Genomic DNA, 57,671 nt, shown 5'->3' on the forward strand with positions numbered 1-57,671 from the left:
TTGTTGAACATGCCTTTGAATTAGTGCTTCAGCTGAACGCAAAAGCTGCCTCACAGGAGCGTAAAATTTTAATGCTGACTGCCCTTCTCCATGAGATTGGAAAAGCATATGTCCGTAAAAACAGACCGCTGGCACAGGATAATTTTCACGGCTATGAACACGTAAGCTCCTATCTTTCATATCCTGTGCTCACAAGCCTCAACTTCCCAGCTGTTTTTATAGAGGATGTAATGCTGGTAATAGACGAGCATGTTCTTAGCGGAAGGTTAAAGAGAGGGAAATTAAAACGGCGGATCGGGGAGAAAAACTATGTGTATCTGCAGAATTTCTGGAAAATGAAAAATCAGCTACTGGAGGAGAAACAGTAAAACAGGGAGGTCGACTCCCTGTTTAAGAATGCTGCTGAAATTGAAGGGAATTGTTAGTTTGTGCAGCGGTTGGACCTTAAATACGCTGTTTCAATTTGTTTAATTCATCCATAAATGCTGGTTTATTCGGGTAGGCCTGCTCCAATTTTTGAATCAGCTTTTTAGTATGTGCTGCTCCATTTGCTTCCAGACTGCCTCTCAGCCGGTAACAGATTTTTTTATAGTTGCTGCGCGTATTTGCCCTGGCTGCTTCTTTTAATATATAGGTTTCAAATAATGCTTTAACTTCCTCCGCGTATTTAAATTTCAACAGGTCCGAAAAAACCTCTATCAGCTGCGGTTTTTCTTTGCAGCATTCAAGCAGCCTATCCGTTTCTTTCTCTTCTTTACAAATTTCCAGATAGGTGTGGGAACAAGGAGTAAGTTCAGATAAAAGCTGTTCCCGGGCTGCAGGCCATTCACGTTTGCTGTAGGTCTTTTTCAACTGCTCGAAATAGAAATTATCACTGTAAACCCAGTGCTGGTTCTGCAGAATCAGCTTCTTCAGGAGCGATCTTTCCTTTCCTGTCTCTCCATGCAAATTATAAATATGCAGCTGGAATTTTTGTAATTCTGCCAGATAACCTGCAGGAAGATCCGGTTTTTTTGATTGTTCTATCAGCTGCAGCGCTTCTTTCCCTTTTCCCTGCGTGATTTTCTCGTCCAGTATTTCGTATAAAAATTCTATATTTTCTTCTTTGTGTTTCCATAGAAAACGAGTATATGCCTCTTTCCCTTCATGAACTTTAATAAGAACACTTTCTATACGAAGCAGATCCATATGAGAATATTTTTCGGAACTGCCTTTTCCAGGACCTTTTTTCAGCTGCATAAGCACCTGGTATAAATTCTTTTTTCTTTCGGGAGAACCAATTGTGAGAGGCACCAGATAAAATAAAAGTGCATTCCGCCATTCCTTCATTCCGGAAAATCTTTTTTGAACAGCGGTGGCCATTACTTTTTGAAATAATACCTGCTGCACCTCTCCGGAAAGATTTTCATTAACAATATGTTCTATTATATTAAAACCCTGGTAGACAACCTCTACCGGGTCCCCATCCGAATCGTCCATATGCTGGAGAACATCTGTTAATTCTTCTATAACCACAAGCACTAACTCAGCGGCCTGCACATATTTTCGACGCTCCAGGTGGCTGATGGCGGTTTCCATCACTTCTCTTGCGCCGGATAACGCCTCTCGGGCACGTCCCCGCGGAATGAAATTAAATCTGTCTCCTGCTTTTTTGATTCTCATTTGAATCAGTTTTCTGCTGCTTTCTGTTTCATCCTCCGGAGGGTCGGCAAACAATCGAAGCAGTTCCCCAAGATGCCGGTCTTTTTTAACAGCTTCGATTAAAAACTCCTCCAGTTCTTTTTTACTCATCTGCTGGACAATCGTTCGTATGGGTTTCTTTTTTTCTTTCGCGCTCAATTATGCCACCCCCGGAAAATTGTTATTCTTCGTAAGCTGAATTGTTCTCTTCACACTATTCTTTGGCTATATTTTATAGTATTCTGCTTCTAAAGCATACTATTCGTTTTCAATATAGATTATATAAAAGATTATCCCAAGTGCCGCTAAGTTTATTGACAATACAAACTTAAAGCTATAAGCTTCTATACATGAAATCGAATTTGCCTCGATATCTGCTCACATTTTGCAGTACAATTCAGTACTGGAAATATCATTTACACTGCTGAAAGTTTAATAGAGTGTTTTAATTTTACATTTCCCCTAAACAAACTCTACATATGAATTCAGACAGATGATTTCAGCTGAATACTCCAGTAAAAACTTTGTTCTCCCGGATCTTCCGCCTGCCTGCATCTGCCGTAAAGATCATCTTTTTTATGGGTAACAAAAGAATCAATAAGGTATTATAATATTGGATGGAATGAGCACTAAAAATAAAATAGAGAAAGTGAGAAGCATTTTAAAGTTTCTGCTTTGTTATCGGACTTTTTTGTCTCGTAAAAAGTTTTTTTCTTTGAAATCCGGCTCCCTTCTGGAGATGAAAAAATGATAAAAAATAAAAACGTCTGGATCGCTGCTGTACTTCTTTTGGGTTCTTTTATTACTATTTTAAATCAGACTTTAATGATTACTGCCATCCCTCCTATTATGGTGGAAATGGATATTTCCGTGAATATTGCACAGTGGCTGACTACCACTTTTATGCTGGTAATGGGAATTATGATTCCGGTCAGTGCTTTTTTAGTGAAACGATTTACAACCCGCCAGCTGTTCTTTACCGCGATGGGGGTATTTACACTCGGAACCATCCTCTGTGGCCTGGCGCCGAACTATACCTTTCTGATTGCGGGAAGAATGATTCAGTCTGCGGGTGCAGGCATCATGCTGCCTTTAATGCAGAATGTATTTCTGATGATTTTTCCTATAAATAAACGTGGGACTGCGATGGGATATATCGGTCTCGTTATTTCTTTTGCTCCTGCCATTGGACCGGTGTTATCAGGATGGGTCACTGCAAACTACTCCTGGCGTCTCCTGTTTGTCGTAGCGCTTCCTCTTGCACTGCTTGTTATGTATGCTGGACACCGGATACTGGAAAACGTGACAGAACAGACTAATCCGAAAGTTGATGTGTATTCTATAATCTTGTCTTCCTTCGGATTCGGCGGACTTTTATTTGCTTTTACCAATGCCGGAAATGTCAGCTGGACGAGTACGGGGACACTTGTATCTTTTGCTGTCGGCGGGATTTGTCTGCTGTTATTTGTACGAAGGCAGCTGGGAATTACCGTGCCGATGCTTGAATTCCGCACATTCCGGTATCCAGTTTTTACGATTGCGACCATCATCAGTATGATTAGTTTTCTCGGATTGATCGCCTCTGAAACAATGGTGCCGATTTATATGCAGAACATGAGAGATTTCACCGCATTTGAATCTGGCCTGGTGCTGCTTCCCGGGGCGCTGGTCGTCGCAGTGATGTCGCCGATCAACGGCAGGATATTTGATAAAATCGGTGCAAAACTGCTTGTCGTTACCGGACTTGTTATTATGACAGCCGCTTCCTTTGCATTTTCTTTTCTGGATGATACGACGACGATTGGATATTTAACTTTCTTATATGCTGTGCGAATGTTCGGAATGTCCATGGTAATGATGCCTGTCGTTACTGCGGGACTCAATCAGCTTCCGAGACATCTGCTTCCTCATGGGACTGCTTTGACGAATACATTTCAGCAGATTGCTGCTTCCATCGGCACAGCCGTGTTAGTGACCGTGATGACGACGACAGCCGAAACTGCACGTGCACGCAATCTGCCGTTAGCGGATATCCAGGGAGTAAATAATGTATTTCTTATAATTTCCTGGCTTTCTCTTGCAGCGATTGCACTAGCATTCTTTCTCAAGCCTGCTCCTGCAGAGGAAACCGAAAAACTGGAAAAGGAAGCATAAAAAAAGCAGTGGATATTTCCTTCATAGGAAGTTCCGCTGCTTTTTAATGTTAATGCTCATTTAAAATGCGTTTTAGTTCCTGCGCCTCTTCTTTAGACAGCGTAACACCTTTGCCCATCTTTTCATGATCCGGCGCCCATTCACGCAGGTCGTACTTTGGCTCTCTTCCGTTCCAGCTGACGAGATTTAATTCTTTTTTCCAGCCCTTCGGTGATTCAGACAGCACGCCAAGATGCTCTGTAATTTCGTATTTAATATCCGCCATGTATTTTCCTCCGTTCTTTATTAAATGTATTATTGTTTTCCTGGTAATTACTATAACGCAGACTTTTCGGGTTTTCCAATTCCTCTGTTTTATTCCAGGCTGCGGGAACTTGTAAGCTTTTTACTCGTATTTCACACTACATCTGTTAATTATCCGTTTATTTGAAAAAATTTCCTTTAGGTTACGGGAATGCAGGGTCTGCAGTTTCTATTTCTTCGCTTGCCGGGGAGAAAGCTTTCGGCTTTCTTAAAAGAAATCATTGCCGTCTTTTTCAAAAAAAGATCGGCGCGCAGATGGTGACTTCGGAAGGATATAGGACGATTCGAAGATCCGGCTCCCGAAGGCAGACTAGCTGAGAAATTCCCTTCCGGAAAGCGTCCGGCAGAAGCAAAGCGCCTCACCGCATTCCAAAGAAGCTCTTTCATTCATTTTTAGATAGGAAACACGAGCTATCATTTGGATAATATTCGTTTTTCAACAGACATGATTTCAAACAGAGTATTTAAAGTAAGGGGTGTTAATATGGAAATTGTTTTTAGTGTTCTTTTTACCGCAGGTTTTGGATTCGTCCTTTACAAAATGGGAGGATTTGGGCGAAATTACATTGTGCTGGAACTGGAAGATCGTTTTTATGAGGTGAATGCTCACAGAGAAGCAGTGATCCAGGAACTTCAAAAGCAGAATAGAGAAGTGGAAGCCGTGTCTCTCCGCACATTAAGAATCGATGGAAAAGAATATATATTAACAGAAAAAACGATCAATGAATCGGGAGTGCCTGTCCAGCGTACCATTCTTAAGCCTGACATCGCTCGCGATTAAAAATAATGCTCAAGACACTGTCACATGTATCTGATTCCTGAATATGTTTATTTATTTTAAAATAGGTTAAAATAATATTGAGGCTTTTAATAACAGAAAGGATGGGATAGTCATGACCGACCCAAAAATGCAGGAACTAATTGACGGATTAAATGAGGATCTGGCAAATGAATACGCAGCAGTAATTATGTACACGTACAACGCTTCCGTTGTATCAGGACTTTTCCGTTCAGTACTAAAGCCGTTCTTCGAAAGTGAGATCGGCGATGAGACAACTCACGCGCTTTATTTATCAGAAAAGATTAAAACGCTTGGCGGCACCCCTACTACAACACCTGCTCCAATTAAGCAGGTAACGGAAGTACGTGATCTGCTGGAACAGGCAAGAGAAGCAGAAGCCGAGACGATTGAACGCTATGAAATGCGTAAAAAGCAGGCTGATGACCTGAATCTAACAGAACTTGTCGTGAAACTCGAAGACTTTATTGCCGATGAAACCGGCCATAAAGAAGAAATTGAACGACTGCTTGAAGATAATAGACTGTAAAACACACTGCCCCGCCTTTTAACAGGCGGGGTTTTTGCTAATTTTTCTTCATCTTCTTCGGCAGTGCAATCATATAAGCTTTGAGGTTTTTAATCATATCTTTTTTGGGATGAGCGAACGTATAGACATCACAATAAGCATATATTTGTATTTCCCCATCTTCCGAGGGCATCTCTATTTCTCCTTCAATCACCGCTTTATCACCACTTACAAGTATATGAGTTGTTTTATTGCTCATCTGATTTGGCTCCCTCATCGGCGCAAACATCTCAGCAATGTTTTCTTTTCCTGTTATTTCTTCGCTTCCCACAAGGTGCCAGGTTGTCTCATCAGAAATGTTCTCCATGACAAAATCAATATTTCCAGAAGCAAAAGCATCGTCGAATCTTTTCGCTCTTGCTTTTGAAAAAACATCCTCCTCAAAACCAAAATAAACGATAATCTCCTGTATTTGAGAATCCGCAAATTTAAAATGTTCCATATTATTGAAAGTATCCCCGGAATATAACCGGCATTCACATCGTACAAAAACCTCGTTTCCATCTGTCAGCAGGTTTTGAATACTGTAAGCCTGAATATCTTTACTGCCCGGCCAGCATCTTTCAAAATATTCCTCCAGGCCTATCCGTTTATCCGCTGGACTGGTAAAAGTGAAATCCTGGCTTAATATTTCTTTCAGTATGCCTATGTCCTTCGTTTCATACGCCTTAAAATAGCTTTCTACGAGTGCTGTACCACTGCTATTCTTCATTTTTTTACCTCCTTCTATACTTTATTTTTATTTATCGTAGCATGATTCAAATCAATACATTTCTTATTAATTGCTGTTTATGCGGCTAAGATAATTTTTTATTAAAAGAGGCAGAGAAATGAGGATCGGCGGATCTCCGAGTATAGGTCCCCGAAGATGCAGAGACTGAGGGAGGAGTTCTTTTCCTGCTGCTACCTGAATAGGATGATCCGCTTTTGCACGCAGCGTCTCATGAGGAACGAGGAGCTCGTCTATATTCATGTCCCACTGTACAGCTGCAGCCATTAAATAATAAGTGCCCGGCTGAACATTCATAAATTCAAAAAGACCCGGTGCAGTCAACAGTTTTCCGTATTTGGGCAGTCCTGCTGGAATAGGCGAGGTAAATAAGCCAACCAGAATAGCTCCCTGAACAGGGAGATCTGCTTCGATCGTACCTTCTAAACGATTAAACATAGAGCCACTGATTGCTTCCTGATAAGATGTTGGAGAACCTTTCAATGATTGTAAATATTTTTTTACGGTTCTGGAAGATTTCCTGAACTCTGCCGGGGTCATACCCACCCTTTCAGTAAAGCGTGTAGTAAAAGTGCCTAAGCTCTGCTGATGAATTTCCATACTTATATCGCGTACAGTTAAATTTGTATTCAATAAGAGACTTTTCGCTTTTTGTATTCTTAGAGAGGACACATACTGATGGGGAGACATTCCTGTTTTATTCTTGAAAATCCGCGAAAAATGAAAAGGACTGTATGCCGCCCGGTCCGCCAGCTGGGAAAGCGGCAGCTCATCTTCCAGATGGTTCTGGATATAAACGATAACATCATCAATTTCCGAATAAGTGTAATTCACTTTATTCTCCTCCAGACAGACGCTGTATTTTAATGCGCACATAAGCTGGCCTCGACTCTCTTCAAACAATAAAGCTTTAACTCCCTTCTAAAAATTGTCTACCTTAAGTATATCATTTACGAACATATGTTTCCATAAATATTTTTCTGACTTTTTTGTTTATTCATTTTTATAGCTTTGTTTAGAGAAATAATATTCTTTCTATTAACAAAAGCCAAAGCACAGGAGAACGTCAGCTTAAAGCCACTATATTCATTCCAGGACTTCTCCCAGCTACCAGCTGATTTATCTCACCTGCCTTATGTAAATCTGTAAATTTACAACTGGCTCCATGCTGTTCATTATTACTTTTTAAAAGCTTCTGCACTTTTTGTTACTTTTTCCTCTGCTTCATTCGCCATATCACTACTCCTCTCCTGCTCGGCCTTCCTATCATATAGAGAGCAAAACGAGATAATTCTTTTAAATTCCTCTCTTCACAATATTCATAATTTCTTTACAAAAAAGTTGAAGCTGAGTTAGGCATTTTCTTTGTTTTACTTTCCTTTTTAATTATTGAAGGAAGAATATCCATGGAAAAACAAAGTAAAAAATTATTTAATTTCCATATTTATATTATTTTTCACTACTAAAGTACTAATGTACCTGATTCAGCTTCTTGCTTTACAACCTCTTAAAGCCATCTATACATTTCCATAATATTGAATTGCTAAGATTTACTTAGAAAAACATACAAGACCCACCACCATTCATGAAGAGAAGGAGGAAAGAGGCTGCTTATTAAAATTGAATAATAAAACTAAAAAACGGAGGCTGAATAATATATGTTTAAAAAAGCGACAGCTGCAATATTAAGTGTGGCAGTAATTGGTGTTGGTTTAGGCTTTAGTAACGGAGACGTACATGCAGGTCCCCCGGGTCATGCCGGAAAACCTGATCAGCCAGGGCCACCTGCTCATGCTGGAAAACCTGACCATGCGGGTTCTCCAGGGCATAAAAAATCTAAAGAAAACATTGAAAACGTGATTTACTTCATCCCTGACGGCTATTCTGCAGGTTATAACGTAAACTATCGTCACTATAAAGAAGATGGTGCACCTGTATGGGATGATTTTCTTACTGGCATGATTACAACACATTCCAATAATAACCGGGTAACAGATTCAGCTGCTGCTGGAACTGCCATGGCCACTGGAACAAAAACCAACAACGGCATGATCGGTCAAACCCCTGACGGAGAAGAATTGGAAACGATTCTTGAAGCAGCCAGTAAAGCTGGAAAATCTACGGGATTGGTTGCTAATTCCACTATTACACATGCGACTCCCGCTGCTTTTGCATCACATGTGGATTCACGGAATAATCAGGAGGAAATTGCCCGCCAGTATATTGACCAAGGTGTAGTAGATGTGTTCTTAGGCGGTGGCTTGGAATACTTTTTACCCGAGAGTGAAGGCGGCAGACAGGAAGAGCGTCATTTACTTAATGAAGCAATAGACATGGGATATCAATTTGTGGAAAATCAGGAAGAGTTACTTAATATTGAAGAAGGAAACATTCTCGGATTATTTGCAGACGGGGCCATGGCACCTGAACTGCATCGGGAAGAAACAGATCAGCCGAGCATAGCTGAAATGACCAGCAGTGCAATTGACGTATTAGACCAAAATGAGGAAGGGTTTTTCCTCATGGTGGAAGGCAGCCAAATTGACTGGGCAGGCCATGCTAATGACGCTGCGTGGGCAATGAGTGATACTGCAGCGTTTGAAGAAGCTGTTATTGACGCTTTAGACTTTGCAGATCAAGATGGCGAAACGCTGATTGTAATAGCTGGTGATCATGATACAGGCGGAATGACACTGGGAGGTTATGAAAGCAAGGGCTCCAATGTTGAAATTCTTCATAATGTGACTGCTACAGGTGATTATATGGCTGCACAGTTAAATGATGATCGCAGTAATGTTGCCGAAGTAGTAGAAGAATATGCAGCAATTACCCTGACAGAGGAAGAAGCACAAACTATTCAGCAATCGAATAACGCTGGTCTTGCGATTAATCAAACTATCAGCAACTACGCAGGAGTAGGATGGTCTACTACAAGCCATACAGGAATTGAAGTTCCGATTTATGCGTACGGACTAGGCTCTGAGCAGTTTAGTGGATTACTCGATAATACAGACCTTCCAAAGGCGATGACTGATCTTCTTCAACTGCCGGCATTAAATGAATAATAATCAATAACAAATTTTAAAACTCGATCTAAAAGGCACTGAAAGAGTGGACTTCCACTTTTTCAGTGCCTTTAATAATGCAAAAAAATCTCCTGGAATGTTTCTTTACTTTTCTGCTTTTTCCAGTCTTGCAACGCACTCCACATGTACTGTCTGCGGGAAGAGATCCACAGGCTGCAGTGCTTTTAATTCATATCCGAAATCGGCAAGCTCCTTCATATCCGTCGCAAGCGTGTCTGGGTTGCAGGATACGTACACGATCCGTTCCGGCTGTGCGCGGCCGATTCTTCTCATTACTTTTCCGCCGGCACCTGAACGCGGCGGGTCGAGCAGCAACAGCTCCGGACGGCCGAAGGATTCGAGCATTTTATCGATCCCTGTACGGGCATTTTCTGCAAGGAACGTCGTGTTATGAATCCCGTTGTCCTCTGCGTTTCGCTTCGCTGAAGCAATCGAGCTTTCCACGAGTTCAATTCCCGCGAGTTTTCCAACTCTGTTCGCAAACGGCAGCGAAAACGTTCCGACACCGCAGAACAGATCCATCATTTTTTCCGTTTCTTTTGGTTCTGCCATATCAAGGGCAATATCCACCAGCTTCTGTGCCTGGACAGGATTTGTCTGGAAAAACGTGTCGAACCAGAGCCGGAATTTATACCCTGCCATTTCATCGTGAATAAAGTCCCGCCCGGAAAGCAGGTGCGTATTTTCTGACTGCGCACGGTCCGCCCAGTCCCTGTTTTCCAGCCATAAGAGACTTTTCACCTGCGGGAACTTTTCTTCTATCCGCTTTATCAAATCGTTCACTGGTTCCGTTAACGGTCCGTCCGGAGATTCTGTGGCAAATATTCCAAGCATCATTTCTCCCGTCGCAAACGATTGTCTTACCATCAAGTGGCGCAGCAATCCTACGTGCTCGTCCTTATCATAGCCTTTCAGCTGATGTGCTGTATTCCAATCGGCAACTTCCATGGCAGCTTCCACCATTTCCTTGCCTGCGATTAAACATGTTTCCAGAGAAATCACACTGCGGAAATTGCCCTGTTCCATCAGTCCCAGCGCGCCCTCCGGCGAGAAGGTAAACTCCATCTTGTTGCGGTAGTGCCACGGATCTTCCATTCCGATCGTATCCGTCACAAGTGCAGGATCAAATCCCTGCTCTTCTATCGCGTGCTTTACGTGCGCTGTTTTTTCAGCGAGCTGGCCGCTGTACTGCCAGTGCTGCCATACGCAGCCGCCGCACTTTACAAAGTGTGGACACGGAGGCGTCACGCGTTCTTTATGTTCGTTTATAATTTCGTCCGGCAATGTTCTCCACCGTTTTTTGGCACGCTCTTCTACCGTGACGCGGACTTCTTCTCCCCGCAGTGTCTGCGGGAGCGTCAGCTTCAGCTTTTTTAAATTTCCTTTTTCATTTTCCCGCCATACTTCCGCACGGCCGGAACCTTTATCATCAAGCGAATGAATTTTCGCTTTAAATTCTGCAGACACAATTCTGTCCCCTTTCTCTTTCTATATCTATGTTTGCAAGCTTCATTATCGTTTTTAATGCTTATACCGCTTCAAAAATTCAGCGTCTATTATTTTACCACTTCGTCCTTCATTCCCCAACTACTATTTAATGAAAAAGTACTGTTATCGTTCTTTGTTGTTATCAATAGAAAACTCCGCTCCAACCCGGCAGGCTTGCCGTGGACGAGCTCCTCAGCTTCCTCGCTTCGCTGCGGGATCTTCCCAGCTCGTTCTTCCACAGGCGGTATGCACTTTTACCGCCGAAAGCATTTGCGCAGCCGACCAAATGATCTCAAAGGCATCTTCACGTTTTTGGTGAAGATGCCTGCTGGTCGAGTGGAGCAATGCTCACTCTCTACACAGGCGTCCGCCGATTTCCGCTTCGTAATTCCCTTTTGCAATTCCGAAGCAGATAAATGCTTCTATTTCAAAGTCTTTAACAACTAAAAGACAGACAAGGAGGTTTTTCAAGACGCCTGCGGAAAAAGAAAGCGTGAAGATCATCCCGGACGAAAGGGAGGGATAGCTGAAGGATTTCTCCGCGGCAAGCGAAGAAAAAGAAGCCGCAGGCGTACCTTCCTCCTAAAAACCCCAAACTTTAACAGAGCAATTGGAAAAGCAGGCTGCCGCAACAAAGAAATAGTAAATTTTAAAAAAGCCTCTGCCAAGTTACTTAACTCAGCAGAGACTTTCATTATTAGTGCGTATTTAAAACTAAGATGATAGAAAATTCCGCTTTCGCGCTGCAGGCGCAGAAAATAGAGCTGCAGGCATGCCTTCTTTATAGCAGCGCCTATAACAAAAATCAGCCCCAGATTCTAATACGGTTTTTCCCTTTCTGCAGCTGGGAAAGCGGGCCCAGTACGCTCTCCTGCTCTTTCTCCTCGCCGAGCAGATCTTTGTTTAACACAACTTCACTGCCATCCGGCTGTTCAAACTCCACATCTACAAGCCGTACTCTTTCCAGCGTATGAGTGGAATGAATTTTTCCGGACTGCTGTTCAAATTCCTCCGGCAGCTCAATTTCCAGATACACTGTTTCTCCTTCTTCAATAATTTTGATGGAAGGATCTGCATCGGAAACAAAGTTCTCTTCCTCCCGGTCAAAAGGAGCGGCTCCATTCAAGTAGGCATTGTTATTAATATATACCGGCTGTTCGACGACGTTAAATGCTTCATGGTCGCTTCCCGATTTATTCTGCACCGTTTCGATAAACTCCTCCAGAGAGGCAGTATAGCCGTTGTAATGCGCAGTACCGACATCCTCCAGGTCGTCATCTCCGATAAAGATATTATTAAACCAGCGGTCATCCCCGCCGTAAACGACGGAAATTCCTTTGATATCCGTGCTGTGCGGCTCGTGGTACGGCGTGGAGCGGTCCAGCATTTTACGTTGCACCATTTTTCCTCGCACGAGGTTATTCACGTACGCCCCGCCCTGCGCATGGTTATCCAGCGCATAGTCAGCAGTGAAAATATTGTGATCCACCAGGCACGGCCCGCTGCTTACTTCCACAAACAGGTCACGGTTATTGCGGTAGCAGATATTACTGCTCACACGTGTACCTTGAAGCTGCCAGTCGAGCCAGATTCCTAAAGAGCAGTCATGAATCCGGTTATTGCGAATCTGCGTATCGATCGGCGCATGCAGCTTGATCCCTGCAATTTCATGCCCGTAAAACTCCCGCTTGATGGCAATATTATAAATGTGATTGTTGGAAACTTCGCTGAAAATACAGCCAAGGTGGCCTACGACACCATTTTGTCCGCAGTCATGAATCGTATTGTTTCTGACGATGTGAGACCCGACCTTTTCCTGGCTCCACCCGCTTTTCTTTGCGGCGAATACTGTTTCCAGCTGATAATGATACCCCGGCTTATCCTGCCGTTTGGAAAAATAGTGATGGCCGGTGGAAATTTCTTTTCCGAGGCTGATGCCGCTGCATTTGGAATCATGAATATTATTATCCTCAATAATCCAGCCTTTGCTCCAGTGCGGACCGATTAATCCGGGCTGGTCTGCCGTCGGCGGCGTCCATGGCGTAGCTGCCTGTGCCATTTCAAATCCGCGGACGGTGATATAGTCTATACCGGTAATTTCCGGATAGAAGCAGCATTTCCGCACGTTAATTTCCGTTACTTCCTGATTTGGATCATAGTCATGGAAATTCGCAAAAATCGTTGTTTGCTTTTCATCCACTTCTGCATACCAGGCGTATTTCATCTGCTCCGTATCATGAGCCGGCACAATTTTGTTCGTCCAGCGGTCCAGTACTTCTGTTTCCACCACCGGATTCACGACCTGGTCATAATTTTCTGCCTCATAAAACGACTTGCCGTTTACATACACTTCCCCGAGGTGTCTCCCGGGGTTATAAATGACCCAGTCGCCGAATAATTCTTCCTTAAACGGATTGTACTCGCCGAAAAACTCGTTGGAAATCACAGCTTTCCATACAGTGCCTTCTGCTTTTTCCCACTCCGTAATTCTTTCAGAGCCTTTAATGACAGCTTTTTCTCCTTCTGCCGCCTGATATGTAATTCTTCTCCATTCACTCAGTCCTGGATTTTGAGGTTTCACCCACTCCCGGTATTCCCCTTCATGCACGATGACCGTGTCTCCTGCCTCCGCAAGTGCGGCTGCCTTATTAATCGTAAGGAACGGCTCCTGCTCTGTTCCCCGTCCGGTATCTGATCCGTTCTTTGCTACGTGATATTCTACTCCCACGATGATTCCTCCTCGTATTCGTTTTCACTGCCTTCTTTTATTTTAGAAGAAACAGGGGAGGCAATACTATTCGAATTCTAGTATAATATAAGACAATATTAGTGTTTTTACGTAGGGGGGGGGAAGAAAGGTTGGCATTTTTTGAACATCACGGGATTGAAGAAAATGAGTACTTTCAGGTACTGAAGCTTTATCACAGCCACTTTCCGCTGCACTTTCACCGGGCCTACGAAATTATTCTCGTAAAGCAGGGAGAAATGCTGCTGACCGTGGATCAGCAGGAATTTAGCGTCGGGGAAAAAGAAGCTGCTTTTATCTTTCCGAACCAGATGCATGCAATCACCGCATCTCCGGGAGCAGATATTGAGATCGTTATTTTTTCCCCGGAATTAATCGGACATTTTTTTATGAATTATAAGGGAATGATACCGAAAAACAATCTCTTTTCCTTTCCGGAAGTTTCCGGACTTGCTGCAGTGCATTCAGTTTACGGACAGAAAGCTTTTTTATATCACTGCTGCGACAAATTAGTAAAAGAGACGAAGTTCACGGAAGTAAAATATTCTCCGAAAACAAAAGTGATTCACCAAATGCTGCTGTTTGTGGACGCACACTTTCAGGAAGAATGCAGTTTAAAAGCTGCCGCAGCGGAGCTGCAGTATGACTACGTCTACTTATCCAAGCTGTTTCTACAGATGACAAACAGGACATTTACCGAATACCTGAACCATTACCGCATTTCCCAGGCCTGCTATCAGCTGAAAAATACCCAAAAGACGGTAGGAGAAATTGCAGAAGCGAGCGGTTACAACAACCTGCGCTCGTTTCACCGGAATTTCAAACGAATGATGCACTGTGCCCCGGGAGATTACCGAAGTTAAATCTAAAATAAGAAATCATAGTCAGCCGGGACGCTTTACTGTGTACACTGGGACGAACTCACCTAAAAAAACAGGCCCCTTTTCAGGAACCTGTTCGATAATATGGTTATAAACCATCTGTCTATATCATTATTTTTTCACTTCTGTTTCAAAGTAAACGAGCGCATCTTTAACCGTGGCCATGGTGGGAATGGCGGAAAAATCAAGGTCGAGGTTTACGGCGACCATCGCTGATTCAGGCCGTAAGCCGGTAATAATAGACTGCACACCGAGCAGTGCAAGAACGTTGTATATTTTAAAAAGATAATCTGCCACCACTTTATCCAGGCTGTAAATTCCTGAAAAGTCGAGGATGACGTAACTAATTTTTTGTGCCTGCACTTTTTCCGGAAGAACCTCCAGCAGTTTTCGTGCTCGCAGATCATCAAAGTCTCCAACAAGCGGAAGCACTGCCAGTTCATTTCCCAGCGGCACAAGCGTGGCAGATAATTCATTTACCTGAGCCATCATCTGTAACTGTTTCTTTTCTGCCAGCTTCTGTTCGGTCACATCTCTAACGTATGTCTGGATCGCTTTCTGCCCGTCAATCATAATTGGGTGACAATACAGTTCCACGTCGACAGTTGATCCGTCCATTTTAAATATCGTTTCTTCTATCACTTCAGCTGGTGCCCCGTAGGCAGATTGAATTCTTTTCTTAATCAAGGCTTTTGAAGTTTCCTTAAATATATCCAATGGATTAAATCCAGTGATTTCTTCTTTTATCGTCCCGAAAAATTCTTCTGCTGCATGATTTATATATAAAATTTTATAATCTGTGTGGAGGATAAGCGGCGTCAATGAGTATTCCATTACTTCTGTATAATCTATTTTTGAGATGACATTATTCACAAATTCACTTCTCCTGCATTCGTATCAGATTTAGAAATTATTTTCTTACGAATTCTCTCATTATAACAAACGTTATATTTAAAGTATAGGAACCCGAAATATTTAACAGAGTGTACATTCAAAGTAAGTCTTTCCTAAGCTGCACGCTGTCCGGCTCCCCAGATGACGACCGGAATAAGAAATAAAGAAAGCACAGCACCTGCGAGTGAAAGAACAGCAAAACTGGAATAGGCAACGACCAGGCCGGATAGTCCTCCGCCGAGCGCACCCGCTAAAGCGATGAAAACATCGACGGAACCCTGGGTTTTTGCCCGGGTCACCGGAGAGGTCGCATCTATCAGAATGGCTGTCCCGCTGATTAATCCGAAGTTCCACCCGAGTCCGAGCAGTGCCAGTGCGGTAATTAGTACCGCCAGGGAATCTGCCGGTCCTGCGGCGGCAAGAATGCCGGAAGCAAGCAGCGTTACAGCGGAAGCGACGGCCATCACCACCCGCCCCACTTTATCTACCAGGTAGCCTGTAACTAACGATGGAAGAAACATCGCGCCTATATGAATGCCGATTACCATTCCTACTGCATTCAACCCGTGTGCATAATGCCCCATATGTATTGGCGTCATTGTCATAATCGCCATCATTATAAATTGTGTCAGCACCATGATGGCTCCTCCTGCGAACACTCCCCTTTTATTAACCGTAAGCAGCTTTGCATTTTCTTCTTCACTGAGCGGATTGATTTCCGCCTCATAGGCTGCAAGTGCTTTTGCGATCATAAAAGGATCCGGTCGAAGTAAAAGAAAAATTATCATTCCCGCGAGCAGATATGCTGCGCCGGCTAACAGAAAGGGCCCTGCCAGTGCAGGAATTCCTAAAGATAAAGCGAATTCTCCCAGCACTCCCACCAGATTCGGTCCGGCGACGGCTCCTAGCGTCGTGGATACGAGCGCAATACTAACTGCTTTCCCCCGCTGGCTGGAATTTGCGAGGTCTGTTCCAGCATATCTTGCCTGGAGATTGGTCGCAGTTCCCGCGCCATAGATAACCAAGGAAATAAACAAAAGCGGCACACTTTGGATCACGGCAGCGAGAACAACCCCGCCTGCCCCGATTCCTCCGGCAGAAAATCCTAGCGTCAGCCCGGTGCGGCGCCCGAATTTCTGCGAAAACCTTCCCACTAAAAAGGCAGCTCCTGCAGAACCGAGGGTAAACAGCGCCGTAGGAATACCCGTCACGCTGTCCGCTCCCATCATGTCCTGCGCTAACAACGCGCCCACCGTGATGCCGGCAGCGAGACCGGCGCCACCGAAAATCTGCGAGATGACTACGATGATTAATGTACGTTTGTATAACTGCTGCTGTTTTTCCGGGGAATGGACGTAGCTTTCTACAAGCGCTGACTGTCCCTTCTCTGTTTTCTGCGGCATATGGACTCCCCCTTGATAATGGTTTTTAATATCAAAACAAGCACGAAAAATCAAACAGTCTATAATATCTAAAATATGAATTCATTTTGTAAAGCTTATTAAGTTTATACAAATCATTCTTAATAAATCTTGAAAAACTTCAGGATATTAAATGATTGATTAAAGCAGATGTACGTACCTCCAGCGGAAATAAGCGGAATCTGAAAATAGCTGAAGGCGAGCCCCTATATTTCGTTTACCGTGAAATTATTTATGCAACTCGGAAATAAAAGTACAGATATGACTTATGAAGATTACTCAAATTCTTTTTAACTAAAAATTGAGGTAATATATTCGATTGAAATCAAGTTCTGAATAAAGTTTTATAGTAAAATAGACATAATCATTTGAATTTATTTGGTTCTTCACCATAATATGTAGTGGACCCAAAATAGAAAGATAAGAACGCAGTGCAGGACGGAGACTCCCAGAGGATTTCAGCGCAGTTGGAAGATCCACTGAGACTAGGAATTTTTCGCCTCAGTTAGCTGAAAACAGGTCGGAAAGCTCCGTTTGCAACGTAGGTCTCTACATGCTACTTATAGCTGACTTCTGCGTTGCGATAAATAATTGACCTGCCTGTCAATTACACTTAGTGGTGAAGAACTATTTATATAAATATTTCCCTAATTACTACTTTGAAATGCAGCAATCAAAATCCGAAATTATATTAGCATAATTTGTAACCATTTTCTTTGAAATTTAAACAATATAATCTATGAGCAATTAATATTTCATTGTTCAACAGTATTTGAAAATTTTCAGTTGCAGGGGGATTAATAATGTTTTTATACACTTTTTTAAAAAAAGAATGGATTGATTTATATAGTATAACTATAGACATAGAAGATAATCTTTTCAAAAGTCCTAATATATCTATGATAAAGCTAAGACAATTAGAAGAAGTACTTATTAAAAAAATAGCAAACTATGAAAACCTGAAAATTGATTTTAAAATTATTGGTTTTAACAAAATAATTTTTATGCTGGTGGATAAAGAAATACTTCCACATGAATTTAAAGACTTATTATTGGAAATTAGGAAAAAAGGCAATGAAGCTGCTCACAATAATTACAGTAATATGACAGAAGCACAAAGAATTTTCAATTCCTTATTTCGCTTAATTTCCTGGTTTGTTGCAACATATGGTCAGAGAGAATACTTAAGCGATCTAGATGCTCTCCCGATGAAAGAAAAAGTTATTCTGCAGGAATACTTATTAAAAGCTAAGACTAAAGTTAATGAAAAAAATAAAATAATTGAAGAAAATCACAAGGAAAATTTTATAGACTTTTCCACGAAGTTCTATGATCCTTTTTATTTAAAAGTGGAAGAAGCTGAGAAGAAAAAGCAAAAAGTTAAAGAAATATATGAAAGGGACGTTTTTGAAACAATTGTGGAATATAAAAACAGGATTGAATTAATGGATCCCCTCCCAATAGGAACAGCATTTATAGATTTTTCAAAAATGTTTTTAAGTAATGAAGATAAAGTAGTTCTTTTTTATGCGGAAGTTAATAAAGACTATTCCTTTATTAATATTAACTTTGATATTTTCTATGCTTATATTAATGATTCATCTATTAAAAATTTTGAAAGCGAACAAAGGTTTACTTTACTAAGTAAATTATCTACAGATAACAAGGAAACACTTCAAATTAATTTTAATGAAATGCATATTACTAACAATATTAAAGATGTAATTCAAGTTTTTCCAATAAATTTTACTAAACCCCCTTTTGAGCAGGATTTAGATTTTCGAAATAGAGTCAAAAAAATTCCTCCTATTCAAATAGGCTTATTAGAATTAAAAAAAGATTTATATGATATTGAGAATGAAATTTTTCCATGTACTATTCGGACCTTTCAATTCGCAGACTCACTGGATCTTAATAAAAATGACTGGTATATACAAATACCTAGAGATCAAGCTAAAGTTTTGTTTGAAAACAGCGTTACATATTACGTAAAAGCAACATTTCAGGTTATGGATAATGCTCTTAAAATAAAAGATATGATCATAGAACACAATAAGAGATATGAAGTAAAACAACGGGGCCTTCCAAAAGATAGGACCAAGCATTTAACACCACTAAAAAGTTTTGATATTAATGATCTTATATTTGCTGTACAAGAATCGGATGTAGAAAAAGTAAAAAATATATTGTCTCTTCCAGAGGCTGATGTAAATAGGACAAACAAAGGAGGTGTCAGTCTCTTACAAATGGCAGCTGCTCGAGGCCACGATGAAATAGTAGATCTTTTAATTTTAAACGGGGCGAACTTGAACATTCAAAGTAAAAACAAAACTACTCCTTTATACGCAGCATCTATAAACAACCATTTAAGGGTAATTGAGCGATTATTAGATGCCGGTGCAGATCCTAATATAGTAAGTAATAGCGGGAAAACAGCTCATAATATTTTGAGTGAAAATAGATACAAAGGTTATATTTGAAATATAATACCCAATATTTTTATATAACTTTCGAAAGTGCTAAAATAAGCGGGAGTAAATATAATACTATATTGGAGGCTGCAGAATGAGTACAAAAATAGAATTCGTAGCATTAAAAAAGATTTCAAGAGAAGAGTTTATGGAATTAGCACAGGATGGTATGCGTGAATTATTCGACCTGGAACAGTACAAGGTGCTGGACGGGGCTAAAGGAGACGAAGTTACTCATTTCGTGTACGACACAGGCACGCATGACTGCTACTTAATTGACCTGCGCACAAGCTATGAACTGCTCGCAGCCTACTACTGCGGCGGGGATAAGCAGACAGTACTTGCTTCATTAAATAAGATTGCTGCTTCTGTAGAATAAGCAACGCTAAAAAACTGCCTCACGTATAAATGCGTGAGGCAGTTTTATTAGTGTTATCAGGTCTTATTTCTCGAGTGAACCAAAAAATACTCGAGCATCCGTGAATATAAATCCGGCTGATCTCTATGTACTAAATGTCCTGCAAATGGTATTACTGAGATGCGGATATGAGGATTTAATTGTTTAAAAGCAACTGCTGATGAAACTTCAAGCTCCTGCTCTTCCCCTGTCAGGCATAAAGCAGGTAAATCAATTAACGCAGCTTCTTTAAGCTGATCAAACGGATAAAAATCTTCGTCATTAAAGGAGCGAAGCAGTGTTTTCCAGTCGTTGCTTCCATGAATTTTGTTCAGATAAGTTACAGCTTCTTCGTTTTGGAACAGCTGTTCATAACTTTCGTTCTCTTCCTGCAGCAGATTCTCCCAATTATCCGGTTTTGAGGAAAATATTCCTGAAAAAACGACAGACTTCACTCGGGAAGAATAAGCTTTCGCAAATAATAGAGCTGCCACACCTCCGATCGAACCACCTGCCACATGACATTTTTCAATTCCCAGCGCATTCAGCGTATCTTTTAAATCCTCCACGGTTCGACTGAAGTAATGATCAATTTCTCCAGCGGACTTACCATGCCCTCTTAAGTCAGGCCTGATAACTTTATAACCCCTGGAAGAAAAATATTCACTTTGTTCTTCATATTCTGTATCCCCGGTCATACCGCCGGAGTGAAGCAGAAGCAGCGGCTCTCCTTCACCTGCTGCGTGTGTATTTAATTTCATATAGTTCCTCCTGTTCTTTTACAAGTAATTTTTAAACAAATTTTGGAAATCACAGTATTTATTTTAACTGTATTTTACTTTTAAGCAAATTTTTTTCACAGCGGAGACTTTTAGTTGAATAGAAAAAGAATGCACCCGCAGGCACACTCTTTCTTTTTCTCACACTATTAGCAAAACAACGAGGCTTTTTAAATCTAGCCTATTCGAAAAAGGCAGCCAGTTTCTTTAATATAGATGCTCTCCATTGTACTGTCTATCCCGACTGCTTCACACTCAGCAGTGTCACAGTAAATAAAAGAATTCCCATACCCATTAATTGAATCATCGTTAAGTGGTCCCCGAGCAGCACTACGCCGAATAAGGAAGCAGTCACCGGCTCGACCATTGCTACCATGGAAGCAGTAGTCGGTGCCGTTCTCCGGATACCGATGACGTAAAAGATGAAGGAAATTCCTGCTCCGACAAGTCCCAGCAGCAGGAACCAGCCGATATCTGGAGACGTCCACACCGCGGCAGCCTCCCCTGCGTCCATAAACAGAAACAGGATGATACAGAATACAAAAAAGGCGGTCGTTAAAGATGCCTGCGGCTTTCCTGCAGCGGAGGCATTTTTAAAGCCGAAGATAAATAATGCATAACAGAGACCGGCCGCAAGTCCTGCCGCTGTCCCAAGCAGACTTACAGAAATTTCTTCTGTATTATAAGCACCTGTAAGTAAAACGATTCCTATCAGCACGCCGGCAATACAGCCCCACTTAAACCAGCTGGAACGTTCCAGCCGAAATAGAAAGGAGATGAAGAGAACGAAGACAGGTGCGGTGTACATTAACGTCGCAGCAATCGCCACGCTTGCTGCTTCAATTCCAATAAAATAGAAAGTGAAATTCCCCGCAACTCCTGCGCCTGCCAGAATGGACCATATGTAAAAGCTTTTGGACCGGATCGAATTTTGTTTCGCATGCATCAAAAACCATACAAGGAAACAGAGAAAACCAACTGCTCCCCTGTAAAAGGAGATCACAATCGGGTCCCAGCCTCTTCCCATTAATATGTCTCCAATGCCTCCGCTTAAGCCCCAGCACACAGCTGCGACCATAACGAGTACTACTCCTGGAATTCTCATTGCGCACCCCCTGCAGTTAAAACAAGCTACTAAAGCTCATACCTTTGTATACGCAAGAGTAAACCATCAAACGGTCTTTTTCCCTTTCCGCTTTTCAGTGATTTACAGGCTGTGTATTTCATTGAAAAACATCCCCCGAATTTATCATCCAAAGACTGCTTTCTAAAAGATTGCTCCCCTTATCGTATTCCTCAGCGCTGCTCCATATATTTCCGGCCCCAATCCTCCAAAGCTTCCAGAATAGGAAATAAACTTTTCCCCTGATCGGTCAGGGAATACTCTACTTTCGGAGGAATAACCGGATATACTTCCCGGTGCACGAGGCCATTGTTTTCAAATTCCCGCAGCTGCGTCGTCAGCATTTTCTTAGTTATATCAGGAATCAGTTTTCTCAGCTCACCAAACCGCTTGGTTCCCTTTAAGCCCAGATGGCATAAAATAATCAGCTTCCATTTCCCCTCTATAGCAGAAAGTGCAAGTCTCTTCTCAGAATACATGCCGATATCTTTATTTTCCATATGTGCTACATGGCCTTTTCCCCACTCATACAACATATCCAGCAGAGGAAGTAAGCTTTTCCCCTGCTCGGTCAGGGAATACTCTACTTTCGGAGGTGCCACCCGGTATACTTTTCTATGCACGAGTCCGGCTTCTTCCAGTTCTCTGAGCTGGCTCGTTAACATCTGCTGCCTGATGTCAGGGGTTAACTGCTTCAGTTCGCCAAACCGCTTTGTCCCCTGTAAACCAAGGTGACATAACAACGTGAGTTTCCACTTTCCCTCCAGCATAGACAAGGTTAATTCTTTTTCAGGATATATTCTTTTTTGTGTAGTGATCATTCCGTCCTTCTCTCCCTGCATTAGTCTGTTTGAAGATACTATATCAGAAAAAAGTACCTACTTACATATATTAAGTACTGCCTCTAATATAGATAAGGACGAGCCTTCGCTGATAAAAGTCGTACTGAAGGCAAGTTAATATTTTATCCAAGAAAACAACAGGAGGAATTCAACCAATGAAATTACAATTAGCGTTAGACCTTGTGAATATTCCAGAAGCAAAAGAAGTAGTAAAAGAAGTGGAAGAATACATTGATATCGTAGAAATCGGCACGCCGATTATTAAAATTGAAGGGCTTCGGGCGGTAAAAGAAATAAAAGAAGCTTTCCCCGGCCTGGAAGTACTGGCAGATTTAAAAACAATGGATGCTGCTGCATATGAAGTGCAGAAAGCTTCCGAAGCAAATGCGGACATCGTGACAATTCTTGGTGTGGCGGAAGATGAGTCCATCAAAGGTGCCGTGGAAGAAGCGAAGAAGCAGGGGAAAGAAATTCTTGTGGACCTGATCGCGGTGAAAGATATTGAAACACGTGCAAAAGAACTGGATGCACTCGGTGTAGACTACATCTGTGTTCACACGGGCTATGATCTGCAAGCTGTCGGCAAAAACTCTTTCGAAGATCTGCAGACAATCAAACGCGTAGTGAAAAATGCAAAAACTGCGGTTGCCGGCGGCATTAAGCTGGATACGCTGCAGGAAGTGGTCAAGGCGCAGCCTGATCTGGTAATCGTCGGCGGCGGTATCGCGAATCAGGAAGATAAAAAAGGAACTGCAGCGAAAATGCAGGAAATGATCCAGCAAGGGTAATTCCATGAAAACTACTGAATTTTTACAAGAAATCATCAAAGAGCTGCATCATTCCGCAGATCTCATCTCAGAGGAAGAAGCGGAAAAGCTGGCAGGCCACATTCTTGCGTCAAAAAAAGTTTTTGTAGCTGGTGCCGGCAGGTCAGGATTTATGGCAAAATCCTTTGTGATGAGAATGATGCATATAGGGATCGATGCCTATGTACTCGGAGAAACGGTAACCCCGACATTTGAAAAACATGATTTGTTAATTATTGGGTCCGGCTCCGGAGAAACAAAGGGACTGGTTACCATTGCGGAAAAAGCCAGGGAGATTGGCGGCACTATTGCCGCGGTTACCTTGGTACCGGACTCCACGATCGGTAAGCTTGCTGATTTTACTGTAAAGCTGCCCGGAGCATCCAAAGACCGGACAAATAGTGATTATCACACGATCCAGCCTATGGGCTCCCTGTATGAGCAGACCCTGCTGCTGTTTTATGATGCAGTAATCTTAAGATTTATGGAGAAAAAAGGGTTGGATACAAATAAAATGTACGGAAAGCATGCGAATCTGGAGTAAGAGTTATTTAAATGCTAGGTTTCCAGGAAAAAATCATGCGGCTGCCCTCTCTTCTATTTCCTTCTATCCTGCAGGACAGAGAAAAAATGAGCAGAATTAATAAAAAGAATGAATGAGCAGCTGTTGAGTGAACTAAATGCTTTTTCTTCATACAAATAATAGCAGGGAAGAGATAAAAGGATACATTATCCAGCTTATCTCTTCCCTGTATTTATATTTCACTCTAAAAATATTAATTTAATGATTTTCAATATTTAATTCCGTGTTTTTTCTACTGATCTTACTTTAAGAATATCTTTAAATTGTTTAAAAAGTATATCTATGACTCTTAACATTGACATATCGAAAAAATACGATATATAATGTGTGCATGGAACCTATCGATATATTTAAAGCACTGTCAAATGAAACCCGCCTCAACATTCTGCAATGGCTGAAAGAACCGGAGAAGCATTTTCCCAAACAGGGTGCGCATCTGCCGAAGGAGGTCAACCGTCAAGGAGGAGTATGCGTAGGAGATATTCAGGAAAAAGCCGGAGCTTCTCAATCTACGGTCTCTCACTATTTACATTTGATGCAGCGAGCTGGCCTTCTTGAATCTGTCAGATACGGTCAGTGGACCTACTACCGCAGAAATGAAGAAACGATTCGTCAGTTTGCTGATTATTTAAGAGAGGAAATCTGATTTCTGATGATTTCCTTTTTGTTTGAAGATATATATCGAATTTTCTAGATATTTATATATAAGAAAATGGAGGGAATATTTTATGCGTTATCTCGCTTATTTATTAGCTGTACTCGCTGGGGCCGCACTTAGTTTTGAAGGAGCGATCTATGCAGAATTAGGAAATACCATAGGAAAACTTGAAACAAGTTTTTATAACTTCTTTGTTGGTTCCATTATTCTCACTTTATTGTGGATCTTTTTTGGGAAAGGAAGGCTTTCCTATACGTTAGAAGCACCTAAATGGACGCTCCTTGGCGGGATGCTGGGAGTTGTTTATTTAACCTCTATCGTAGTCAGTGTGCCATTTGTTGGCGTGGGACTCAGTATGGTATCGGTCATTATCGGCCAATTAATTATGAGTATGATTATTGAACATTACGGGTGGCTGGGAAGCATCGGCGCCAAAATTAATAAAGAAAAGGTATTTGCTGTAATTTCAATGATAATAGCACTTATCTTAGTATATTAGGAGGTCAAAATGGGGATATTAATGATTCTTTTTACGTTAATAGGCGGCCTGACATTAAGCACACAATCCGCTATTAATGGTACATTCAGCCGAAAAGCCGGCACGATTGAAACAACACTGTTAACCTTTTTAACCGGAACCATGTTTCTTGCCATTCTTATTCTTTTCTGGGGACAGGGAAATCTTTCAGCTATTGTGGAAGTGCCTAATTGGCAGCTGAGTGCTGTATTTCTCGGGGTGCTGTTCGTACTTTTTATCGTGATTGCTGTACCGAAAATCGGGGTGATCGCTACGAATATTACTGTCATTACCGGGCAGCTTGCCATTGGCATGATCATCGATCATTTTGGCTGGTTTAACAGCCTGGTGATTCCACTGGATACGAGCCGCTTGTTTGCGATGGTTTTTATGGCGCTTGCTATTTATTTTATTTATAAAGGAAACGTCCGCTCCAATAAAGAAGCCAAACAATTCGTGGAATCTCCTTCCTAATGCAGAGAATTTGTTACCTGAAAGCGGGTTTTCTTTTCTTACATTAAGACAGGCATAAAACTCATTTTATATACATAACCCTCACCGATGTGGGGGTTATTTGTGGTTGTGGATTGGGGTGATTTAAGACGTAAAAAGTATTGCGATTAAGTTATCCTATCAAAAACACTGTCTTTTTTATATAATGATCTCGAAATTTTTTAACCTGATTTTATCGTATTCTTTAATATACTTACTCACTCAACAAAGAACACCTGCTGCAACAACATTTGAAGAGATATATTTTAATACCAGATTTTCATTTACTGCTAATTTTAAAATTCCACACCTTAAAGTATAACTGCTATTAATTTAATAAGTTTTTAAAATTAATAGAGGAATTTCTTATGTCTGTGGTGTATATAGATGGTAAGAATTACCGACGGTGCTGCTCGTTAGTGATAAGATGCCAGAAATTTATTCAATTATTTTTTGAATTATGTCGATCTTTTAAAATGATTTTCGTCGTACTAATAGAGGCATATAAATTTTGTCTACCTTACAGCCTTATTATTAAAAATTTTATTAATAAGAGGAGGAAAAGTATGGAGACGGTAATATCAAAGGATGCTACGAAAATTGCTTTTGACAAAACTGGTCAGGGACCTGCGCTTATTTTGATTGGAGACGCATTCAGTTACCGCAAATTCCCTCAGCAAGCCGAATTAGCAAACCTCCTGGCGGAGTATTTTACGGTATACAACTATGATCGACGTGGCCGGGGAAATAGTGGTGATACGCCGCCTTATCATGTTGGCCGGGAAATAGAAGATCTCCAGGCACTGATTGAAGAAGCTGGCGGAACTGCTTATGTATGGGGGTTATCTTCCGGGGCTGCTCTTGCTTTAAGGGCCATAGAGAAAGGAACAAAAATTTCTAAGCTGGCACTGCACGAACCTCCTTTTGTAGTAAAGGACAAGGATCGTAAGCCTCCAGCAGACTTTACAGCGCACGTTACCCGCTTAATTTCCAGGAATGACAGGAGCGGAGCTATTAGGTACTTTATGACCTGGGGCATGGGGGCTCCTTCTTTTGTAGTTGGTATGATGCGGGTAATCCCGGGAGTGTGGCCTAAGTTAATGGCCGTGGCTCACACCCTTCCATACGATGCGGCGATTCTTGACGGGTATATGAACGGGAAGAACTTGCCAGCTTCCTGGCAGCACAGCGTGCAGGTGCCAACACTTGTCATTGAAGGAACAGAAAGTCCAGCTTCATTACGCCACAGTGCCCAGGTATTAGCAGAGGTACTTCCAAATGCTGTGCTTTTAACTAAAAAGGGACTCGGTCATACGAAGAAACTTAATATTAAAAAGATATCTCCAGAACTTACTGCCTTCTTTTTGACAAATCATTCATATAAAAAATCATCCAGTTGATACCGAATAAAGCTGTTTCTGCAAAGTGAGTGTCAATCAGCCCTTTTTCAATACTGCTAAAAATCTTTATTACAAAAAGGAGGCAAAATGTTATGAGATTTATGATGATTGTCAAAGCCACCACAGATTCTGAAGCTGGAAAGCTGCCTAGTCCGGAACTTATTGAAGCGATGCAGAAATATAATGAGGAGCTGGTGAAAGCAGGTGTTCTGCTGGCTGGGGACGGGCTTCAGCCTACGAAGAACAGCATCAGGATTTCCTATCCGGAACCGAATGGCAAGCCGACAGTTGTGGACGGGCCATTTACGGAGACGAAAGAATTGATTGCAGGCTATACGCTGATCGAAGTTTCCTCCAGAGAAGAAGCTGTGGAATGGGCAATGCGGATGCCAGATCCGCATGGAGCGGGACAAGGGCAAATTGAACTTAGGCAGGTATTTGAACCGGAAGACCTGACAGATCATCCTGACTTACTGGAAAAAGAAGCTGCGCTTCGAGAAGAATTAAAAGACCGATGAGCCTGCCTCAGATACACCGGACGATTGAAGCGATTTGGAAGATGGAGTCGCCCAAGCTTATAGCAAGGCTTACGCACATAGTAAAGGATGTAAGTCTTGCGGAAGATATCGCACAGGATGCATTGGTCACCGCCCTTGAGAAATGGGAGCAGACGGGTATGCCTGAAAACCCCGGCGCCTGGCTGATGACCACAGCGAAACATCGTGCAATAGACCTGTTACGAAGAAATAAAGTACAGGATCAAAAGTATGCAGCACTTGCTGAAAATACAGCTTTATTTACGGAGGAAAGTTTTTCAGAGGAGATTGGTGACGATCTCCTCCGCCTGATTTTTATGACCTGCCATCCAGCTTTATCACAGGATGCAAGCGCTGCTATGACACTGCGTCTCTTATGCGGGCTTACTACAAAAGAAATTGCACGGTCCTTTCTTACTGCAGAAGCTACCATTGCACAAAGAATTGTCCGTGCGAAAAAAACGTTAAAAGAAAAGAAAGTCCCCTTTGAAATTCCTGCTGGAGAAGAACTCAAGCCTCGATTATCCAGCGTACTTGAAGTGATTTACCTGATGTTTAATGAAGGTTATACAGCAACTTCAGGCAGTCAATGGACTCGCCCTCTCCTTTGCAGAGAAGCTCTCAGGCTGGGACGTGTATTAGCAGAAATTGCACCTGAGGAACCTGAAGTGCATGGTCTTGTTTCCTTAATGGAATTTCAATTTTCAAGGGTTCACACGCGAGTAAATAAAAACGGAGAACCGATTCTTCTCACGGATCAAAAAAGAAGCCAATGGGATCAATTATTGATTCGACGAGGCACAGCAGCGCTTGAGCGAAGCAGGAAACTGGGTGGAACGCCTGGTCCGTATGCACTGCAGGCTTCGATCTCTGCCTGCCATGCTCTCGCACCTTCCGTACAAGAAACAGACTGGACAAGGATCGCCGCCCTGTACGAGGCCCTTTTCACCCTCCTCCCTTCACCCATTGTGGAACTTAATAGAGCAGTAGCAATTTCTATGGCATTTGGGCCCGCTGTCGGCATGCAGATGTTAGACGAGTTATCCACGCATCCATCTCTAAAAAATTATCACCTCCTGCCGAGTGTCAGGGGCGATCTTCTGGTAAAACTGGGGAGAAATAAAGAAGCCCGTCTTGAATTTGAACGTGCTGCTTTATTAACCCAGAACGAACGTGAAAAAACCTTGTTACAAAATCGGGCAAAGGAGTGCAGCAAAGATCCCGCTCCTTAGAAAAAGTCCGATAAACCATCGAATGCTTCACTATGAGTTTTCCGGGATTTTTGCACGGAACCGAGAAATTTGAACACAGCTTTTAATAAGATTGCTTATATATGCAGGAGAATCTTCCACAGCATAATAAGAAGGAGCTGAAAAATATGAACCAGGAAATCACTTATTTCATTGATAATTTAAAAGAACCCTGGCAGAAAATAACCGCCGCTGACCTCCGTGAAATTGTGCACCAGGCAATACCAGGGGTGCAGGAAAGAATGCAGTATAATAAACCGCATTTTTTAAAAAACGGAAAATATGCTGCCGTTATCTCCCCTTCTAAAACAGCAGTCAATTTTACCATATTCCACACTGGCGCATTAACGCTCCCGGAAGACATGTTTAATGGCCCTCCGGAAAGAAAAACCTTAAAGGTTCGCAGAGAAGATACGCTTGATTCCGAACTGCTTTCTTCATACGTTCGCGAAGCTTCAGCTGAGCTTTAATATTTTGTGAAGAAAAGAACGCAGCAACAAATTCGGTGTGGATAATTCTTTCATTAGCACAGCATATATTTATTAACTGGATTGGATTTGTAAAATCAGCTTGAAAAATATATGGAAAACCTGGATTTGAACAGTCAAATCCAGGTTTTTCATATTAATATCAGCTTGTCTGTTTTCTATTATTATGCAAGTGTCTTCTTCCCCGTCTGATCTGCACCAAAGCCCTTTGCAGTTCTTGCCCTTCTTTAAATACTCTCTCAATCAGCTTCACCGTTCCGTAACATGCTTCTGTATCCAGCTTCTCTTCCTCTGTATGCTCGTTCCAGTAACCGGCAGAAAGGTTCACGCTCTGGATGCCCTGCTCCGCCCAGATCTTTGTGTCACTGCTTCCGCCAGCAACCGTCTGCCATCCTTCCAGTCCATGCTTCATTGCTGTTTTGCGGAGAAAATCTCCATATAATTCATCACAGAATTGAAAGTGTCCACCATGAGAGGTAACGATGTCGCCGGTACCTCTACGGTCTACCACGATTGCTGCATCCACATCCTTGAGATAAAATTCATCTACTTTCTTAGAACCCTGCAGTCCGATTTCTTCTTCCACCGTGAAGATGAATTTTACTTTCCCGTTAAAGCGGCTTTTTTGCAGTCTCCGTGCTGTTTCCAGCACAACCGCCACCCCGGCACGGTCATCGGCACCGAGAATTCCTTCACTGCTGAACCAGATGTTTCCTTCTTTCACAATTTCCCTTCCCGGTACAATGGAATACACGGTATCAAGATGCGCGTTCAGAAGTATTGTCGGGCCCCTGCCACTCCCAAATGTTTTCTGTGCCAGAATATTTCCTTTCGCATCTACTGTCTGATGGTCCACAAAGGGAGCCAGCTTCGCTGCAACGTAAGAACGAATTTCTGCTTCGTTACCGCTTTCTCCATTAATTTGCAGCAGTGTTTCCAGCTCTGTTAAAAACAGCATTTTCTTCATGTATTCTGCATCCTGTGTGAGCCAATCTTTTTGGATAGCACTCATTCGCTCGGCTGCTTCTAGTAATTCCTTTCGATCGTTAATACGAAGTTGAAGATATAACCTGTGGTGTTGAACCTCCCTAATCCCTGCAGCAAGAAAGATTTTTTCTGCTAATGCTTCATTTTCTTTCTTTCGAAAGCTCACAATTGCTGAGCGTCTGCCATTTCCATCGCAGCTTAAGTCCGTACAAAGACCAAGCCGGTAAAGCTGACGGATAACTCCGCAGATATACGTATCAAGTGACTTTAATTTCACCTGATGTGTTTTTTTCCAGAATGCTACTTGACCGGTTACGCCCCGCCCTCTGAAATCCACTGCATGAATAAAATCTTTCTCCGCTGCCGGCTTACTGTGAATGATAAGAATATCATTATCATATTGATAGCTGACTTCCAATATATCGAGTGTCTCCAGTAAAAAAGACATGTTTCCTTTACCTTCCTGCGCGCAGTTAAATGACTGATGACTAATTTCCTCTACTGTAAACCCGTGACGTACAAATAACGTTGACCAATTTTTCATAAACAACATCTCCCTTCGGTTTGTACCTTTATTATCTCAGGGAGACGATGACAGCACTGTCATCGGGAGAGAAGGCTTGAGAAAACCGTTGGGGAGTCTGGCTAATTTTTAAAATTGGTTTATAAATTTAAATTTTTTTTCAGCCAATGATGAGCAAGTTCGGGCCAAACCGCGATCCCTTCATCTGGTTCTGTGGCAGGCATCGAAGCTTTCATATCCGCTAGAATTGTTTGTTTAACTTCTTTTCTTCCTTCAGGGAGGTGATTAAAGTGCGAATAAGGCGAGGGTAATTCAATCCTTTTTTCTACGTGGTGTTCCAATGTTTCAAGCATCTGCGTAATCGTATACTGCCCATGCTCCTTGTATGCCCATTCCCCTTTAATCCATGCTTCATTAGCAAGTGACAGGCCGTGTTTTCCATTTCCAAACACGTGATGTTCAAGCTTTACTCCTTTACTTCTGCAGGCTTCCGCAAACAAATAACTGTTCTCTACAGGCACAAGTTCATCTGCAGCTGTATGCCAGATAAAGATTGGCGGTGTATTATCTTTCCCTTGTTTTTCCAACGACATAAACGATAATTCTTCCTGGGAAGGGTTTGCACCTAACAATGCTTTAAATGAATCTTGATGTGCATAATCACCGGAAGTAATTACAGGGTATGAAAGGATAACTGCATTGGGCCGGTTATCTATCCCGCCATATTTTTCTTTCAACTTTACATCCTCATTGTCAAAATGAACCGCAAGACTTCCACTCAGATGTCCACCTGCAGAAAAGCCGCATATGGATATTTTATCTGGAATTACCCTTAATTCTTCAGCGTGCTTACGCAAAAACATAACAGCATTAGACAAGTCCATTAAAGGCTGCATCTTTAATGGACTTTCAAATAACAGATTTGTAGTATAGGTCAGTACAAACGTATTAAAACCTTTATGATAAAAGTCTTTTGCCACCAGTTCCCCTTCTGTGGGAGATACTACCCTGTATCCCCCGCCGGGAACAACGATTACTGCCGGCCTGCTCTCTTCATTTTCCTCATGAATATAAGAGACAATGTTCGGTATGAATTGACCTGTCACTGGGTAGGTGTATTCTTCTTTGGTCCATAAATCATACTTTCTGCTAAACATATTTTACCTCCGAACCGGTGCGTAATTTAAACAGCGTAATATCATTTTCCTGCAAATATTTTGGCAGCCTGCACAGACTAATATTCACTGGAATCAGCTTTAAATTATTTTTTCTTACGGTTATAAACTCTGTCAATTCCGACTGCCACTAATAGTACTGTTCCTGAAATCACCATTTGGAAAAATTCTCCTACGTTCAGGATAACGAGACCATTGGATAATACTCCAAGAATGACTACGCCTAAAAATACGCCGATCAGCCTTCCCTGTCCTCCAAAAATACTGACTCCGCCCAGCACTACCGCGGTGACGACTTCCAGTTCAAATCCCTGGAGTGCGTTCGGCTGCCCGGAATTTAATCTCCCCAGCAGAATAAGTCCTGCAATAGAGGAACAAAAACCGGAAATCATATACACCATCATCTGTATTTTTTTCGTGTTGATACCGGAGAGTCTGGCAGCTTCCTGATTCCCGCCTAATGCATAAATGTGTCTGCCTAAATAAGTTTTATACAAAAGAACATATACTGCTCCAAATACTACCATCATAATGATCGCTGGTACGGGAATCCCTAGCACATACCCTGTACCGAACCATCTCACTCCATCAGGGAATCCAAATACCGGATACCCTCCCGTGGTGACAAAAGAGACCCCTCTGATAATGGTCAGCATACCGAGCGTCGTAATTAAAGCGGGTATCCCTACTTTCGTTATTATTAAGCCGTTTAACGCACCGACTGCCACCCCCCCGAGGATACCGATAATAATCGCAAGCACAGGATCTACGCCTGTCGACATCAACAATCCCATGAGTACACTTGTAAAAGCGACGTTCGAAGCTACGGAAAGATCGATTCCTCCAATAAGAAGCACCATAGTCATCCCGGCTGCAATAATACCGAGCATTGCTATCTGCCGAATAATATTCACCATATTGTTTGTTGTAAGAAATGCATCTGACATAATGGCAAAGAATGCGACGATGCCTACCAGCACCAACAGTAAAATAACTTCCTGATTAAATTTAACCTGAAATCCTTTTTTCTCCTGTGTTTTTTCTACGGTTTGACTGCTGACACTCATGAATGTGCCTCCTCTCTATTTGCTATGCCTGTAGCAAGTTCAAAAATTCTCTCCTGTGTCGCTTCTTCTTTTTGAAGAATTCCTGCAGATTTCCCTTCCATCATTACCATAATCCTGTCTGACATATTAATAACCTCTTCCATTTCCGAGGAAATCATTATAATGGATTTCCCTTTCTTAAGTAATCCGTTCATCAAGTTGTAAATTTCCTGTTTGGCTCCAATATCCACTCCACGGGTCGGTTCATCAAAGATTAGAATATCTGCATCTGTGGCGAGTGTTTTTGCCACTACCAGTTTCTGCTGATTTCCGCCGCTTAATTCTCCGCCCAGCTGACCGGAATGATATTTAATTTTCAGTTCTACTCCGTATTTTGAAACTATTTCTTTCTCTTTCCCTCGGTTAATAAATAACCCTTTGCTGTACTGTTTTACCGAAGGCAGGTTGATATTGTCTTCACAGGAATGATCCAGCACCAGCCCTTCATGTTTTCGATCTTCCGGTATTAAACCGATTCCCAGTGAATAAGCATGCTCCGGTGACTTTATATTAGAATGGGTAACGTCCTTTATTTTGATCGTTCCTTTTTCTATGCTGTGGACGCCGAAAATAGTTTTCGCCAGTTCAGTTCTGCCTGATCCAAGCAGCCCGGCTATTCCGAGAATCTCACCTTTATGCAGATCGAAAGAAATATCTGCAATTCCAGCAGAGGAGGATAGGTCTCTGACTTCCATGATAGTGGTTTCCTGTACTGCAGATTCCCGCTGAGATCTCTGCAGTTCCCGTCCTACCATCATCTTCACTAACTTATTTTCATCCAGGTCCTCAATATTTTCCGTCCCAATGTACACACCGTCCCGAAGCACTGTTACCTTATCTGAAATCTCGAACATTTCGTCAAATTTATGAGAAATATAAATAATGGCGACATTTTTGTCACGCAGTTCATTCATCAGTTGAAAAAGAGAACGCACTTCGTCTGAAGTAAGCGCTGCTGTTGGTTCATCCATGATGAGCACCTGTACATCTTTTGAGATTGCTTTCGCTATTTCCACAAGCTGCTGATCCGCAACTCCCAAGTCTTTTACTAACGTTTTAGGGGAAACTCTCACCTGAATTCTATCGAGTACTTTTTCTGCAATTTCTAAGTTCTCTTTCCTTTTTACAAACAGGCCTTTACGCTGTTCATTGCCGAGCATGATATTTTCTTCCACCGTTAAATGGGGTACCAGATTAAATTCCTGATAAATGATACCTATCCCTTTCTCAGAGGATACTTTAGGGGAAAAGTTCTTTAATTGCTCCCCGTGAATAAATACTTCCCCTTTCGTCGGCTCAATCGCCCCGGCCAGCACTTTCATTAACGTCGATTTTCCTGCACCGTTTTCTCCCGCAATCGTATGAACTTCTCCCGGATAAATATCAACATTTACATCTTTTAAAGCAATGGTTCCAGGATATTCTTTTGTGATATTTTTTATGCTTATAATAGGCTCCGCCATCGTGATTCACACCCCTTGTGAAAAGAAAAAGAGAGGTTCCCCCCTCTTTCTTTCAGGTTTATTCAAACTCGCCAATATTTGTTTCATTCACAGGCTGCACATCGATTTCATTTTCTTCTTCAAAGTCTTCTCCATTTAAAATCGCGCTGGTGACTTCTACTAAAGTCTGTGCCGTAACTCCCGGCTGCTGATCTACGGTAAATTTGTAAATCCCGCCTTCCCGAATAGCTTCCAGTGCTTCCGGCACCGCATCAATTCCGCCTACCGCAAAGTTATCGGGTTCTTTTCCTGCCGCTGAGGCTGCATTATATGCACCAAGCGCACCCCCATCATTAATACCAAAAATTCCAAGTAAATCAGGATTTGCCTGAATAAATCCTTCAGCTACGTCATACCCCGAATTCGGATCGCCTGCCTGCTGATCTCCAACTACCTCTACATCTGGTGCGTGTTCATGAATACCATCGATAATTCCTTCTTTACGCTGAATTACCTGCTCAATCTGGTCAAAGTTAAGAATTCCTACTTCTCCTTCACCTTCATGATTTTCAAGAATCCATTCGCCAGCCTGTTCTCCCAGTGCCAGACCCATAGAATATTCATCAGCGCCGACCCAGGCATCCGCATTTTCAAGTCTTGTCGTGTGGGCAATTACCGCAATTCCTTCATCCTGTGCTTCCTGCACTGCGTCATTGATCGCGTTTTGGTCTGTTGCAGTTACAATAATTGCATCCATTCCCTGGGCAACAAAGTTTTGAATTGCTTCAATCTGCGAGTTTACATCATCCCGCGGGTCGTTAATTGTAACGGCATATCCTTCTTCCGCTGCCAGTTCTTCCACTGAATTCGTCAGTTCCACGAAGAACGGGTTCCCCAGATCCAGCACTGTCATTCCAATTTTCACGTCGGCATCTTCATCTCCGACCACCTCATTATTTCCGGCTGCATTGTTTGCCTCGGCTTCATTATTTGCTTCTGCTTCATTTTCAGCTCCACTGTTATTTCCTGCATTCGCGTTATTCCCTGCATTGGCATCTCCGCCATTCTCGTCACCACAGGCTGAAAAAATAAATAGAGCGGATAGTGATAATAGACAAGCTGTCTTTTTCATAAAATTGTTCCCTCCCAGATTATATTAATTTATAAACAGAATATTTTTATATCAAAAATTATTTTACTGTTTAAGTAAATAATCCTTTGATATAAAAATTATTTATCTATTGGTTTCATCTTATAGATAAAGCGCTTACATTTAAATAAGACATCTTTCTGTTAAGGGGGAGGTTCTTCGGAAACATAAAAAAGACCGCCACAAAAGTGACAGCCTTTTACTTAATGTGATAAATATTGCGGTATTTTGAAGGCAGTTCTCCAGTATACTGATGAAATAATTTACTGAAATACTTCGCATCCTTATAGCCGACATGTTCAGAAATCTCCTGTATTTTCAGGTTAGTCTGGGTAAGAAGCTCCTTCGCTTTTTCTATTCTTACTCTTGTCACGTAATCTAATACTGTTTCACCTGTCTGTTTTTTAAAAACCTCACAAAAATAAGTCGGGTTCATATAGACTTCTTCTGCTATTTTAGAAATCGTAATACTGTCAGCAATATTCTGCTGTATCCAGTATTTCGCTTTATCAATTTGATTTAAATGAAAGTCCACGCTTTGTTTTTCGTTGATAACATCCTTTGTCCAGGAAATAATATCTGATTTCAGCTGTTCAAAATCTGAAGTATTTTTTAACTTCAGGAAGATAGGATAAAGAAATTCATACCCGCGGTTATCATCTTTAAACAGATAGACAATCACACGAAAAAGGTAGAACCTGATTGATTTTTGCACTGCTTCCGGCGAGGCCAGCTTTTTAAGTTCATTAAATAAAATATTCAGTTTCTTTTCTACAGTTTCCAGCTCTAATTTTTCTATCGATACTACTATTTTCTGAATTTCTAAATATATATTTTTGGAAGTATCGTTTTTTGATTCGTTATGAATTTCAGTTAACAGGGCTGGATGATAAATACGGTTGCTGCCGCGTATGATCCGAAGCTGCATAAGAGATAAGATTTTTTCACGCATACTTGGCAGTAAAGCCAGCTCATTAAAATAATGTTCAAAGGCGATAGAAAAAGTCAGCGGTGTATAAGACTGAAGATTTCTCTGCAGAACCTCTGCAAAGCCGGCAGTGAGGTCAAACTGATCTTTCTCTTCTTCTGGAAACCAAAGGAGAAACCAATAGCTGGATTTTTCTCCCCTCCACCACCAGCAATTTTTATGTTTTTCATTTGAAAATTGCTGGGAAGTTTCTCCGATAATATTTTCTATCGCAAATATCCATGTTTTCCAATCGCTGTCTGTGAATATATTTTTATTGAATGATAAATTATCAACACTGGCATTGAGTAAAACAAATTTGCCGGCGGGAAATAATTCTGTCCACTCCAAGTCAGCTGTCTCCATTTCACTTTTTAACATCATTTCATTTAACAGCTGCACCTGCTTTGTGTAAGTTAAGTCTTTAGTTTCCTGAGCATTCTGTGCACTTTGCTGGTTCGTTTTTCTGCTTGCAGAAACTTTTTCCCTGATAATGTGAAACCGTGTTTCCAGCTTTTTTCGGTTAATCGGCTTTAATATATAATCTGAAGCTCCTTCCCGCAGTGCTTCCTGTACTATTTCAAAATCTTCATAGCCGCTGATGATGACGGAAAAGACAGAATGCGTCTGATTCAGCTTTTTAATTAATTCCACCCCGCCGACATTCGGCATTTTTACGTCTGTGACTAATACGTCCAATTCAAGAGGTTGATCTTCCATTGCTTCTAGTAACAGTGCTCCGTCAGAAAAGGTGCCTATCACTTCCCATCCTTGAAATCCTGATATCAGCCGTTCAATCCCTCTTCTTATTCTTGCTTCATCTTCACATATTACCGCCCTGATTTTGTCCACGCCTTAAGTCCCCCCTGTATTCTTTATATATCTTAGGAATCCTTAATGTTACCGTGGTTCCTGAACCGCGTTCGCTCCAGATGGAAATTCCATAATCCTCTCCATACAGCATTACTAATCTGCCATGCACATTTACAAGCCCAAATTTTTCATCTTTCTTCATCATCGGATTATCATTTAACGTTTGTTTAAGACTGTTTAAATCCTCGCTGGAGAGCCCTGTACCGTTATCGTGAATCGAAAATAAAATATCCTGCTGGGAATTACTCTTGTTTATTTCCTCAGAAATTGAAACTGAGACAGCAGCACATGCTTTGTTTTTAAGCGCATATTTTACGGCGTTTTCTACAATTGGCTGTAAAATAAATTTCGGAGTGATGAGTTTTTCAGCATCTATATTTTCTGAAATATGAAACTCCAATTGATCTTCGTACCTGAATTTTTGGATCGTTAAATAATCTCTGGCATGCTCCACTTCTTTATCAATAGAAACAACGTCATCTTTGTTATTTAAAGAATAGCGCAGCATTTTTCCTAATAATGAGATGACTTCGACTGCAGTTTCTTCCTCCTGCTCCTCCACGGCCATCGTCAGCGATTCCAGCGTATTATAAAGAAAGTGCGGATTTATCTGAGACTGCAGCGCATATAATTCTGCTTCCTGCTGTTTGATCGTCGTAATGTAATTTATCCTTATCAGCTCTCTTAATTTTATTATCATAGAATGAAAACTTGTGGTCAGCATTCCTACTTCATCCTGCCGAACAGGAGTATTGAAATCAGTGTCCAGGTCTCCCTCTTCCACCGCTTTCATCGTTACCCGCAGCCGGTGGATGGGTTTAGTTACAGACCAGGCCAACACAAAAGAAATGGCAATCGTCACTACTGCTAAAGCAATTAATACACCCATAATGATATTACTGACTACATCTGTCCGGTCCGTGAGATAACTGGACTCAATGCGGTGTACTAAACTCCAGCCTGTATTTTCAGATGTACTGACGCTTAAAAGATAATCCCCTCCAGAAGCAGGCATTTTAATTGTTCCGTTTTCAATCGGCAGTGCAGTAATCTGGTCGAACCGATTTCCTATTTGCTCTTTATCATTTAAGTGATAAATAATCTGATTGTTATCATCCATCATCCAAACATCTGCTCTTGCATCCAAATCTGCAAGGATTTCATCAAAAAAGGCAATATCTACAGCTAACGACATCGTTCCTAAGTTTTTACGATTATCGACGTCAATAATTTCTTTCATGACCAGAATAAAAGGAATATCGTCATCAAACGTGATAGGCGTGTGAAAAGAAGGCAGTTTTTTTACTTCATTTCTCAAGTCATACTCGTCCCCGTACGGAAGAAAACTTTCGTAGTTTTCTGCTCCATCTACTCCTATTCTTGAACTGCTGAAGACCCGGTCATTCGAATGGATAAATACAGCTAATATATCAGGGTTAATTCCCTGCAGAAATGTGTTTGATAAATACCTGTTCACTTTAAATTCGTCTCTTAGCAGCAAGGATTGATTCCGGTATTGATTGTCTGCTAAGACAGCTGAAATATCGGGAGAGCTCGTAATAAGATCCGGCAGCTTTTCGATATCAGCGATCTGCGTATCGATATTCCGGTTGGCCTGATTTAAAATAGAAGGAATATGCTCGGCTGCCTGCAGCTCTATTGATTTTGCATACTGGGAATGAGCAATCCCTGCCAAAAAAATCAGCGGGAGCAAAGTTAATAAAACGTAGGTTAAAATAAGCTTCCTTCTGAGACTGTAGTTTTTTACCCGGCGTAATTTTAACTTTTTAAAAATCATAATAATCCACATTCTCATCTGTAAAATCTATGGGGTCTCCCATAATTACCGTATCACCATTCCATTTAATTCTGCCGACCCGTTCAATCTCCTGCCCGTCATATGGCTTGTTTCCTTCAAGCAGCTGTTTAGAAAGGCTCACCGTCAGATAGCCTAATTTTTTTGGACTCCAAAGTGTAACCATCTGTGCTGCTCCCTCTTTCAAGTAGGAATTCATTAAATCTGGCGTTGATAATCCCACGACAGAAATATCCCCACTTTTTCCTGCTTCTGCAACTGCCTGTGCGGCTGCCGGAGGACCTACGGAAGAGGCACCGACGATGCCAATTAAATCCTCATGGTTTTCAATTAACTCCTGCGCTGATTTATAAGCTTTCTGCGGGTCATCATCTGTAACTGCAACTTCCACTAAATTCAAATCCGGATAAAAGATTTTCTGCTGATATTCCATCCAGTACAGCCATTTATTAATATTAGGAGCTTCCAGCGTACCGATCATGACAGCAAAATCTCCTGATTCATCCACATTCCACGCAAGTGTGTCCATCAAATGCCGGCCCAGCGTCTCGGAATCCACCATGTTTATGAAAAAAGATCTCGAACCTGGAGATACATCCGAGTCCCAGGAGATCACTTCAATACCCTGCGCTTGCGCTTCCAACAAAACTGCAGACAATTCCGCTGGATCATTTGCCGAAACAGCGATCAGATCAACCTCCTGCGTAATTAGTTCTTCAATAATTTCTACCTGCCCCTCACTGTCTGCCGTCGCAGGTCCTCTAAATATCAACTCAATATCCAAATCTTCCGCTGCTTCCCGTGCCCCATCTTCCACAGCATTAAAATAACTGATATTATCCACTTTGGAAACGAGCGCAATCGTATATTGATCCTCGCTGCTGTTGACCTCCTGTTCTTTTTCTACTGTGTTATGCGTATATAAAATTTCGTAGTTCTCTTCTGCGCTAGTGAAATTACTGCATCCTGCCAACATCCCTGTGAATACAAATAGCATTCCTAATTTCACTTTCATCCCCCCGATGAATGTAGTAAAACGCTTTCAAAATTCATTTATTCAGAATCTGTAAATAAAACAATTGTAGCATTGTTTCAGTGAAAGATAGAATATTTTTTTGAAAAACCAAATTTCATAAAAGATGGAATTGATTCACTTAGTAACAAAAATCCAAAAGAAAAGACGCTAAATCTTTTCAACAGATCAGCGCCTTCTAAATAAATATTTGTTTTAATAATTTCTTTTACGATTAGTATTCTTTTCTGTCCCCTGCAGGAATAACTTTCTGTTACCAAACAGCAGAACGTAAGAAATATATCAGTCCAGCTCATCCTCCACCCGTTCCATAATGATATACGGATACTCCTCATTATAATAATATGCAGTTCGGGAGGTAGCGTCGGGATTTCTTCGGGATCTGTCGTTTTCCAATATATGTGACAGCCCATAATCATCCAAAGCTACTCTTAAACGCCTGATCCTCTGCGAATAGGTATCGCTTTGAATATCTGAGCTTGAAAAATGATCGATCACTTCCTCTAAAATAAGCGAATTCTCTTTGGAGCTTTTCATGAGGAAGTCCTTCAGCATTCTTGCATAATTCGCATTCAGTGTTCTTTTTTTCTGATTAAATGCAACCGAACATTCTCCATCCGAGAAATAAATAATAATGACATTCTCCGGATTATTATCAAAGGTGTCATCGCAGTCTTCCCGGGAGCAGAAGGTTTTCTCTTCCTTCGTATGTTTTACAAACCCATGTCTGTGTAAATACGCTTCGTTTTCCTGAATAATATGGAAAAAGGGAGACTTCTCATACTGCTCCAGTGTTTCTCCGGATGGCTCCATCTGTTCCAGCCTGTCACTCGTTTCTTTTGCAATAAACAGGCTGCTGTTCACAAGATACAGATTCGCGTGATAGAGCTGCTGGCCGTTCAGCTGCCAGTCTTCCACCTTTGGACTGCGCTGTGCATCGATTGCCTGCTGAAAATAATTCGCTGCCGTGCTGTATTCCTTTTCCGCATAAGCAAGAAACCCAAGTCTGTATAAAGCAATCGGATTCATGTTATCAAGTTTCAATACTCGTTCCAGGGTATTTTTCGCCTGATAGGGATCTTTCACATGTCCCATCTTTAAGTATGTTCCATATTTGATAAGTATTGGGAGCAGCTTTTTATTTTTAATGAACTCATACTCACTTATATCGGCAGGCTCTCTAGATTTTCCTGCTTTGACACGGGTGAGCCTGTGCATCTGCTCATATATCCCAAGAAGCTTAGAGAAGGTGCCATCGGCTGTCGCAGTGTCTCTGTTTTCTAATATTTCTTCCTCTAACATGTACAGTTCGTCTAATTTCTTCACTTGGCTTCTCAATTTCGTCCTCCTGGAAATTTAGTATACAGCTGTCTATAATTTCTCACATGGAAACTACGCTCTATTCGTTTTGTTTAAAATAATAAATCCAGCCTTCTTCCGCTGCTAATTCCTTCTGATCAGCCGGCGGTTCCTGCAGCTTCGGCAGAAGTTTCCCATCCGTGCCGAATGCAATTGCATAGACAGCACAGATACAGGCATCGTACGCATCTGTGCCCGGAGTGACCTCTTTCGGAAAGAACTTTCTTAAATACTCATGCACCTCTTCAAACCGCTTTTCTTTCACTAAAGCAGGATACACTTCGATAATCACTCTGTTGTCTTCCGGCTCTGCTCCCTCAAACGGATATGTTTTAAATCCGTGCTCCTCCTGCCAGAGTTTCGTGTGGATCATCGCTCCTGTGGCGTTATTTCCGATCCGGTCATATACAGCAGACAACGGCTTTTTGCCGAATACTTCGTACATTTCCCGGTCGGTATATCTGTAGGCAAGCGGATTATATATTTCTTTTTCCGGCTTCCCCATCGGAAGACGTTCTCCTTTAAGCAAGCGGTGAAAGGCAGAAGGATATCCCAGCGGGGCATCGACTCCGATAACGACTAAGGTGTCTTCTTCTATTTCATTTATATGCAGGCCAGGAGCTGCCTGCTGAATGAATTCCTCTAAAGAGAATAAACTGTTCTCCGGCAGTGACAGTTCCGTCGGGGTGCCCAGCCAGGTGATTTCATTTGCAGAGAGCTCCCACCGGCATACTGCGGCTCCATGGTTGCTCCCCATCCAGCCGCCTGCGTCCCAGCCGATTCCGATGACGTTTTTGAATTGCATGCGCTTCAAACTCCTTTGGACTCTGTTAAAATTTATTATACTATTGAACGCTGATGAATAGCTGATTTAATTGGCATAGTTTTTCTATATAAAATAAGGAGATATCCCACAATGCTGTGAGACATCTCCTTAAGCACAAGCTAAGTATAGTTAAAATCATTTTAAAGGTTTTCTTTCACATCCCCTGTTTTTTCTCTCGCTTTTCCTTTCACTTTATCTGACTTACCTTCCCGCTTCATCTTGTCATTCTTCGTTATTTCTCCTGTCTTTTCCTTCGCCACACCTTTTGCCATTCCACCTGCGCCTTTTGCTTTATCTGCTTTTCCATCCGCCATAAAAAACCCTTCTTTCCAGTTTGAATTTTGTGTCTTAGCAGGAAACTTCCCGATTTGTGACAATAACAAACCCTCCGATTTAGTGAATGGTTTCTCTTACTCACATATCAATATCATGGGGATTCCTCCATTTTTTGTAACTTCCGCTGTTTCTCTTGCGACTAAAGTGATAAGTAAAGAAAAATGGAGGTTTTTCTTATGAAAAGAAAACATTATGTTCTTTTCCTTCTTCTTGCAGCGGTACTTATTGTACTGGGTGCATGCATGAATCAGGCTGACAATAATCAGACGGCAGATAACCGAAATACAGAGGAAGCTGTAGATGATGGCGGAGGTCTCATCGAGTCGAATGAAGAGGCAGCGGATGCCCCGGCGGAAGAAGACGGGGCACAGGAGGATTTTCCGGAAAGCGAGGAAGCACCGACTGCCGATCAGACCGGCCAGATGGTCATTTACAATGGGCATATCTCGATCGAAGTGGATAATTACGATGCTATCCAGTCTGCCATTCAAGAGCAGGTCGATAGTATGAGTGGATATGTCGTAGAGTCCAACGTGCAGCAGGCAGGGGAGAACGAAGAGCGGAGCGGAAGAATCGTTGTCAGGATTCCTCAGGAGCATTTCCATCCGTTTCTTCAGGAACTGGAATCTGCCAGTACGACGGTGGTGGAACAATCCACAAGCGGAAATGATGTATCAGAAGAATACGTCGATCTGGAATCCCGGCTCCGATCGCAGGAGGTCGTGGAAGAAAGGCTGCTGACCTTCCTGGGAGAAGCAGAGTCGACGGAAGATCTGCTTGCGATTTCTCAGGACCTGGAAGAGGTACAGAGTGAAATCGAACGGGTGACCGGACGAATGAATTATCTGGAAAACCAGGTGGCGTTTTCTACTGTCACGATCGAGATACAGGAACGAGCGGTGCACGTGGATCAGATGCAGGATCAGGAGTCGCTGCATACCTTTGAACGTGCGCAGAGCCTGTTTATGAACACCGTGAACTTCCTGCTTACAGCATTATCCCAAGTGGTAGTTTTCCTGATCGGATTATCCCCGGTGATTGTGCCGCTTGCTGTGATTGCAGGAGCTGTCTACTGGTTTACCCGGCGCCGGAAAAAGAAGGAACAGAAAAGGCAGGAGTAAGCAGATATACGCAGTATTTGCAGAGTTGCTTCCCTTCTTTAGTAGCTCGCGAAAAAAGCAAAGCTGGTCAACAGCTTTGCTTTTTAATCCTGATTCACTATTATTTTGAAACTGCTTCAGAATGAGGGACATTTTCTTGACGGCGATGAGGATTAGCATCGATGACTAGCGGTTCATAGCTTTAAAGAAGGTAAACAGTGTCTTATAATTCGTTTGTGTCACCCACGCCTATATGATCGGCTAATTCCAAAATCAAAGAGCACTTCACCTTAACTGGCTGGGTGCTCTTTTTCCATGGAAATATAAGCGTTCTGTTTTAAATACAATCCTCAGATCTAATTCGCAAGCAGGTTAATAACAGTCTGGATTAATAGGTTTGAATCCTAAAAACAATTCCCAATCGTTTTGCATTTGTCCAGTTTTCGAAGTCTTGAAGCGGAATCCACTTAGCGCTTTCTTCCATGTCAATCATCTGATCTGACTCGACCGCATATAAATCCTGTGCGTGCATAGGGTCATTGACTGTCCATTTTCGATCAAATACATCGTTTGCCATAGCAAGTGCTAATTCCACAATCGCCATGCTGTTAATACTGATTCCTTCGTTCTCTAATTGAAAAGGCAATGCCTCTGTCAGCATTAAATTTGCGTTATATAATTCGTCTGCCTTCGCTTCAATAGCTCCCTTGCCGCCTGTAATGACATAGTAATGGAGCCCATTGTCTTCGGTGAGTTCTACCAGCTGAATTGTCTGGTTAGCCATAAAGATTCCTGCACTATCTAGAAATTCTCCGGTCATGTTGGTGATGCGAGCGTTTCTATCGTAAAAGCTCTTCACAATACTGCTTGCGCAGCCCCCGGATAAGGTATAAATCGTTGGATCCTCGTTGTAACTGTCTTCAAACGCTTCATATCCCAAATTATTTCGCAGCGTATTATACATCAAGACCGTGTTCTGTGTTGGCACCATTTGAACAAAAGTTTGTTGTAGATTCTGATTATCTTGAGGCATAAATGTTCCCATTGGATAGATTCCCCCATAATCTACAATGTTCTGATATTCAGACCTCTCACTTTCAAAAATTTTACTCTCTCTAATCATTTCATCCCCTGCTTCCGTTAGTATTTTAATTTAATTATGTGCAATTTACATTTAAAATTTTCTTGCTCTCTTAGCTGCTGCATCAGCTTCACGCTGCTTTGCATTTGCCAGATTTACTTTTTCTTGAAAATAATGTGTCCTGCTATTATACTGCGCCTGTTCAATTGCACGCCTTTTTGCAAAGTCAGCTTCTTCCTGCCTTTTTTTTGCCTGCCATTGAGCCTCAGCTTGTAACCTTTGTTTATTAGCAAAATCAGCTTCTTCTTTTCTTATTTGCTCCAGCCGTTGAGCTTCAGCTTGCAGCCTTTGTTTATCGGCGAAATCAGCTTCTTCTTTTCTCTTTCGCTCTTGTTGCTGCCTGTCAGCTTCTTGCATTAGGTGAGACTCCCAGAGCGGGGGAGTTTGTAATCCTCGCATAGAATTTGAATTTCTTGAATTCCCATTACCAGAATTACTTGGCTCCTTTTGAATCATTACTTTATTAATTATCTTCGCAGATAAAATAGCAAGTATGCCCGGCAAACCAATTACTATGCCCAGCTGTATAATTGCTTCTCCTACATGATCAGCATCCAGCGACCCGTTGAAAGTATACTCAATCGTAATAAAAAAGATGATAAAACCGATTACAGTTCCATAAATCCGGTGCCATTTGAAGGAACCGGCTCTATCAACTGGATTAGGCTGTATGTTTCGTTTATTCAATATTAATTTGATTAACCAAATGCTGAATAATCCAGCTGGAATCGCCAGTATTATGCCATACACTCCTAAGGAGAACTCCACAGTGTGAGAGCTGTAAAGTCCTTCCTCTAATATTATTTCTCTAGTGAGAATTTTATTAAGCAGCTTATTGAATGCAAATGTCAAAATAATCGTCAGAATAATAACCGATCGGGTGTGGCTTTGTAAAACTTTCTGCATGTTCCACTTATTCATTTTTCTCAGCCCATTTCTTATATTTATCTGTCTCTACATTCCTTAATTCCTCCTTTCGATATAAGTCATCATTATTCACTGCAAAATAAATCGAAAAATGATTCTTTCCGAAAAAGAAGTAGTTACCAATCTTTGTTCTATAGTAGCTGCTTAACTTAAGCAGCCTATGTTTTAATTCTTTAAGTATTTCGATATAGCTTCAACTAAGCCATCATTATGGATAACGATAATACCTTGCCTCTCCTTTAATTAAATCATTAACCAGTTTTTCAAAACCCTTTGTCTGTTAAGTGGTCAAAAAATAAATTTATTACTTTTATTTCGATCTTAATCTCCCCTTCCCCGTTATTTACTCCTCCTCCATTTCGAAGTAAGGATCATTTTGCATAATTCCTTCTTTATAAAGGCTTCGGTATTTATCCACAATTAGTTTTTCAATAAAGCTACTGTTTGTTTCTTTGCTTTCAGTTAACATCATCTCTAAATACCAACTTGCTTTTTCAGACATATAAACTTTTTTTTGCACCTTTTTATTTTCATCTTTTTCATTCCGAATCAGTTCGGGGAAAAACTTACCGACAGCTATTTTTGATTCAAGATCAGATGCAATAACTTCACTTGCAAATTGAACTGCTAACTCGTAAGTAGCAGGTATAATTTTTTCTTCTGTCACATCCATGAGTTCGAATTTCGGATTTAAATCATCTCCATTCACATCAACGTAAGTAGGAAACTCATTCTTAACAAAAAAGAAGTAATTCCCATTTTTTGTTTTATAAAGCTGTTTTAGTTGGTTTACATAAGCACCTTTTTCATATTGATTCTCGCTTATTTTTTGTTCACAGATTTTTTTAGCCGTTTCTGTATTATAAACAGCCCCATTGATTACTTTTTTCATTTCTTTCTCTCCATTCACTAGTGAATTAGCATTTAATAATACTACTAAAAATATGTTGACTGTAGGTTTAGTTCTATATCAATACATTTACTATAATACAGACTTAGTACTAAGTCAATCAAATGAAGGAATTTATTTTTAAATCTTACTTATACTAAAAAAATTTACTTTTATGGAAATCCATAATTTAATGCTGCATTTAGCGGACCAAGAATTTTAGCGGTACTTTAGTACTCTTTAACATCCCGGAACAAATTTTTGCAAATATCTTTCGAGTGCTACACGATTGTAAAGAACGGTTGCAGTCAAGACACTCCCTTGCTAAGGATAGTCACCTCTAATCCTCGAAAATCATAAAACCTTTATTCTTTGTACTCTCTAGAAATTCTCTGATTCACTATTAACCATTTTTAATAAATGCACATATTCAATACATTTATTTCTTCAGGCTCTGCAACCATCATGTTTAAAATGGAATGTTTATTTGCTTTTTTCTTTTCAATATTTTTAATTTAGAAATACTACATTGACCTAATGCCACGCTATTTAATGCATATTTGAATTATTTTGTTTTCTTGCATTTTAAAAATATTCTTTTTATTCATTTTCATCCCCCTCTTATTTACTAAATTCTCCTATAAAGTCTTATCTTCGATCCTTTATACAGGTTTTTATCACTGTTTATCTATAAAATTTTAAGGTCTTAAATTACGTTCGACATTATCTTCAAAAATAAATATTACACTATAACCTATTTATACTATAAAATTAGATCTAAAGACACCTATAATTGAAATTCCACATAATTATTTTGACTTATTTTTGTAATTAATATAAATATAAGTTAATTTATAGTGTTATAATACTCACTTAGATACTTAAATAAGGAAAATAAAATGGTTATTATGACTTATGTATATTTATTAGGTATTAAAATATGTTAAAAGATAATAAACTAATAAAAGAATTTCTCATGGGACAAAATGATGTAAAAAAATGCTTTCCATATGCTGAAGAATTACATAATAAAAAGGCAGCAATTATAAACCAATTTAGAAGGCTGGATATTCCTCGCAAGAAAATGATTTTATCTCAGACTATGTAATTGGAAAAGTAGTAGAATTCGGTTTCAAATATTTTCTAGAAGAGAATTTTTAATATCAGCTTTAGTGTTGATCTTGAAGTTTGGATGACCCACACACTCATGATGAAGCAAATGATATGTCTACTATATTTATAAACGGGAAAAAAAATTATCTTAATTTAAAACTGAAATCAAAGGAAGCAGACGTTTTTCAAAGTGGCTCATAGTTGAAAAGCAAGAGTTCAAAGATTTCGGTACAAAAATATATTTGATTAGTATACTAGTAGGAATACTAGACGGAAAGGAATTCGAAGAAGACCCTTATCATTTTCTTTCTCATGACTGGAAAGTTACTATCTTAGGCTGTGCTTTGAACAAAGATTTAGTAGATCCTGTTACTTAGAAAGGCTGGAATACATTTATTAAAATTGTATCTAAATACTCTCTCTAGCCTGATATAAAAAGTAAATTAAAAAAGACTGCAGATAAGTTCCTTTAAAAGGATTTGTCTACAGTCTTCTCTATTTTTCGTTTCTATTAATCCAAATTCATAGAAAGAAACAAATTTCAACGCTTAATCACAGTCCATTTCTGAAGAATCGATATTAGATTCTTTAAGGTATACATAAGGTATACAGGCTTCCCATTGTTTAAATGTTGTTTAAAATCATACAAATATTTTAGAATAATCTCATCAGAAGCAGTGCGCATAAAACATGCTTCTACACGAATATCACAGCAGAAACGATTGATTATAAAAACCCAAACCATTTGTGTAATATAAATTAAATAATAAAACAACTCCTAAATCAATCTCTTGAAGTGACCCCCACAATAAAAAGCGTTCCTGGATCCATATTTCTTTAAAATAATATGCTCGTCCGTCCTTCTAACACCGCCTGCCGTACACGATCTTTAATGCGCAGGCGTGTCGCCAGTTCAGTCTTAATATGTCCTTGATCACAAATATAGAAGGGAACCTGTCGAATAAACAGTGTTTTCGTCCCCAAATGCCTCTCTACGTGTCCATGAGCGAGATATGCTTCTAGACCGCACCAGCATGGACAAGTCATCATATACAGGCGTTCACCGGATACGCAGCCCTTCTTAACAATTCCTGTATTTTTATCTCTCATATATATTTCTCCTTTCTTTAGTAAGTTTTGCAACATATTTAAATATAAGCCATATGCTTTCAAATCTATATGTTAAAGACTTGTTTAGTTTCAAATATATCTTTGACTATGATTTCTATATTTCTTAAGAGGCCCTTACAGTTTTACACCTCATTCAAATATATTATTAATAAGCTTTACTCAACTAAATAATCTTCTTTTAATAATCCCTTAAGCAATTATAAAACAATAAACATTCTAGTATAAGAGTTTCAATAATAATATTCATGTATTTTTAATTTAATTCTTATTTTGGTAAGTGCTATTTTTCTAAGTCGTATCAAGGTATTTACAGAAATATTTAAGCTGTCAGCTATTTTTTTATTTGTCATTCTATCTTTGTTATAGAGTCCATAAGTATGTATTAAAATATATCTTTCTTTATAATTTAATTCAGCAATACACTTATAAATATAATTAAATTCCTCTTTGAGCATAATTTTTCAATTATAGAAACTGATTCTACAAAATGATTAACTGAAGTAGAGAGTTTATTAACCGATGTTAAATCATCATATTTTACATGCATATTTGCATAAGATCTCACTCTTACTAGAACAATTAAATAAACACTATTATACTTTCCTTCACGAGCTTGCTCTCTTATAACTCTAAAAGCTTTACATAAACCATAATTTGCTTCAGAAACAAAGCCTTCGTAATCGTGATGTGCAGGCGTTATTCCTACAAAATCTAAGACCCTTTGAATATGACTTTGATGTTTAATCAAAAACAAATTATATTCTTTTTCTAGGTGCTCATTATTTATCAACATTGACTTATAAGTCCTTCCAAAATAAAGCTCTATAAATTTTATGAAATTCTTGTTTCTTCTATTATATAAAGGGCAATACACTCTATAAAGTCTAAATTTTGTTAGGGAGAAAGAAAAATGGATAATTTAACTAATAAACAAAGAACAAAAAACATGAAGGCTATAAAATCGCAGTCTCAGCTAGAAAACTTGGTTACTAAAGAGCTTTGGCACAGAGGTTATAGATTCAGGAAAAATGTTCGTTCGTTAATGGGGCGTCCTGATATAGTGATTAAGAAGTACAAGGTAGTTATATTTATAGATTCATGTTTTTGGCATGGCTGCCCTTTACATGGTAATATTCCTAAAACCAATCAAAATTATTGGATCCCTAAGCTTAATAGAAACAAAGAAAGAGATAAAGAAGTTGAAGAGTATTATGTATCTTTAAATTGGAATATATTAAGAATTTGGGAACATGAAATTAAAGATGATTTAACTGGAGCATTAAATAAAATTGAGTATCATATCCAAAAATCTAGAATTTTAAATAATTGAAAATTAGACTGTATAACTTTTCTGATTTTCAATTTAAAAACCCCGGTCTAATTCAAATGAATTAAAGCCGAGGTTCATATAAATATACCTTAAGCAAACAATTTTATTTGCTCTACTCTATCTTTTTGATTTTTATCTACCTTATTTATTGCTTGAAGCATATTAGCCGCAACTTGCTGCACAATAGGAACCGTTACAGAATTTCCTGCTTGTTTATATAGATGACTGTTAGCCATGTTTTCTGGAAGCATAAATTCTTTAGGGAACCCTTGAAAGCCAAAAGCTTCACGAGGTGTCAGTTTTCTTATCCCCCAATTATCAAGCACTAAAGGAACATTATGACCTCCGGTTCCCATATTCGCTGTCAAAGTGGGACAAACATTACTTTGATTTTCTCTCACGTATACCCTCCGCAATTGATAAACCGTATCTTGTCTTTTTATGCTTTCAGACAACATTTTATAATATGGGGATTCTTTTTTGTAATAAAACTTATCCTCTTGTTTTGCTTTTCTCTCAAGAATATTATCAATAGTGTTATTCAGTTCTTTTTTATCTGGAAACTTAAATTCGCTTAAAATCTTCTCATCTCTGAAACCTACTATAAATATTCTTTCTCTATTCTGAGGAACATCCGCATATTCCATAGTGTTCATAACCCTACTCTCAAAATGATACCCTTCTGACTTTAACATTTCTTGGATAACCTCAAAAGTTTTTCCACCATCATGTCCTCTTAAATTTTTTACATTTTCAAGTAGAAATGCTCGTGGTTTTTTTGCTCTGATAAAGCGGAGAACATCATAAAATAATGTACCTCTCGGATCAATAGGTTCTGTAGACCCTTTACATTGGGGACATTGAGGGGTAGACAAATACTCTTCAAAAGTAACCATATGCTGATGATTGCATTCTGAACATAAATAACTCATTCCGTGTCTTCTTCCAGCAACAGAAAATGCAACACAAGGCCATCCCGCTGTTAAAATGTCTATATCTGGTAAGTTGTATTCATCTATATTTCTAATATCTTCTTCAATAAGCTCATTAGAAAAATTCAGTCGATAAGTTACTGCTGCATTTTTATCAATTTCATTCGCCCAAACTATTTCGGCGCCAGCTTTTTCGAAGCCTAAATCTATTCCTCCTACACCCGCAAAGAGACTTCCTACTGTAAGTTTTTTCATAAATATGCCTCCAATCATGGGAATGTTTGTTCTTATATTATATTTTAGCATATATCTGTAATGTTGTTACAAATTTATGGATAGAAAACAAAGCTATTTAATACAGTACCACAAATCATTTAGTCTTTAAAAGAGAATCCATTGAAAAATTCCTCATTATATAGTCTTTCCATTAAAATAATATCATATTAAAGATTCATCAATTAATAAAATAACTTCAAAAAGTATTAAAATTATCTAGCACGTTACCGATGATATAGATATATCCATTTTTTAACTTAAATTAATTCCTTTTGAACTACATTTATTTAGATCTAAACAAATACAAAATATTTAAATTCATTAGGGATAGCAACATCCTCACCTATGTTTGCATCTTATTAGCCGTGATTTATAGCAACTTTATTAACATTTGTTAGAGAATTAAATTATTAAGTGGGTAATACTTTAATTGGAAAGGGATATTAATATGAATAAAATGAGAAGTCATATTCAAGCAGAAGGCACAATCCATACTTTTACTAACATTAAACATTTTAAACCAGAGAAAAAATTTAATTCCCAAACTATTGATGAAGTATTTAAATTTGCTTACGGGATGAGTTTTGGTAAAAAAGGTATACATAGAAATTATCGATCTGGAGGTTCACACCTTAGGAGGAATGGAGAATTATTTGCAGATACTTTTCAAGGTAAATTAGCAGAATACGCAATATATAATAAGTTTACCTCTGAGGGACTAGATGTGCCTCTTCCTGATAACGATATGTACAGTCTCGGAGCTTGGGATTCTGGAGATTTTGAGATAGGGAACAGAAAACTATCTATTAAATCTACTAAATCATACGGACAATTGTTACTACTTGAAACTAAAGATTGGAATAAAGGCGGCTTATATATACCTGATATCGAAAAAAATGGTGGCAAATATGATGCTACTATTCTTGTTAGACTGCGGCCATTTGCATCTGACTTATTAAAAACTAAAAGGCTTCTTTATAGTGATCAAGCTACAGAAACAGAATTATATAAAATAATAACCAATGAAACTTATGAATATGATTTTGGCGGTGTCGTTACTATTGGTGACTTGAAGAAAGCAATTGATAATGGTCATTATATACTTAAAGATTCATATATAAATAGAATTGGAAATAATAATAAATTAGACGCTTCTAATTACTACGTACAAACAGGAGACATGAAATCTGTTGATTCACTTATTAAACACTTAAAAAAAGAAATAACAATTTAATATTATAAGTAATCATTGGAGGAAACTTAGCTTTACTTAATACTTCACATAGTATTAGTCAGCTTCTTTAAATCCGACGAATTTAAAGAAGTTTTTGAAGCAATTTCATGTTTTCTAAATGTGTTTAGTTAGCTTTGAATTTCCGTTCTTGTCTCGTTAACTTTTGCCGCTTTCTATTTTTAACGTAAAGATTGCTCCCTCCGGAAATAGTTTGTTAAAGAGTCATTAAACAATAAATTTCGGGGGGAACTTTTTGTATAGTAATAGCTAGATGATTGAGTTAATTAAGCTAAATTTAAAATTCTAACAAATAAAATTACTTATACTCCTCTTCAAAATTCTCATACGAATTTATGGCAGCAAAATCTATACGATAATGAAATTGATTAATTTTAGAAACTATTACAGAATCAATTCCTATTGTTTCCAGCATATCATATGTTACTAATTCTCTTGGATTAACTTGAAGAACATGACGCAATAGCCAGTTTCCTAATTCTCTATTAGGATTTGACATTAGAGCCTTCCCATTTTCTTGACAAATTTTCGAAGTCAATTCTTTCCCATTTGGTAATTCTAGCTTGAAAGGTTTAGATTCATATGAAGTGTTGTTTCGCTTTGCGTCTTGGTAAGCTTTCAAATTATATGGGAAAAAGTCAGGAAAACTATTATGAATCCACTTAGGTATAGGTATATATATTTCATCTTGGTGTCTAGGTCTTCCTTTGGCATTCCATTGATTTAGACCTGCTCCTTGCTGGACTTCCTTTTTACTTGATTTGGTGGAGTATAAAGGAAGATAAATCTGCTCATAAGTTTCTTCCCTGCGCTCGCTCACTATGGTCTGGTCCGAACTTTGTAATATTAATTCATATGGGTCACTTAATATCGATACTTCAAATCTATTAATAGGAGTTTTGGTTATAAATCGCTTTGACAATGTACTTTTAGATTTGTCGAACTTATATTTATGAATCCCATCATGAAAATATATATTATTACCTTTATTAATTATCCCCCGGATATTATTAATATCTACTAAATCCATTCTCTCTTCATATATATTGAATCCCATCTCTTCACGTGTTACAAGGTGATATATCATTTCATCTAAATCGTGTGCTCTCATAGTAAATTTAATTCTTTCATTTCTTTGGCTGCTAATAGTCTTTACAATATCTCTTGAATCTTGTGATTGATAATCTGACGCTCCGCGATTGAATTCAGCAACTTTCTGTAAAGTGTTCCCGTTTTTATGTAAAAAAGTTTTAAGGCCAATACCTAAATTTTCAAAAGATGCATCTGCTGAAACGTCACCTCTTGAAAGATTTTCAGCACCAAACGCTTTACAAAATATATTTTCAGCAGCTCTATAGTATAAATAAGGTACAGGACTTTCACTGAACATATTAGATAATGACCCTACTAACCTTAGCAGTTCTATATATTCACTTTGATTTTCGTTAGGTTGACTATTAATGAACATATATGCACTCTCCTTGAATAGACATTTTGAAATATAATAAAAATTCACGAACAGCTAATTAATACATCAGGGGCCTTGATATAGTCAGTAGCTCGTTCTTGTTCTATTCCAATTATTAATTCCAACCTAAGGCAATTCATTATTCTCAATAAAAATAGAAGTTCAGGTACTGCCACTCAACACTACCTATTTCAGTATTCATTTAATTGTGATTTATAAAAGATATTCTGATATAAATTGGAACTAATTATTACTACAGGGGGTCTCCGCTTACTAAAGTGGCTTAGAAATAGAAGCTGATAATAAATATCGAAATAATAATTTAATTCTCAGAGATCTTAAATGGTTCATATGTAATTCCCGTTAAATCAATATCAAAAGAGATTTTAATTACATGAGGATCATTATACGATTGAATGAATTCCTGTAATTCTCTTCCAGGAAGTTCTTGATTCATATCATATTTCCTGTTCTCAATAAGTTCATAATTTATATTTCGGGTACTGCTTCCTTCTTGGAAACCAATTCTGTTCAGCTCCAAGTTAATAATATCTCTATCCATCCCAAGAACATGGAGTTTTTCCACCATACTATTTATTGATTCTCCCCGATTGGTCTTCTCAAATCTGCAGAAAATCAGATAATCCGGCTGCTCAAATTGAAATTGACTGTTGATAGTGATCCGCTGATCAAATCGTACTGTAGAAGATTTCACTTCATACGAATGCTCAGCTGTTTTTACATCAGTTGAAGAATATTCAGATGGCTCCCAAGTCACCTCTTTGTTCTGCTTCAGCAGATGCTCGACAACTTTCATTTCTCCTATCAGACTGTGAGGTGATTTGTTAACAACTGCATTCCCCATTAAATTTTTCCACTTTCCCCACCATTGAAAAGGCTCAGCAATTTCACCTGCTTTGCTCTGAATAAAATCTGCACATATTAAAGCAAATTCATTACGAAGAGAGTACACAGTAGAGCTTAGGACCAGCCACTGTCCATGTATATCTGCAAAAGGGAGATATGAAGTATGCAGGCGAATATTAGCATAACTTTCATTTACTACATCACCATTGTATCTTAATGCAGCTCCATAACTTCCATTGCCCAGTAAAAAAAGACAGGTATTTTGATCGTCCATAAACTGAGCTCTGTCGGTCTGAATATTTGCAAAGGTATTCTGAATTTTTTGAAGTAGACTCATTTTACCTGCTCCGCTTCTTTTTTATTATGGTTAAAGTTTTCACTATTGACCTTCTCATACCACGTTAGGATACTCTCGGCCAGAGATTTGGCCAGCAAAGGCGGTACGGCATTGCCAATCTGTTTAAAAGCTTCACTCATTCCACATTGAAAGAAAAAATCATCTGGAAAGGATTGCATTCTTGCAGCTTCCCTGACTGAAATGCCTCTTGCTTCCCATGGGTGAATATGACTGTATGTATCAGTCGACAAATGAGCTACCAGTGTGTGACAAGGTTTGGTACTGTCTATTTTTTTCCATTTATCTTTAAATTTCAAAGTACTATAAGGAGGTACTTTTTTACGTTTTTCTTTTTTATAGAGCTCTTTATCTCTAAGTTCATCAATTCCAAATGCACTACAGTAATCATTGAAAAGATTTACAGCTATAGCATGTGCATCTAAATAATTATCTCCTTCCTTCATCCGTTCAAAAATTGGGAAGTCTCTGGTAGTTTTTCTGAAGGCGTGTCCGTTCACTACATTTTGTTGCGCTTTTCTGCGCATCAGCTTCTGATATTCATTCTGAGCTTCTGAGCTATATGGAAAGTTCAGGTTCATAGGGTAAAATTCATATTTATCGGCTGAACTTTTTTTCAGTGTTGGCATATCTGATATAGCTTCTCCTGCTGTAATCCAGTAAGGGAGCTTTGAATTCTCAACGGAATTGGGTTCAAGAAAATAATCGTTTTCCATGAATTTTTTGATCCTTCGGGAACCCCTGCTTAACGTTCCTTCAGGGGGTTGATGTGTTGGAAAAGGAAGAATATCCTTCGTAACATTATATTTTCTGCTTGCAGTTACAAAAACTCTTTCTCTCAGCTGCGGTACCCCGAAATCTGCAGCATTTAGAATCGTCCACCGGGCTGAATAGCCGGATTTTTCTAAAATACGGCATACGGTTTCAGGAATATTGACCCCGCCGTAATTAACAGACTCAACTACATTTTCCATAACTGCAAGCTCAGCATTAAATTCCAGGACCTTATTTATAAATGCCTCATAAAGCATACCTCTTGAATCGTTGGTATGTGCTCTTTCCTCCCCCAATGATTTAAGTTTTCCTTTCCCAATGGAAGAGTACGCTTGGCAGGGCGGTCCACCAATTACCAGAAAAGGGTTACTTAAATCAAGCTCCGGGAGTAAGTCCTCTTTAGTGTGTGTCGCTACATCTCCTGAAATATGAGTTTTGTTTTCTCCATTTTTCCAGTGAAGGTTGTATGAAGCTGTTGTCGCTGCCTGCTCATTCATATCTATTCCTGCACTGATATATAAACCGGCCTGCTGAAATCCTAAGGAAAACCCACCACATCCGGAAAAAAGATCAATTGTTTGAAACCTTGATTTCTGTGAAGTATCGGAACAATTCTTCGACATACGCTTTCTCTCCTTCTGGAAACAAACCTGGTTCCAGTGTTTCTGTACGAGCTGTGTTTAATTTCATTAACCGTCTGAATAAAAGGATGTTGCGGCTTTTTAAACTTTTATCCAGACTACCGTAATGGCGCATGATTTCTCTTGTGACTTCCGGACGGTACCCCTGACTGCCAGCCCTTTCCACAAGCTGTGCTATTTCATCAGTAGTATTATCCTGCAGGGCAGACTCTGTATCTGCAGTATTTCCCTGCCAGGATAAATAGATATACCACCACAGAACTTTCAACCAGATTCTGCGTGGCTCCTTCCAGAAACGGGCCTCTGTCATTCCCCATCTGTCATAAACTACATCTGGAATTACCTTAATTGATAAATATCTCCAGAAATCATTATTGGAAGCAGTTCTAACATTAAACTGGTCGTATTTATAAAGGATATTAAAAAGTTCGAGACCAAATTTCATATCTATATAATAAAGCGATATTTTTTTATTTTCTACCATACTGATAATCCTATTATATGCAGCAGTGAGTTCATTTCTTAATGCTTGATTATCTATGTCAAAACCTTCTGAAGGAGGAGTATCATTCCAGGAATGAAATAATCTTTCCGCTTCTTGTTTATCTACTTTTTTAATTCTCATTTTTTCACCTCCAGTATTTGTTACATATTTGCCTCAAGATACTCTCTAATAGAAGTACTAAGCCTTTGGGGGTCCTGATACTCCCATCCGAAGGTATCAATAAAATAATAGACAGCTTCTCCAATGCTTCCAGGTGCATTGTTGTGATTTTGGATAAGTGATGTC

At 39.9% G+C, this 57,671-nt stretch carries 53 protein-coding genes and 1 pseudogene (2 of these 54 running past the window's edge); 20 read left to right on the plus strand and 34 right to left on the minus strand.

Going from position 1 to position 57,671, the window contains the following annotated elements; genetic code table 11:
• Nucleotides 1-368, plus strand: partial view of an ATP-binding protein gene (locus BLP92_RS07630; RefSeq protein WP_175444215.1) — the 3' portion only. It extends 610 nt beyond the left edge of the window; the window shows 368 of its 978 coding nt (coding positions 611-978); the start codon falls outside the window, past its left edge; its stop codon occupies nt 366-368.
• 76 nt (nt 369-444) lie between these two features.
• On the opposite strand, the gene BLP92_RS07635 is transcribed toward BLP92_RS07630, so the two are convergent.
• Nucleotides 445-1,839 (minus strand): hypothetical protein, encoded by a 1,395-nt coding sequence (locus BLP92_RS07635; protein ID WP_090842199.1) that lies wholly within the window; start codon nt 1,837-1,839, stop codon nt 445-447.
• 588 nt (nt 1,840-2,427) lie between these two features.
• On the opposite strand from BLP92_RS07635, the gene BLP92_RS07640 reads away from it, so the two are divergent.
• Nucleotides 2,428-3,834 (plus strand): MDR family MFS transporter, encoded by a 1,407-nt coding sequence (locus tag BLP92_RS07640; protein WP_090842201.1) that lies wholly within the window; start codon nt 2,428-2,430, stop codon nt 3,832-3,834.
• A 49-nt stretch (nt 3,835-3,883) separates the two neighbouring features.
• Here BLP92_RS07640 and BLP92_RS07645 read toward each other — a convergent pair whose 3' ends face one another.
• Entirely contained in the window at nt 3,884-4,099 is a 216-nt protein-coding gene (locus BLP92_RS07645; protein WP_090842203.1) for a YdbC family protein, read from the minus strand.
• A 522-nt stretch (nt 4,100-4,621) separates the two neighbouring features.
• Here BLP92_RS07645 and BLP92_RS07650 point away from each other — a divergent pair.
• Both BLP92_RS07650 and BLP92_RS07655 read left to right on the plus strand, forming a co-directional pair.
• Nucleotides 4,622-4,918, plus strand: a complete 297-nt coding sequence (locus tag BLP92_RS07650; RefSeq protein WP_090842205.1) for a hypothetical protein — start codon at nt 4,622-4,624, stop codon at nt 4,916-4,918.
• Between the two features lie 112 nt (nt 4,919-5,030).
• Nucleotides 5,031-5,465: a ferritin-like domain-containing protein gene (locus BLP92_RS07655; protein ID WP_090842207.1), complete on the plus strand. Its 435-nt coding sequence runs from the start codon at nt 5,031-5,033 to the stop codon at nt 5,463-5,465.
• 37 nt (nt 5,466-5,502) lie between these two features.
• On the opposite strand, the gene BLP92_RS07660 is transcribed toward BLP92_RS07655, so the two are convergent.
• Together BLP92_RS07660 and BLP92_RS07665 are read right to left on the minus strand one after the other, a co-directional pair.
• On the minus strand, nt 5,503-6,216 hold the full coding sequence (locus BLP92_RS07660; protein ID WP_090842209.1) for a nuclear transport factor 2 family protein: 714 nt from the start codon (nt 6,214-6,216) through the stop codon (nt 5,503-5,505).
• A gap of 66 nt (nt 6,217-6,282) precedes the next feature.
• Complete coding sequence (locus BLP92_RS07665; protein WP_244516718.1) at nt 6,283-7,068, minus strand: AraC family transcriptional regulator; 786 nt, start codon at nt 7,066-7,068, stop codon at nt 6,283-6,285.
• Between the two features lie 824 nt (nt 7,069-7,892).
• Between BLP92_RS07665 and BLP92_RS07670 the strand changes: the two genes are divergently transcribed.
• Entirely contained in the window at nt 7,893-9,299 is a 1,407-nt protein-coding gene (locus tag BLP92_RS07670; RefSeq protein ID WP_090842211.1) for an alkaline phosphatase, read from the plus strand.
• 105 nt (nt 9,300-9,404) lie between these two features.
• Here the strand turns inward: BLP92_RS07670 and rlmD are convergent, their stop codons facing one another.
• Both rlmD and BLP92_RS07680 read right to left on the minus strand, forming a co-directional pair.
• On the minus strand, nt 9,405-10,787 hold the full coding sequence (rlmD, locus tag BLP92_RS07675; protein WP_244516720.1) for a 23S rRNA (uracil(1939)-C(5))-methyltransferase RlmD: 1,383 nt from the start codon (nt 10,785-10,787) through the stop codon (nt 9,405-9,407).
• A gap of 826 nt (nt 10,788-11,613) precedes the next feature.
• On the minus strand, nt 11,614-13,536 hold the full coding sequence (locus BLP92_RS07680; RefSeq protein ID WP_090842217.1) for a right-handed parallel beta-helix repeat-containing protein: 1,923 nt from the start codon (nt 13,534-13,536) through the stop codon (nt 11,614-11,616).
• A 131-nt stretch (nt 13,537-13,667) separates the two neighbouring features.
• Between BLP92_RS07680 and BLP92_RS07685 the strand changes: the two genes are divergently transcribed.
• Nucleotides 13,668-14,417, plus strand: a complete 750-nt coding sequence (locus tag BLP92_RS07685; protein ID WP_090842218.1) for a helix-turn-helix transcriptional regulator — start codon at nt 13,668-13,670, stop codon at nt 14,415-14,417.
• A gap of 129 nt (nt 14,418-14,546) precedes the next feature.
• Here BLP92_RS07685 and BLP92_RS07690 read toward each other — a convergent pair whose 3' ends face one another.
• Both BLP92_RS07690 and BLP92_RS07695 read right to left on the minus strand, forming a co-directional pair.
• Entirely contained in the window at nt 14,547-15,308 is a 762-nt protein-coding gene (locus tag BLP92_RS07690; protein WP_090842220.1) for a PAS domain S-box protein, read from the minus strand.
• Nucleotides 15,309-15,442: 134 nt separating this feature from the next.
• A complete protein-coding gene (locus BLP92_RS07695; RefSeq protein ID WP_090842222.1) occupies nt 15,443-16,732 on the minus strand; it encodes an MFS transporter in 1,290 nt (429 codons plus the stop codon).
• Nucleotides 16,733-17,553: 821 nt separating this feature from the next.
• Here BLP92_RS07695 and BLP92_RS07700 point away from each other — a divergent pair.
• Together BLP92_RS07700 and BLP92_RS07705 are read left to right on the plus strand one after the other, a co-directional pair.
• Complete coding sequence (locus BLP92_RS07700) at nt 17,554-19,230, plus strand: ankyrin repeat domain-containing protein (RefSeq protein WP_090842224.1); 1,677 nt, start codon at nt 17,554-17,556, stop codon at nt 19,228-19,230.
• A gap of 85 nt (nt 19,231-19,315) precedes the next feature.
• Nucleotides 19,316-19,600: a hypothetical protein gene (locus tag BLP92_RS07705; protein ID WP_090842226.1), complete on the plus strand. Its 285-nt coding sequence runs from the start codon at nt 19,316-19,318 to the stop codon at nt 19,598-19,600.
• 56 nt (nt 19,601-19,656) lie between these two features.
• On the opposite strand, the gene BLP92_RS07710 is transcribed toward BLP92_RS07705, so the two are convergent.
• The 4 genes and pseudogenes from BLP92_RS07710 to BLP92_RS18190 all read right to left on the minus strand — a co-directional run.
• Nucleotides 19,657-20,379, minus strand: a complete 723-nt coding sequence (locus BLP92_RS07710; protein WP_090842228.1) for an alpha/beta fold hydrolase — start codon at nt 20,377-20,379, stop codon at nt 19,657-19,659.
• A gap of 253 nt (nt 20,380-20,632) precedes the next feature.
• Nucleotides 20,633-21,502 (minus strand): DMT family transporter, encoded by an 870-nt coding sequence (locus tag BLP92_RS07715; protein WP_090842230.1) that lies wholly within the window; start codon nt 21,500-21,502, stop codon nt 20,633-20,635.
• 191 nt (nt 21,503-21,693) lie between these two features.
• Nucleotides 21,694-22,020 (minus strand): winged helix-turn-helix transcriptional regulator, encoded by a 327-nt coding sequence (locus tag BLP92_RS18185; protein WP_244516726.1) that lies wholly within the window; start codon nt 22,018-22,020, stop codon nt 21,694-21,696.
• Between the two features lie 15 nt (nt 22,021-22,035).
• Nucleotides 22,036-22,362: pseudogene (locus BLP92_RS18190) on the minus strand (winged helix-turn-helix transcriptional regulator); the annotation flags it as partial.
• Nucleotides 22,363-22,517: 155 nt separating this feature from the next.
• Between BLP92_RS18190 and hxlA the strand changes: the two are divergent.
• The 9 genes from hxlA to BLP92_RS07765 all read left to right on the plus strand — a co-directional run bounded on the left by hxlA (nt 22,518) and on the right by BLP92_RS07765 (nt 29,074).
• The gene (hxlA, locus tag BLP92_RS07725) at nt 22,518-23,150 is read left to right on the plus strand and encodes a 3-hexulose-6-phosphate synthase (protein ID WP_090842235.1); all 633 of its coding nucleotides are present in this window, start codon (nt 22,518-22,520) and stop codon (nt 23,148-23,150) included.
• Between the two features lie 4 nt (nt 23,151-23,154).
• Nucleotides 23,155-23,712, plus strand: coding sequence for a 6-phospho-3-hexuloisomerase (gene hxlB, locus BLP92_RS07730; protein ID WP_090842236.1), 558 nt, complete (start codon nt 23,155-23,157; stop codon nt 23,710-23,712).
• Nucleotides 23,713-24,082: 370 nt separating this feature from the next.
• Entirely contained in the window at nt 24,083-24,397 is a 315-nt protein-coding gene (locus tag BLP92_RS07735; RefSeq protein WP_090842238.1) for an ArsR/SmtB family transcription factor, read from the plus strand.
• Between the two features lie 82 nt (nt 24,398-24,479).
• On the plus strand, nt 24,480-24,908 hold the full coding sequence (locus BLP92_RS07740; RefSeq protein ID WP_090842240.1) for a DMT family transporter: 429 nt from the start codon (nt 24,480-24,482) through the stop codon (nt 24,906-24,908).
• Nucleotides 24,909-24,917: 9 nt separating this feature from the next.
• The gene (locus BLP92_RS07745) at nt 24,918-25,400 is read left to right on the plus strand and encodes a DMT family transporter (protein ID WP_090842242.1); all 483 of its coding nucleotides are present in this window, start codon (nt 24,918-24,920) and stop codon (nt 25,398-25,400) included.
• A 584-nt stretch (nt 25,401-25,984) separates the two neighbouring features.
• A complete protein-coding gene (locus tag BLP92_RS07750; protein ID WP_090842244.1) occupies nt 25,985-26,818 on the plus strand; it encodes an alpha/beta fold hydrolase in 834 nt (277 codons plus the stop codon).
• A 92-nt stretch (nt 26,819-26,910) separates the two neighbouring features.
• Entirely contained in the window at nt 26,911-27,336 is a 426-nt protein-coding gene (locus BLP92_RS07755; protein WP_090842246.1) for a YciI family protein, read from the plus strand.
• Nucleotides 27,333-28,586 carry an RNA polymerase sigma factor gene (locus BLP92_RS07760; RefSeq protein ID WP_090842248.1) on the plus strand — a complete coding sequence of 418 codons (1,254 nt, stop codon included), beginning with the start codon at nt 27,333-27,335 and terminating at the stop codon, nt 28,584-28,586. Before BLP92_RS07755 ends, BLP92_RS07760 begins: the two co-directional genes overlap by 4 nt.
• Before the next feature lie 146 nt (nt 28,587-28,732).
• Entirely contained in the window at nt 28,733-29,074 is a 342-nt protein-coding gene (locus tag BLP92_RS07765; RefSeq protein ID WP_090842402.1) for a DUF1801 domain-containing protein, read from the plus strand.
• A 160-nt stretch (nt 29,075-29,234) separates the two neighbouring features.
• Here the strand turns inward: BLP92_RS07765 and BLP92_RS07770 are convergent, their stop codons facing one another.
• From BLP92_RS07770 to BLP92_RS07825, 11 genes are all read right to left on the minus strand, one after another.
• Nucleotides 29,235-30,623, minus strand: coding sequence for a M20/M25/M40 family metallo-hydrolase (locus tag BLP92_RS07770; RefSeq protein WP_090842250.1), 1,389 nt, complete (start codon nt 30,621-30,623; stop codon nt 29,235-29,237).
• A 119-nt stretch (nt 30,624-30,742) separates the two neighbouring features.
• Entirely contained in the window at nt 30,743-31,759 is a 1,017-nt protein-coding gene (locus BLP92_RS07775; RefSeq protein WP_090842252.1) for an alpha/beta hydrolase, read from the minus strand.
• Between the two features lie 104 nt (nt 31,760-31,863).
• Nucleotides 31,864-32,844: an ABC transporter permease gene (locus tag BLP92_RS07780; protein WP_090842254.1), complete on the minus strand. Its 981-nt coding sequence runs from the start codon at nt 32,842-32,844 to the stop codon at nt 31,864-31,866.
• A complete protein-coding gene (locus BLP92_RS07785) occupies nt 32,841-34,346 on the minus strand; it encodes a sugar ABC transporter ATP-binding protein (protein WP_090842256.1) in 1,506 nt (501 codons plus the stop codon). Before BLP92_RS07785 ends, BLP92_RS07780 begins: the two co-directional genes overlap by 4 nt.
• A 58-nt stretch (nt 34,347-34,404) precedes the next feature.
• The gene (locus tag BLP92_RS07790; RefSeq protein ID WP_090842258.1) at nt 34,405-35,457 is read right to left on the minus strand and encodes a sugar ABC transporter substrate-binding protein; all 1,053 of its coding nucleotides are present in this window, start codon (nt 35,455-35,457) and stop codon (nt 34,405-34,407) included.
• Between the two features lie 217 nt (nt 35,458-35,674).
• A complete protein-coding gene (locus tag BLP92_RS07795; RefSeq protein ID WP_090842259.1) occupies nt 35,675-37,294 on the minus strand; it encodes a response regulator transcription factor in 1,620 nt (539 codons plus the stop codon).
• Complete coding sequence (locus tag BLP92_RS07800; protein ID WP_175444216.1) at nt 37,266-39,113, minus strand: sensor histidine kinase; 1,848 nt, start codon at nt 39,111-39,113, stop codon at nt 37,266-37,268. The genes BLP92_RS07795 and BLP92_RS07800 overlap by 29 nt, the downstream gene beginning before the upstream one ends.
• Nucleotides 39,103-40,146: an autoinducer 2 ABC transporter substrate-binding protein gene (locus BLP92_RS07805; RefSeq protein ID WP_425284440.1), complete on the minus strand. Its 1,044-nt coding sequence runs from the start codon at nt 40,144-40,146 to the stop codon at nt 39,103-39,105. Before BLP92_RS07805 ends, BLP92_RS07800 begins: the two co-directional genes overlap by 11 nt.
• 300 nt (nt 40,147-40,446) lie before the next feature.
• Nucleotides 40,447-41,502 carry a tetratricopeptide repeat protein gene (locus BLP92_RS07815; RefSeq protein ID WP_090842265.1) on the minus strand — a complete coding sequence of 352 codons (1,056 nt, stop codon included), beginning with the start codon at nt 41,500-41,502 and terminating at the stop codon, nt 40,447-40,449.
• Nucleotides 41,503-41,563: 61 nt separating this feature from the next.
• Nucleotides 41,564-42,328, minus strand: a complete 765-nt coding sequence (locus tag BLP92_RS07820; protein WP_090842267.1) for a DUF429 domain-containing protein — start codon at nt 42,326-42,328, stop codon at nt 41,564-41,566.
• A 161-nt stretch (nt 42,329-42,489) separates the two neighbouring features.
• Nucleotides 42,490-42,663, minus strand: coding sequence for a CsbD family protein (locus BLP92_RS07825; protein ID WP_090842405.1), 174 nt, complete (start codon nt 42,661-42,663; stop codon nt 42,490-42,492).
• Nucleotides 42,664-42,861: 198 nt separating this feature from the next.
• Here BLP92_RS07825 and BLP92_RS07830 point away from each other — a divergent pair, with 198 nt between their 5' ends.
• Nucleotides 42,862-43,806 carry a DUF4349 domain-containing protein gene (locus tag BLP92_RS07830; protein ID WP_175444217.1) on the plus strand — a complete coding sequence of 315 codons (945 nt, stop codon included), beginning with the start codon at nt 42,862-42,864 and terminating at the stop codon, nt 43,804-43,806.
• Nucleotides 43,807-44,173: 367 nt separating this feature from the next.
• Here the strand turns inward: BLP92_RS07830 and BLP92_RS07835 are convergent, their stop codons facing one another.
• From BLP92_RS07835 to BLP92_RS07860, 5 genes are all read right to left on the minus strand, one after another.
• On the minus strand, nt 44,174-44,908 hold the full coding sequence (locus tag BLP92_RS07835) for an SPRY domain-containing protein (protein ID WP_090842271.1): 735 nt from the start codon (nt 44,906-44,908) through the stop codon (nt 44,174-44,176).
• Nucleotides 44,909-44,959: 51 nt separating this feature from the next.
• Nucleotides 44,960-45,847 (minus strand): cell envelope integrity TolA family protein, encoded by an 888-nt coding sequence (locus BLP92_RS07840; protein WP_090842273.1) that lies wholly within the window; start codon nt 45,845-45,847, stop codon nt 44,960-44,962.
• A 349-nt stretch (nt 45,848-46,196) separates the two neighbouring features.
• On the minus strand, nt 46,197-46,745 hold the full coding sequence (locus BLP92_RS07845; RefSeq protein ID WP_090842275.1) for a hypothetical protein: 549 nt from the start codon (nt 46,743-46,745) through the stop codon (nt 46,197-46,199).
• A gap of 1,947 nt (nt 46,746-48,692) precedes the next feature.
• Nucleotides 48,693-48,965 carry a hypothetical protein gene (locus tag BLP92_RS07855; RefSeq protein ID WP_090842279.1) on the minus strand — a complete coding sequence of 91 codons (273 nt, stop codon included), beginning with the start codon at nt 48,963-48,965 and terminating at the stop codon, nt 48,693-48,695.
• A 427-nt stretch (nt 48,966-49,392) separates the two neighbouring features.
• Nucleotides 49,393-49,779 carry a hypothetical protein gene (locus BLP92_RS07860; RefSeq protein ID WP_090842281.1) on the minus strand — a complete coding sequence of 129 codons (387 nt, stop codon included), beginning with the start codon at nt 49,777-49,779 and terminating at the stop codon, nt 49,393-49,395.
• A 117-nt stretch (nt 49,780-49,896) separates the two neighbouring features.
• Between BLP92_RS07860 and BLP92_RS07865 the strand changes: the two genes are divergently transcribed.
• Nucleotides 49,897-50,316: a very short patch repair endonuclease gene (locus tag BLP92_RS07865; RefSeq protein WP_090842283.1), complete on the plus strand. Its 420-nt coding sequence runs from the start codon at nt 49,897-49,899 to the stop codon at nt 50,314-50,316.
• A gap of 89 nt (nt 50,317-50,405) precedes the next feature.
• Here BLP92_RS07865 and dcm read toward each other — a convergent pair whose 3' ends face one another.
• Nucleotides 50,406-51,503, minus strand: coding sequence for a DNA (cytosine-5-)-methyltransferase (gene dcm, locus BLP92_RS07870; protein ID WP_090842285.1), 1,098 nt, complete (start codon nt 51,501-51,503; stop codon nt 50,406-50,408).
• A gap of 469 nt (nt 51,504-51,972) precedes the next feature.
• On the opposite strand from dcm, the gene BLP92_RS07875 reads away from it, so the two are divergent.
• Nucleotides 51,973-52,758 (plus strand): hypothetical protein, encoded by a 786-nt coding sequence (locus BLP92_RS07875; RefSeq protein WP_090842287.1) that lies wholly within the window; start codon nt 51,973-51,975, stop codon nt 52,756-52,758.
• Nucleotides 52,759-53,074: 316 nt separating this feature from the next.
• On the opposite strand, the gene BLP92_RS07880 is transcribed toward BLP92_RS07875, so the two are convergent.
• The 5 genes from BLP92_RS07880 to BLP92_RS07900 all read right to left on the minus strand — a co-directional run.
• Nucleotides 53,075-54,244: a phospholipase D-like domain-containing protein gene (locus BLP92_RS07880; RefSeq protein ID WP_090842289.1), complete on the minus strand. Its 1,170-nt coding sequence runs from the start codon at nt 54,242-54,244 to the stop codon at nt 53,075-53,077.
• A gap of 322 nt (nt 54,245-54,566) precedes the next feature.
• Nucleotides 54,567-55,448, minus strand: a complete 882-nt coding sequence (locus BLP92_RS07885; RefSeq protein WP_090842291.1) for a PD-(D/E)XK motif protein — start codon at nt 55,446-55,448, stop codon at nt 54,567-54,569.
• On the minus strand, nt 55,445-56,863 hold the full coding sequence (locus tag BLP92_RS07890) for a DNA cytosine methyltransferase (protein ID WP_090842293.1): 1,419 nt from the start codon (nt 56,861-56,863) through the stop codon (nt 55,445-55,447). The genes BLP92_RS07885 and BLP92_RS07890 overlap by 4 nt, the downstream gene beginning before the upstream one ends.
• The gene (locus BLP92_RS07895; protein WP_090842295.1) at nt 56,811-57,506 is read right to left on the minus strand and encodes a DUF6339 family protein; all 696 of its coding nucleotides are present in this window, start codon (nt 57,504-57,506) and stop codon (nt 56,811-56,813) included. The genes BLP92_RS07890 and BLP92_RS07895 overlap by 53 nt, the downstream gene beginning before the upstream one ends.
• 20 nt (nt 57,507-57,526) lie before the next feature.
• Nucleotides 57,527-57,671, minus strand: the final stretch of a protein-coding gene (locus tag BLP92_RS07900) for a hypothetical protein (RefSeq protein ID WP_090842297.1). Its footprint extends 809 nt past the window's final position; the window shows 145 of its 954 coding nt (coding positions 810-954); its start codon lies off the right edge, out of view; its stop codon occupies nt 57,527-57,529.

Source organism: Alkalicoccus daliensis (assembly GCF_900103955.1).
In the GTDB taxonomy this organism is placed as follows: Bacteria; Bacillota; Bacilli; order Bacillales; family Salisediminibacteriaceae; genus Alkalicoccus; species Alkalicoccus daliensis.

What these genes read in the sequence shown, in the direction of transcription:
- BLP92_RS07660 (WP_090842209.1), bottom strand. Translation starts at nt 6,216, where the DNA reads ATGAAGAATAGCAGTGGTACAGCACTCGTAGAAAGCTATTTTAAGGCG.
- BLP92_RS07750 (WP_090842244.1), top strand. Translation starts at nt 25,985, where the DNA reads ATGGAGACGGTAATATCAAAGGATGCTACGAAAATTGCTTTTGACAAA.
- BLP92_RS07710 (WP_090842228.1), bottom strand. Translation starts at nt 20,379, where the DNA reads ATGAAATTAAATACACACGCAGCAGGTGAAGGAGAGCCGCTGCTTCTG.
- BLP92_RS07780 (WP_090842254.1), bottom strand. Translation starts at nt 32,844, where the DNA reads ATGAGTGTCAGCAGTCAAACCGTAGAAAAAACACAGGAGAAAAAAGGA.
- BLP92_RS07745 (WP_090842242.1), top strand. Translation starts at nt 24,918, where the DNA reads ATGGGGATATTAATGATTCTTTTTACGTTAATAGGCGGCCTGACATTA.
- BLP92_RS07655 (WP_090842207.1), top strand. Translation starts at nt 5,031, where the DNA reads ATGACCGACCCAAAAATGCAGGAACTAATTGACGGATTAAATGAGGAT.
- BLP92_RS07840 (WP_090842273.1), bottom strand. Translation starts at nt 45,847, where the DNA reads ATGAATAAGTGGAACATGCAGAAAGTTTTACAAAGCCACACCCGATCG.
- BLP92_RS07835 (WP_090842271.1), bottom strand. Translation starts at nt 44,908, where the DNA reads ATGATTAGAGAGAGTAAAATTTTTGAAAGTGAGAGGTCTGAATATCAG.
- BLP92_RS07735 (WP_090842238.1), top strand. Translation starts at nt 24,083, where the DNA reads ATGGAACCTATCGATATATTTAAAGCACTGTCAAATGAAACCCGCCTC.
- dcm (WP_090842285.1), bottom strand. Translation starts at nt 51,503, where the DNA reads ATGAAAAAACTTACAGTAGGAAGTCTCTTTGCGGGTGTAGGAGGAATA.
- BLP92_RS07890 (WP_090842293.1), bottom strand. Translation starts at nt 56,863, where the DNA reads ATGTCGAAGAATTGTTCCGATACTTCACAGAAATCAAGGTTTCAAACA.
- BLP92_RS07860 (WP_090842281.1), bottom strand. Translation starts at nt 49,779, where the DNA reads ATGTTGATAAATAATGAGCACCTAGAAAAAGAATATAATTTGTTTTTG.
- BLP92_RS07770 (WP_090842250.1), bottom strand. Translation starts at nt 30,623, where the DNA reads ATGAAAAATTGGTCAACGTTATTTGTACGTCACGGGTTTACAGTAGAG.
- BLP92_RS07740 (WP_090842240.1), top strand. Translation starts at nt 24,480, where the DNA reads ATGCGTTATCTCGCTTATTTATTAGCTGTACTCGCTGGGGCCGCACTT.
- BLP92_RS07715 (WP_090842230.1), bottom strand. Translation starts at nt 21,502, where the DNA reads ATGAGAATTCCAGGAGTAGTACTCGTTATGGTCGCAGCTGTGTGCTGG.
- BLP92_RS07775 (WP_090842252.1), bottom strand. Translation starts at nt 31,759, where the DNA reads ATGTTTAGCAGAAAGTATGATTTATGGACCAAAGAAGAATACACCTAC.
- BLP92_RS07650 (WP_090842205.1), top strand. Translation starts at nt 4,622, where the DNA reads ATGGAAATTGTTTTTAGTGTTCTTTTTACCGCAGGTTTTGGATTCGTC.
- BLP92_RS07790 (WP_090842258.1), bottom strand. Translation starts at nt 35,457, where the DNA reads ATGAAAAAGACAGCTTGTCTATTATCACTATCCGCTCTATTTATTTTT.
- BLP92_RS07830 (WP_175444217.1), top strand. Translation starts at nt 42,862, where the DNA reads ATGAAAAGAAAACATTATGTTCTTTTCCTTCTTCTTGCAGCGGTACTT.
- BLP92_RS07765 (WP_090842402.1), top strand. Translation starts at nt 28,733, where the DNA reads ATGAACCAGGAAATCACTTATTTCATTGATAATTTAAAAGAACCCTGG.
- BLP92_RS07825 (WP_090842405.1), bottom strand. Translation starts at nt 42,663, where the DNA reads ATGGCGGATGGAAAAGCAGATAAAGCAAAAGGCGCAGGTGGAATGGCA.
- BLP92_RS07785 (WP_090842256.1), bottom strand. Translation starts at nt 34,346, where the DNA reads ATGGCGGAGCCTATTATAAGCATAAAAAATATCACAAAAGAATATCCT.
- BLP92_RS07880 (WP_090842289.1), bottom strand. Translation starts at nt 54,244, where the DNA reads ATGTTCATTAATAGTCAACCTAACGAAAATCAAAGTGAATATATAGAA.
- BLP92_RS07845 (WP_090842275.1), bottom strand. Translation starts at nt 46,745, where the DNA reads ATGAAAAAAGTAATCAATGGGGCTGTTTATAATACAGAAACGGCTAAA.
- BLP92_RS07760 (WP_090842248.1), top strand. Translation starts at nt 27,333, where the DNA reads ATGAGCCTGCCTCAGATACACCGGACGATTGAAGCGATTTGGAAGATG.
- BLP92_RS07705 (WP_090842226.1), top strand. Translation starts at nt 19,316, where the DNA reads ATGAGTACAAAAATAGAATTCGTAGCATTAAAAAAGATTTCAAGAGAA.
- BLP92_RS18185 (WP_244516726.1), bottom strand. Translation starts at nt 22,020, where the DNA reads ATGGAAAATAAAGATATCGGCATGTATTCTGAGAAGAGACTTGCACTT.
- BLP92_RS07800 (WP_175444216.1), bottom strand. Translation starts at nt 39,113, where the DNA reads ATGATTTTTAAAAAGTTAAAATTACGCCGGGTAAAAAACTACAGTCTC.
- BLP92_RS07820 (WP_090842267.1), bottom strand. Translation starts at nt 42,328, where the DNA reads ATGCAATTCAAAAACGTCATCGGAATCGGCTGGGACGCAGGCGGCTGG.
- BLP92_RS07855 (WP_090842279.1), bottom strand. Translation starts at nt 48,965, where the DNA reads ATGAGAGATAAAAATACAGGAATTGTTAAGAAGGGCTGCGTATCCGGT.
- BLP92_RS07875 (WP_090842287.1), top strand. Translation starts at nt 51,973, where the DNA reads ATGAATAAAATGAGAAGTCATATTCAAGCAGAAGGCACAATCCATACT.
- BLP92_RS07885 (WP_090842291.1), bottom strand. Translation starts at nt 55,448, where the DNA reads ATGAGTCTACTTCAAAAAATTCAGAATACCTTTGCAAATATTCAGACC.
- BLP92_RS07865 (WP_090842283.1), top strand. Translation starts at nt 49,897, where the DNA reads ATGGATAATTTAACTAATAAACAAAGAACAAAAAACATGAAGGCTATA.
- hxlB (WP_090842236.1), top strand. Translation starts at nt 23,155, where the DNA reads ATGAAAACTACTGAATTTTTACAAGAAATCATCAAAGAGCTGCATCAT.
- BLP92_RS07700 (WP_090842224.1), top strand. Translation starts at nt 17,554, where the DNA reads ATGTTTTTATACACTTTTTTAAAAAAAGAATGGATTGATTTATATAGT.
- BLP92_RS07670 (WP_090842211.1), top strand. Translation starts at nt 7,893, where the DNA reads ATGTTTAAAAAAGCGACAGCTGCAATATTAAGTGTGGCAGTAATTGGT.
- BLP92_RS07805 (WP_425284440.1), bottom strand. Translation starts at nt 40,146, where the DNA reads ATGAAAGTGAAATTAGGAATGCTATTTGTATTCACAGGGATGTTGGCA.
- BLP92_RS07695 (WP_090842222.1), bottom strand. Translation starts at nt 16,732, where the DNA reads ATGCCGCAGAAAACAGAGAAGGGACAGTCAGCGCTTGTAGAAAGCTAC.
- BLP92_RS07755 (WP_090842246.1), top strand. Translation starts at nt 26,911, where the DNA reads ATGAGATTTATGATGATTGTCAAAGCCACCACAGATTCTGAAGCTGGA.
- hxlA (WP_090842235.1), top strand. Translation starts at nt 22,518, where the DNA reads ATGAAATTACAATTAGCGTTAGACCTTGTGAATATTCCAGAAGCAAAA.
- BLP92_RS07895 (WP_090842295.1), bottom strand. Translation starts at nt 57,506, where the DNA reads ATGAGAATTAAAAAAGTAGATAAACAAGAAGCGGAAAGATTATTTCAT.
- BLP92_RS07645 (WP_090842203.1), bottom strand. Translation starts at nt 4,099, where the DNA reads ATGGCGGATATTAAATACGAAATTACAGAGCATCTTGGCGTGCTGTCT.
- BLP92_RS07640 (WP_090842201.1), top strand. Translation starts at nt 2,428, where the DNA reads ATGATAAAAAATAAAAACGTCTGGATCGCTGCTGTACTTCTTTTGGGT.